Annotated in this window: 56 protein-coding genes and 3 pseudogenes (1 of these 59 cut by a window edge); 36 read left to right on the top strand and 23 right to left on the bottom strand. The window is 73.7% G+C overall.

Annotation, left to right across the window (positions count from 1 at the left end; genetic code table 11):
• Nucleotides 1-79: 79 nt before the first annotated feature.
• From ACZ4VF_RS00080 to ACZ4VF_RS00150, 15 genes and pseudogenes are all read left to right on the top strand, one after another.
• Nucleotides 80-232: pseudogene (locus tag ACZ4VF_RS00080) on the top strand (TOBE domain-containing protein); the annotation flags it as partial.
• Nucleotides 233-260: 28 nt separating this feature from the next.
• Nucleotides 261-1,460, top strand: coding sequence for an ABC transporter substrate-binding protein (locus ACZ4VF_RS00085; RefSeq protein ID WP_467922139.1), 1,200 nt, complete (start codon nt 261-263; stop codon nt 1,458-1,460).
• Between the two features lie 3 nt (nt 1,461-1,463).
• Nucleotides 1,464-2,357 (top strand): ABC transporter permease, encoded by an 894-nt coding sequence (locus tag ACZ4VF_RS00090; RefSeq protein ID WP_467922141.1) that lies wholly within the window; start codon nt 1,464-1,466, stop codon nt 2,355-2,357.
• Between the two features lie 90 nt (nt 2,358-2,447).
• Nucleotides 2,448-3,263 (top strand): ABC transporter permease, encoded by an 816-nt coding sequence (locus tag ACZ4VF_RS00095; RefSeq protein ID WP_467922142.1) that lies wholly within the window; start codon nt 2,448-2,450, stop codon nt 3,261-3,263.
• A 149-nt stretch (nt 3,264-3,412) separates the two neighbouring features.
• Nucleotides 3,413-6,895 (top strand): WD40 repeat domain-containing protein, encoded by a 3,483-nt coding sequence (locus tag ACZ4VF_RS00100; protein ID WP_467922143.1) that lies wholly within the window; start codon nt 3,413-3,415, stop codon nt 6,893-6,895.
• A 7-nt stretch (nt 6,896-6,902) separates the two neighbouring features.
• On the top strand, nt 6,903-8,576 hold the full coding sequence (locus ACZ4VF_RS00105) for a hypothetical protein (protein ID WP_467922145.1): 1,674 nt from the start codon (nt 6,903-6,905) through the stop codon (nt 8,574-8,576).
• A complete protein-coding gene (locus ACZ4VF_RS00110) occupies nt 8,552-9,703 on the top strand; it encodes a hypothetical protein (protein ID WP_467922146.1) in 1,152 nt (383 codons plus the stop codon). Before ACZ4VF_RS00105 ends, ACZ4VF_RS00110 begins: the two co-directional genes overlap by 25 nt.
• Entirely contained in the window at nt 9,700-11,064 is a 1,365-nt protein-coding gene (locus ACZ4VF_RS00115; protein ID WP_467922147.1) for a hypothetical protein, read from the top strand. The genes ACZ4VF_RS00110 and ACZ4VF_RS00115 overlap by 4 nt, the downstream gene beginning before the upstream one ends.
• Nucleotides 11,065-11,131: 67 nt before the next feature.
• Entirely contained in the window at nt 11,132-11,665 is a 534-nt protein-coding gene (locus tag ACZ4VF_RS00120; protein WP_467922149.1) for an SLATT domain-containing protein, read from the top strand.
• Between the two features lie 84 nt (nt 11,666-11,749).
• The gene (locus ACZ4VF_RS00125) at nt 11,750-12,430 is read left to right on the top strand and encodes a maleylpyruvate isomerase N-terminal domain-containing protein (protein ID WP_467922150.1); all 681 of its coding nucleotides are present in this window, start codon (nt 11,750-11,752) and stop codon (nt 12,428-12,430) included.
• A 103-nt stretch (nt 12,431-12,533) separates the two neighbouring features.
• Nucleotides 12,534-12,815: a hypothetical protein gene (locus ACZ4VF_RS00130; RefSeq protein WP_467922151.1), complete on the top strand. Its 282-nt coding sequence runs from the start codon at nt 12,534-12,536 to the stop codon at nt 12,813-12,815.
• A gap of 145 nt (nt 12,816-12,960) precedes the next feature.
• Nucleotides 12,961-13,629 carry a DUF2071 domain-containing protein gene (locus tag ACZ4VF_RS00135; RefSeq protein WP_467922153.1) on the top strand — a complete coding sequence of 223 codons (669 nt, stop codon included), beginning with the start codon at nt 12,961-12,963 and terminating at the stop codon, nt 13,627-13,629.
• A pseudogene (locus ACZ4VF_RS00140) lies at nt 13,626-14,255 on the top strand (hypothetical protein); the annotation flags it as partial. The gene ACZ4VF_RS00135 and the pseudogene ACZ4VF_RS00140, both read left to right, overlap by 4 nt.
• Before the next feature lie 66 nt (nt 14,256-14,321).
• Complete coding sequence (locus ACZ4VF_RS00145) at nt 14,322-14,867, top strand: hypothetical protein (protein ID WP_467923723.1); 546 nt, start codon at nt 14,322-14,324, stop codon at nt 14,865-14,867.
• Between the two features lie 78 nt (nt 14,868-14,945).
• Nucleotides 14,946-15,827, top strand: coding sequence for a DMT family transporter (locus ACZ4VF_RS00150; RefSeq protein ID WP_467922154.1), 882 nt, complete (start codon nt 14,946-14,948; stop codon nt 15,825-15,827).
• Between the two features lie 6 nt (nt 15,828-15,833).
• Here the strand turns inward: ACZ4VF_RS00150 and ACZ4VF_RS00155 are convergent, their stop codons facing one another.
• The gene (locus tag ACZ4VF_RS00155) at nt 15,834-16,277 is read right to left on the bottom strand and encodes a MarR family winged helix-turn-helix transcriptional regulator (protein WP_467922155.1); all 444 of its coding nucleotides are present in this window, start codon (nt 16,275-16,277) and stop codon (nt 15,834-15,836) included.
• Nucleotides 16,278-16,321: 44 nt separating this feature from the next.
• On the opposite strand from ACZ4VF_RS00155, the gene ACZ4VF_RS00160 reads away from it, so the two are divergent.
• Nucleotides 16,322-16,633 (top strand): hypothetical protein, encoded by a 312-nt coding sequence (locus tag ACZ4VF_RS00160; protein WP_467922157.1) that lies wholly within the window; start codon nt 16,322-16,324, stop codon nt 16,631-16,633.
• A 105-nt stretch (nt 16,634-16,738) separates the two neighbouring features.
• On the opposite strand, the gene ACZ4VF_RS00165 is transcribed toward ACZ4VF_RS00160, so the two are convergent.
• From ACZ4VF_RS00165 to ACZ4VF_RS00195, 7 genes are all read right to left on the bottom strand, one after another.
• The gene (locus ACZ4VF_RS00165) at nt 16,739-16,954 is read right to left on the bottom strand and encodes a hypothetical protein (RefSeq protein WP_467922158.1); all 216 of its coding nucleotides are present in this window, start codon (nt 16,952-16,954) and stop codon (nt 16,739-16,741) included.
• A 109-nt stretch (nt 16,955-17,063) separates the two neighbouring features.
• Nucleotides 17,064-17,219 carry a DUF1427 family protein gene (locus tag ACZ4VF_RS00170; protein WP_467922160.1) on the bottom strand — a complete coding sequence of 52 codons (156 nt, stop codon included), beginning with the start codon at nt 17,217-17,219 and terminating at the stop codon, nt 17,064-17,066.
• Nucleotides 17,201-17,761: a quercetin 2,3-dioxygenase gene (locus ACZ4VF_RS00175; RefSeq protein ID WP_467922161.1), complete on the bottom strand. Its 561-nt coding sequence runs from the start codon at nt 17,759-17,761 to the stop codon at nt 17,201-17,203. Before ACZ4VF_RS00175 ends, ACZ4VF_RS00170 begins: the two co-directional genes overlap by 19 nt.
• A 78-nt stretch (nt 17,762-17,839) precedes the next feature.
• A complete protein-coding gene (locus tag ACZ4VF_RS00180) occupies nt 17,840-18,889 on the bottom strand; it encodes a cytochrome P450 (RefSeq protein ID WP_467922163.1) in 1,050 nt (349 codons plus the stop codon).
• Between the two features lie 118 nt (nt 18,890-19,007).
• Entirely contained in the window at nt 19,008-19,088 is an 81-nt protein-coding gene (locus ACZ4VF_RS00185) for a tryptorubin family RiPP precursor (protein ID WP_467923724.1), read from the bottom strand.
• Between the two features lie 695 nt (nt 19,089-19,783).
• Complete coding sequence (locus ACZ4VF_RS00190; RefSeq protein WP_467922164.1) at nt 19,784-20,176, bottom strand: RidA family protein; 393 nt, start codon at nt 20,174-20,176, stop codon at nt 19,784-19,786.
• Between the two features lie 75 nt (nt 20,177-20,251).
• On the bottom strand, nt 20,252-20,734 hold the full coding sequence (locus tag ACZ4VF_RS00195; protein WP_467922165.1) for a carboxymuconolactone decarboxylase family protein: 483 nt from the start codon (nt 20,732-20,734) through the stop codon (nt 20,252-20,254).
• A 182-nt stretch (nt 20,735-20,916) separates the two neighbouring features.
• Here ACZ4VF_RS00195 and ACZ4VF_RS00200 point away from each other — a divergent pair, with 182 nt between their 5' ends.
• The 3 genes and pseudogenes from ACZ4VF_RS00200 to ACZ4VF_RS00210 all read left to right on the top strand — a co-directional run bounded on the left by ACZ4VF_RS00200 (nt 20,917) and on the right by ACZ4VF_RS00210 (nt 22,373).
• The gene (locus ACZ4VF_RS00200) at nt 20,917-21,156 is read left to right on the top strand and encodes a hypothetical protein (RefSeq protein ID WP_467922167.1); all 240 of its coding nucleotides are present in this window, start codon (nt 20,917-20,919) and stop codon (nt 21,154-21,156) included.
• A gap of 165 nt (nt 21,157-21,321) precedes the next feature.
• Nucleotides 21,322-21,762 (top strand): annotated as a pseudogene (locus ACZ4VF_RS00205) (nitrilase-related carbon-nitrogen hydrolase); the annotation flags it as partial.
• An 80-nt stretch (nt 21,763-21,842) separates the two neighbouring features.
• On the top strand, nt 21,843-22,373 hold the full coding sequence (locus ACZ4VF_RS00210; RefSeq protein WP_467922168.1) for a nitrilase-related carbon-nitrogen hydrolase: 531 nt from the start codon (nt 21,843-21,845) through the stop codon (nt 22,371-22,373).
• Nucleotides 22,374-22,412: 39 nt separating this feature from the next.
• Here the strand turns inward: ACZ4VF_RS00210 and ACZ4VF_RS00215 are convergent, their stop codons facing one another.
• From ACZ4VF_RS00215 to ACZ4VF_RS00225, 3 genes are all read right to left on the bottom strand, one after another.
• Nucleotides 22,413-22,790, bottom strand: a complete 378-nt coding sequence (locus tag ACZ4VF_RS00215; protein WP_467922169.1) for a hypothetical protein — start codon at nt 22,788-22,790, stop codon at nt 22,413-22,415.
• Between the two features lie 258 nt (nt 22,791-23,048).
• Nucleotides 23,049-24,035 (bottom strand): aldo/keto reductase, encoded by a 987-nt coding sequence (locus ACZ4VF_RS00220; protein WP_467922171.1) that lies wholly within the window; start codon nt 24,033-24,035, stop codon nt 23,049-23,051.
• Nucleotides 24,036-24,290: 255 nt separating this feature from the next.
• Nucleotides 24,291-25,775 (bottom strand): MFS transporter, encoded by a 1,485-nt coding sequence (locus tag ACZ4VF_RS00225; protein WP_467922172.1) that lies wholly within the window; start codon nt 25,773-25,775, stop codon nt 24,291-24,293.
• 121 nt (nt 25,776-25,896) lie between these two features.
• On the opposite strand from ACZ4VF_RS00225, the gene ACZ4VF_RS00230 reads away from it, so the two are divergent.
• Together ACZ4VF_RS00230 and ACZ4VF_RS00235 are read left to right on the top strand one after the other, a co-directional pair.
• Complete coding sequence (locus tag ACZ4VF_RS00230) at nt 25,897-26,244, top strand: ArsR/SmtB family transcription factor (RefSeq protein ID WP_467922173.1); 348 nt, start codon at nt 25,897-25,899, stop codon at nt 26,242-26,244.
• Between the two features lie 104 nt (nt 26,245-26,348).
• Nucleotides 26,349-26,753, top strand: a complete 405-nt coding sequence (locus tag ACZ4VF_RS00235) for a hypothetical protein (protein WP_467922175.1) — start codon at nt 26,349-26,351, stop codon at nt 26,751-26,753.
• Between the two features lie 233 nt (nt 26,754-26,986).
• Here the strand turns inward: ACZ4VF_RS00235 and ACZ4VF_RS00240 are convergent, their stop codons facing one another.
• Together ACZ4VF_RS00240 and ACZ4VF_RS00245 are read right to left on the bottom strand one after the other, a co-directional pair.
• Complete coding sequence (locus tag ACZ4VF_RS00240) at nt 26,987-28,681, bottom strand: phosphodiester glycosidase family protein (protein WP_467922176.1); 1,695 nt, start codon at nt 28,679-28,681, stop codon at nt 26,987-26,989.
• Between the two features lie 706 nt (nt 28,682-29,387).
• A complete protein-coding gene (locus tag ACZ4VF_RS00245) occupies nt 29,388-29,942 on the bottom strand; it encodes a DoxX family protein (protein ID WP_467923725.1) in 555 nt (184 codons plus the stop codon).
• A 296-nt stretch (nt 29,943-30,238) separates the two neighbouring features.
• Here ACZ4VF_RS00245 and ACZ4VF_RS00250 point away from each other — a divergent pair, with 296 nt between their 5' ends.
• Entirely contained in the window at nt 30,239-30,979 is a 741-nt protein-coding gene (locus ACZ4VF_RS00250) for a class I SAM-dependent methyltransferase (protein ID WP_467922178.1), read from the top strand.
• A 244-nt stretch (nt 30,980-31,223) separates the two neighbouring features.
• On the opposite strand, the gene ACZ4VF_RS00255 is transcribed toward ACZ4VF_RS00250, so the two are convergent.
• Nucleotides 31,224-31,469, bottom strand: a complete 246-nt coding sequence (locus ACZ4VF_RS00255; RefSeq protein WP_467922179.1) for a hypothetical protein — start codon at nt 31,467-31,469, stop codon at nt 31,224-31,226.
• A gap of 157 nt (nt 31,470-31,626) precedes the next feature.
• On the opposite strand from ACZ4VF_RS00255, the gene ACZ4VF_RS00260 reads away from it, so the two are divergent.
• A complete protein-coding gene (locus ACZ4VF_RS00260) occupies nt 31,627-33,624 on the top strand; it encodes a glycosyltransferase (RefSeq protein ID WP_467922180.1) in 1,998 nt (665 codons plus the stop codon).
• Here ACZ4VF_RS00260 and ACZ4VF_RS00265 read toward each other — a convergent pair.
• On the bottom strand, nt 33,617-35,215 hold the full coding sequence (locus tag ACZ4VF_RS00265; RefSeq protein ID WP_467922182.1) for an alpha/beta hydrolase: 1,599 nt from the start codon (nt 35,213-35,215) through the stop codon (nt 33,617-33,619). The two genes, ACZ4VF_RS00260 and ACZ4VF_RS00265, sit on opposite strands and share 8 nt — an antisense overlap.
• Nucleotides 35,212-36,348 carry a serine hydrolase domain-containing protein gene (locus ACZ4VF_RS00270; RefSeq protein WP_467923726.1) on the bottom strand — a complete coding sequence of 379 codons (1,137 nt, stop codon included), beginning with the start codon at nt 36,346-36,348 and terminating at the stop codon, nt 35,212-35,214. The genes ACZ4VF_RS00265 and ACZ4VF_RS00270 overlap by 4 nt, the downstream gene beginning before the upstream one ends.
• Nucleotides 36,349-36,674: 326 nt before the next feature.
• Here ACZ4VF_RS00270 and uppS point away from each other — a divergent pair, with 326 nt between their 5' ends.
• Together uppS and ACZ4VF_RS00280 are read left to right on the top strand one after the other, a co-directional pair.
• Nucleotides 36,675-37,412 (top strand): polyprenyl diphosphate synthase, encoded by a 738-nt coding sequence (uppS, locus tag ACZ4VF_RS00275; RefSeq protein ID WP_467922183.1) that lies wholly within the window; start codon nt 36,675-36,677, stop codon nt 37,410-37,412.
• Nucleotides 37,409-38,884, top strand: coding sequence for an oxygenase MpaB family protein (locus tag ACZ4VF_RS00280; protein ID WP_467922184.1), 1,476 nt, complete (start codon nt 37,409-37,411; stop codon nt 38,882-38,884). Before uppS ends, ACZ4VF_RS00280 begins: the two co-directional genes overlap by 4 nt.
• A 25-nt stretch (nt 38,885-38,909) precedes the next feature.
• Here the strand turns inward: ACZ4VF_RS00280 and ACZ4VF_RS00285 are convergent, their stop codons facing one another.
• The gene (locus ACZ4VF_RS00285) at nt 38,910-39,782 is read right to left on the bottom strand and encodes an SGNH/GDSL hydrolase family protein (RefSeq protein ID WP_467922186.1); all 873 of its coding nucleotides are present in this window, start codon (nt 39,780-39,782) and stop codon (nt 38,910-38,912) included.
• A gap of 346 nt (nt 39,783-40,128) precedes the next feature.
• Here ACZ4VF_RS00285 and ACZ4VF_RS00290 point away from each other — a divergent pair, with 346 nt between their 5' ends.
• The gene (locus ACZ4VF_RS00290; protein WP_467922187.1) at nt 40,129-40,284 is read left to right on the top strand and encodes a DUF6131 family protein; all 156 of its coding nucleotides are present in this window, start codon (nt 40,129-40,131) and stop codon (nt 40,282-40,284) included.
• A 78-nt stretch (nt 40,285-40,362) separates the two neighbouring features.
• Here ACZ4VF_RS00290 and ACZ4VF_RS00295 read toward each other — a convergent pair whose 3' ends face one another.
• The gene (locus ACZ4VF_RS00295) at nt 40,363-41,016 is read right to left on the bottom strand and encodes a DinB family protein (protein WP_467922188.1); all 654 of its coding nucleotides are present in this window, start codon (nt 41,014-41,016) and stop codon (nt 40,363-40,365) included.
• Nucleotides 41,013-42,002: a prolyl aminopeptidase gene (pip, locus tag ACZ4VF_RS00300; protein ID WP_467922189.1), complete on the bottom strand. Its 990-nt coding sequence runs from the start codon at nt 42,000-42,002 to the stop codon at nt 41,013-41,015. Before pip ends, ACZ4VF_RS00295 begins: the two co-directional genes overlap by 4 nt.
• 215 nt (nt 42,003-42,217) lie before the next feature.
• On the opposite strand from pip, the gene ACZ4VF_RS00305 reads away from it, so the two are divergent.
• The 7 genes from ACZ4VF_RS00305 to ACZ4VF_RS00335 all read left to right on the top strand — a co-directional run bounded on the left by ACZ4VF_RS00305 (nt 42,218) and on the right by ACZ4VF_RS00335 (nt 48,945).
• On the top strand, nt 42,218-42,979 hold the full coding sequence (locus tag ACZ4VF_RS00305) for a polysaccharide deacetylase family protein (RefSeq protein ID WP_467922190.1): 762 nt from the start codon (nt 42,218-42,220) through the stop codon (nt 42,977-42,979).
• Between the two features lie 125 nt (nt 42,980-43,104).
• A complete protein-coding gene (locus ACZ4VF_RS00310; RefSeq protein ID WP_467922192.1) occupies nt 43,105-44,403 on the top strand; it encodes an extracellular solute-binding protein in 1,299 nt (432 codons plus the stop codon).
• Entirely contained in the window at nt 44,400-45,320 is a 921-nt protein-coding gene (locus ACZ4VF_RS00315) for a carbohydrate ABC transporter permease (RefSeq protein ID WP_467922193.1), read from the top strand. The genes ACZ4VF_RS00310 and ACZ4VF_RS00315 overlap by 4 nt, the downstream gene beginning before the upstream one ends.
• Before the next feature lie 5 nt (nt 45,321-45,325).
• Nucleotides 45,326-46,177: a carbohydrate ABC transporter permease gene (locus ACZ4VF_RS00320; protein ID WP_467922194.1), complete on the top strand. Its 852-nt coding sequence runs from the start codon at nt 45,326-45,328 to the stop codon at nt 46,175-46,177.
• Between the two features lie 118 nt (nt 46,178-46,295).
• On the top strand, nt 46,296-47,033 hold the full coding sequence (locus tag ACZ4VF_RS00325) for an SDR family oxidoreductase (RefSeq protein WP_467922196.1): 738 nt from the start codon (nt 46,296-46,298) through the stop codon (nt 47,031-47,033).
• Between the two features lie 60 nt (nt 47,034-47,093).
• Nucleotides 47,094-47,693, top strand: coding sequence for a 2'-5' RNA ligase family protein (locus ACZ4VF_RS00330; RefSeq protein ID WP_467922197.1), 600 nt, complete (start codon nt 47,094-47,096; stop codon nt 47,691-47,693).
• A 151-nt stretch (nt 47,694-47,844) separates the two neighbouring features.
• Entirely contained in the window at nt 47,845-48,945 is a 1,101-nt protein-coding gene (locus ACZ4VF_RS00335) for a phosphotransferase (protein WP_467922198.1), read from the top strand.
• Nucleotides 48,946-48,969: 24 nt separating this feature from the next.
• Here ACZ4VF_RS00335 and ACZ4VF_RS00340 read toward each other — a convergent pair whose 3' ends face one another.
• Together ACZ4VF_RS00340 and ACZ4VF_RS00345 are read right to left on the bottom strand one after the other, a co-directional pair.
• A complete protein-coding gene (locus ACZ4VF_RS00340) occupies nt 48,970-49,860 on the bottom strand; it encodes an SDR family oxidoreductase (protein ID WP_467922199.1) in 891 nt (296 codons plus the stop codon).
• An 80-nt stretch (nt 49,861-49,940) separates the two neighbouring features.
• On the bottom strand, nt 49,941-50,126 hold the full coding sequence (locus tag ACZ4VF_RS00345) for a hypothetical protein (RefSeq protein WP_467922200.1): 186 nt from the start codon (nt 50,124-50,126) through the stop codon (nt 49,941-49,943).
• Between the two features lie 363 nt (nt 50,127-50,489).
• Here ACZ4VF_RS00345 and ACZ4VF_RS00350 point away from each other — a divergent pair, with 363 nt between their 5' ends.
• From ACZ4VF_RS00350 to ACZ4VF_RS00360, 3 genes are all read left to right on the top strand, one after another.
• Nucleotides 50,490-51,011 carry a hypothetical protein gene (locus ACZ4VF_RS00350; protein WP_467922202.1) on the top strand — a complete coding sequence of 174 codons (522 nt, stop codon included), beginning with the start codon at nt 50,490-50,492 and terminating at the stop codon, nt 51,009-51,011.
• A 185-nt stretch (nt 51,012-51,196) separates the two neighbouring features.
• Nucleotides 51,197-51,598, top strand: coding sequence for a VOC family protein (locus ACZ4VF_RS00355; RefSeq protein WP_467922203.1), 402 nt, complete (start codon nt 51,197-51,199; stop codon nt 51,596-51,598).
• A 77-nt stretch (nt 51,599-51,675) separates the two neighbouring features.
• Complete coding sequence (locus tag ACZ4VF_RS00360) at nt 51,676-52,404, top strand: hypothetical protein (protein WP_467922205.1); 729 nt, start codon at nt 51,676-51,678, stop codon at nt 52,402-52,404.
• A 159-nt stretch (nt 52,405-52,563) separates the two neighbouring features.
• Here ACZ4VF_RS00360 and ACZ4VF_RS00365 read toward each other — a convergent pair whose 3' ends face one another.
• Nucleotides 52,564-54,132 (bottom strand): carbohydrate-binding protein, encoded by a 1,569-nt coding sequence (locus ACZ4VF_RS00365; protein WP_467922206.1) that lies wholly within the window; start codon nt 54,130-54,132, stop codon nt 52,564-52,566.
• Between the two features lie 252 nt (nt 54,133-54,384).
• Nucleotides 54,385-54,713, bottom strand: partial view of a class A beta-lactamase gene (bla, locus tag ACZ4VF_RS00370; protein ID WP_467922208.1) — the 3' portion only. Its footprint extends 646 nt past the window's final position; only the last 329 of its 975 coding nucleotides appear in the window; its start codon lies beyond the right edge, outside the window; it ends in the stop codon at nt 54,385-54,387.

Raw genomic sequence — 54,713 nt, forward strand, 5'->3', positions numbered from 1 at the left:
AGGGAACCCCACAAAGCGAAACAACCCCCCCCCCCCCCCCCCCCCCCCCCCCTCCCCCCCTCCCCCCCCCCCCCCCCCCGCCACCCGCTTCCTGGTCGACCTGGACGGCGGGGGCCGGCTCACCGCGCTCCAGCAGAACCTGGAGACCTCCTCCGCGGACGTCGCCGCCTACCGCGGCACCCGGGTCCGCCTCCAGTGGCACCGCCGGCACGCCGTCCGGCTCCCCTCCTGACACCGTCCCCCACCCCCTGGAGAACGCCGTGCGCCTCACCCGTACCCTGCGCGCCTCAGCCATCTGCGGCGCCGCGCTGCTGCTCGCCGCCGCCTGCGACTCCTCCGGCTCCGGCGGTACGTCCGCCGGCGGCCTCAACCCGCCCGACCTGAAGGCTCCGACGAAGCTCGGCAGGACCGAGGGCCAGGTCGACCTGATCGCCTGGGCCGGCTACGTCGAGGACGGCTCCAACGACCCCAAGGCGGACTGGGTCTCCGGCTTCGAGAAGCGGACGGGCTGCCAGGTCCACTCCAAGGTCGCCGCCAGCTCGGACGAGATGGTCAAACTGATGAAGACCGGGGAGTACGACGCCGTATCCGCCTCCGGCGACGCCTCCCTGCGCCTGATCGCCTCCGGTGACGCGGCCCCCGTCAACACCGACCTCGTCCCCCACTACAAGGACGTCTTCAGCGGGTTGAAGAACGGCGCCTGGAACTCCGTCAAGGGCAGGATGTACGGCATCCCGCACGGCCGGGGCGCCAACCTGCTGATGTACGACACCGCGAAGGTGAGGCCCGCGCCCACCTCCTGGTCCGCCGTCTTCGACGACGCCTCCCGGTACAAGGGACACGTCACCGCGTACGACTCACCGATCTACATCGCCGACGCGGCCCTGTACCTCAAGGCCACCAGGCCGGAGTTGAAGATCAAGGATCCCTACGCCCTCGACCAGAAGCAGTTCGACGCCGCCGTGGCGCTGCTCAAGCGGCAGAACGCGAACGTCGGCGAGTACTGGAGCGACTACCTGAAGGAGGTCTCCGCCTTCAAGAGCGGTGACTCGGTGGTGGGCACCACCTGGCAGGTCATCGCCAACCTCGCCGCCTCCGAGGGAGCCCGGGTCAAGGCGCTGGTGCCCAAGGAGGGTTCGACCGGCTGGTCCGACACCTGGATGGTCTCCGCCAGGGCCAAGCACCCCAACTGCGCCTACAAGTGGCTGGACTGGATCGTCTCCCCGAAGGTCAACGCCCAGGTCGCCGAGTACTTCGGCGAGGCACCCGCCAGCTCCAAGGCGTGCGCCGAGACCAGCGACAGGAACTTCTGCACGGTCTACCACGCCGCCGACGAGAACTACTGGAAGAAGATCGCCTTCTGGAACACGCCCATCGAGCAGTGCCTCGACGGCCGCGAGGACGTGACCTGCGTGCCGTACGCCAAGTGGGTGCAGGCCTGGACCGAGATCAAGGGCTGATCCGTGACGACCGATCTGCCGCCCGAAGCCGGCCGGAGCACCGTCCGGCGGCTCGCCGGAACCCTGCACCGCAGGCCCCGGCTGCGTCTGGCCCTCCTGCTCTCCGCCCCGCTGCTGTGGCTCGCCGTGCTCTACCTCGGCTCGCTGGCGGTCCTGTTCGTCTCCGCCTTCTGGACGACGGACTCCTTCACGTCCCAGGTGGTGGAGGTCTGGTCGACGGACAACTTCCACGCGCTGTTCACCACCCCGGTGTTCCGTCAGGTGATCCTGCGCAGCGTCGTGGTCGCCCTCGCCGTGACCGTGCTGTGCGCGGTGATCGCCTTCCCGGTCGCCCTCTACACCGCCCGCGTGGCCCGGCCGAAGTGGCGCCCGCTGCTCGTCGTGGCCATCCTCACCCCGCTGTGGGCGAGTTACCTGGTCAAGGTGTACGCCTGGCGGCTGATCCTCTCCGAGGGCGGCCTCGCCGACTGGATGCTCGCACCGTTCGGACTGAGCGGCCCCGGCTACGGCCTGCCCGCCACCGTCCTCACCCTGACGTACCTCTGGCTGCCGTACATGATCCTTCCGGTCCACACCGCCCTGGAACAGCTCCCGGCCAACCTGCTGGACGCGTCGGCCGATCTCGGAGCCCGGCCGGCCCGTACCTTCCGCTCGGTCGTCCTCCCCCTGGTCCTGCCCTCGGTCGCCGCCGGCTCCGTCTTCACCTTCTCGCTCAGCCTCGGCGACTACATCACCGTGCAGATCGTCGGCGGGAAGACCCAGCTGATCGGCAACCTCGTGTACTCCAACATCGAACTCAACCTGCCCATGGCCGCCGCGCTCGGCACCGTACCGGTGGCCGTGATCGTCCTGTACCTGCTGGCGGTCCGCCGCACGGGCGCCCTCGACAGCCTGTAGTCCCCAAGCCTGTAGTCCTCAAGCCTGTAGTCCCCAAGCCTGCAGTCCCCACGCCACCCGGACCTCCCGGCACCCGAGGAGAAGAGCACCATGCATCTCAGCCGCACCGCGCGGACCGCCCTGCGCATCGGCGCCGGGCTCGGCTTCGCGGTGATCTACGTCCCGCTGCTGCTGGTCCTGGTCAACTCCCTGAACCCGGACCGCAGCGCGGGCTGGCCACCACCCGGGCTCACGGTGCACTGGTGGTCGGTGGCCGCGCACAACTCCGGCGCCCGCGACGCCCTGTGGACCTCGGTGAAGGCGGGGCTGGGGGCCACCGCCATCGCGCTGGTCCTCGGCACCCTCGTCGCCTTCGCCGTGGCCCGCCACCGCTTCTTCGGCCGCGACACCGTCTCCTTCGTCGTCGTCCTGCCGATCGCGCTGCCCGGCATCGTCACCGGCATCGCGCTCAACTCGGCCTTCAGCACGGTCCTGGAGCCGCTCGGCGTGGGCCTCGGACTGTTCACGGTGATCGTCGGGCACGCCACCTTCTGCATCGTCGTCGTCTTCAACAACGTGGTGGCCCGGCTGCGCCGTACCTCCCGCGCGTACGAGGAGGCGGCCATGGACCTCGGCGCGAGCACCTTCCGCGCCTTCGCGGACATCACCTTCCCGCTCGTCCGCTCCGCGCTGCTGGCCGGCGCCCTGCTCGCCTTCGCCCTGTCCTTCGACGAGATCGTGGTCACCACCTTCACCGCGGGGCCGGGCATCGAGACCCTGCCCATCTGGATCTTCGGCAACATGACCCGGCCGCAGCAGGCCCCGGTGGTGAACGTCGTGGCCGCCGTACTGGTCCTGCTGTCGGTGATCCCGATCTACGTCGCCCAGCGGCTGTCCGCGGACACGGCGACCTCCAGCCGGGTGTGAACGGGCGCACGGCCCGACGGCGTTCCGCGCAGCCCGGACGCGGTTCCGCGTCCGGCCGGACACACGATGCCACCCTTGCCAGAATGGAACCGCCGGGCCGGTGCGGGGGTGCGCGGTCCGGGTGAACGGGGGTGCGGGTGGAGCAGTCGGTGAACGAGCCGTCCCAGGTGGCGGACGGGCTCTCTCCTGCGGCCGACGCGTCTTCGGACGTCGTGGACGTGGCCGCGCTGACGCATGCCATGCCCCCGCTGCGCGAGCGGGAGCGCACCACCCGTGCCCTGCTGTCGCCTCGCCAGCCCGTGTTCACCCACCTCCAGGGACTCGTGGCCGCGGAGGACGTCGACGCGCTGCGCACCCTGCGCGACACGTACACCCCCCTGCACCGCCTGCTCATGCCCCGCGCGGCCGCGGCCTCGTGCGTGCGCACGCTCGTGGGCAGGGCCCCCTTCCTGGAGGACGAACCCGCCGCGGTGCAGGCGCTCCGGGCGTCCGCCGCCATGGGGCTGGCTCTGGTGGGCGACGCGGGTCGCGCCACCGACGAGCTGACGACCGGACTGCTCTGGTTACGCCACCACCACGCCCTCCCCGACCACGCGCCCGCCGCGGCACAGCCCCTCCTGGAATCCGGCGCGGCCGGACACGCCACCCGCCTCCACCGTCTGCTGGACGCCGTCTCCCCCGCGGACCGGGACCTGACCCTGCCGGCCCTGACCTGGCTGCTGGCCCTCGACGGCGCGTTGCCGCCGCCCCGTCCGGCGGCCGAACTGACGGTCCTCTTCGACGACGGCCGGGGCGGCGTCCGCGGCACGCTCACCGCGGCCGTACTGCCGCAGGGACCGCCGGCGCTCCTGCCCGACCCGCGCTCCATGGGCGGCTTCCGCGGCGACGAACGCTTCCGCCAGTCGCTGAGCGACGCCTGGGCCACCCGCGGCGCCGACGTCACCGTGACGGTGCTGTGGTCGCTGACCCACGCGGACGGCGTGGTCGGCATGGTGGAGGACAACTCCCTCGGCTGCGCCTTCGCGATCCTGCTCGGAGAGGCCGCACGGACCACGCGCCGATTACGGCCGCCGGCCCTGCGGCGGATCAACCCGCGCACCGCGCTGGTCGGCGGCCTCGACGCGGCCCGGCCCGGATCCCTGGTGTCCGTCGGCGGCTACCCGGCCAAGCTCCAGGCCGTGGCCGACGGCGCCAACGTGGTCGTCCCCGCGGCGGACCGGGACGCTGCCCTGCGCGCCCAGCCCAAGGGCACCACGGACCGCCTCCTCTTCGCGGCCACCGTCTCGGAAGCGGCGAGCAAGGCACGCGTCTGGGACTTCCCGGTCGTCAGGCGGTGGGGCCTCACGGCCCTGTCCGTCCTCTGCGCGGTCGTCGTACTCGCGGTGGTCGTGGTCCAGCAGGTCAGCGCGGACAGTGAGAAGGAGAGCCGCAAGGCACTCGCCGCCGACCTCGCGGCCCGGGCGATGATGCTGCGGCAGACCGATCCGCGGCTCGCCGGTCTGCTCGCCCTGGCCGGTTACACCATCGAGTCCGACACCCCCGGCGCCGTCCAGGCGATGCGCGACGTACTGGAGGCCAACTCCGGTGTCCGGCTGTCCTGGCAGGTCAGCCCGGCGGAGGTGACGAGCGTCGCCGTGGACGACCGGCACGGGCGCGTGTACACCACCGGCGACGATCCCTACCTGAAGTCCTGGGACCTCCTGACCGGCAAACCGCTCGGGAAGGCCGCCGGGGCGGCCACCGACCTCGTCCTCGACCACGCCAGCGGGCTGCTCGCGGCTCGGGACGACCGAGGGGTGAGCGTCTACTCGGTGCTGCAACCCGTCCCCCGGCGCATGGGCAGACTCCCGGCGCCCACCTGCGCCGGAACGGGCAGCCGACCCGTCGCCACGGCGTTCGTCAACAGCGGCGTGCGACTGGTCGAGGTGCGGGACGACGGCAGCATCGCCCAGTACGACACCACCACGCTCCGGCAGACGTCCTGCCGGCGCTTCCGTGACATCCTGCCGGACGGCCTCCCCGGCCTGCTGAGCATCAGCCCCGTCGTCGACGCCACGGCCGCGCCCAGCCCGCCGCCGGAGCACTCCGGTCAGCCCCGCGCGGAGGACCGGGCACTGCTGCTGCTCCCCTCCGGGTCCGTCGCCGCCGTCGGCCTGGACAGCCACAAGGTCTCCACCGAGATCCCCTTCACCGACGTCCAGGGCGGTGCGACGCAGATCGCCGCCAGTGACACGACGGTGTTCCTCTCGACACCACGCGGGGTGCAGGCCTGGGACCGGCGCCGCCACCGGCAACTGGCCTACCCGGTGGGAGGCCTCGACTACGCGCCGCGCTCCATGGCCCAGGAGCCCGGCACCGTGGCGATCGCCGGTGACGACGGCACGGCGCTCGTACCGGTCGGCACCGGCGACGACGTCGCCGTCGGCCGGGACATGGAGACGCCGCGCGGCGGCCTCGCCGTCACCGTGGCGGTCGGGGACCGGTACACCGTGGTGACGGGTGGGCGCGGCGGCCGGGTGAACGTCCTCGACCGGCGGCCCGGGCCGCTGAGCCTGACCCCCGCGGACCAGTCGACCGTGGTGTCCTTCGGGCCTGACGGACTGCTGTTGCTCGCAGCCGGTGACGGCGGCGGCTCCAAAGGCCTGTTCACCATCGATCCCGCGGACCGGCCCAAGATCGAACGCGACCCGGTCCAGCAGCCCTACGCCCACGTCGAGGACTACGGCTCGGGGACCTTCGAGATCCTCGACGCCGCCCGGAACCGCACCTACGCCGTGGCCGCGGGCCGGTACCGAGACCAGTCCGTCGTCAGCGTCTGGGGCAAGCACGACGCGACCCCGCGCCGGGCCCTCCAGGCACCGCAGCTGGACCGGGGCGCCGCCGACCCGGGCCGGCGCGGGTTCACGGCCACCGCCTTCGTGCCGGGCGCGGACCTGCTCGTCGCCCGGCACGCCACCGGACCGCTCGCCCTCTGGTCCACCAGCACCCTCAAGCTCGTGGCGACCGTGGATCTCCACGCGGGCTCGGGCCTGGCAGTGAGCGGCACACGGGCGCTCGCGCTGGAGGACGGCGGCAAGGACGGGCCCCGCATCGCCCTCACGGACCTGGTCACCCGGACGACCCGCCGCGTCGACGCCCCCGGCGCCGCGCAGGTGACCTGGAGCCGCGACGGCTCCCGTGTCGCCGTGCTCGGCGCGGACGGCACCGTACGCTTCCGCGACGCGAACCTGGAGGAGACCGGCGACTCCCTCACCCTGCCGGACACCACCACGGCCCCGGAAGCGATGGCCCTCTCCCCCGACGGCGGTCACCTCGCGGTAGCGGTGGCGGACCAGGTGCTCGTCTACGACACCGCCACCGGCCAACAGGCCCTGCCGACCCTGCACAGCTCGGGCGGCACGGACATCACCCGCCTGGACTGGTCGCCCAACGGCGACTTCCTCGCCGGAGCGACCCGCCCGGTCACGGACAGCGAGGTCGCCGGGCCCGTGAACCTGTGGCAGGTGGCCGACATCGACTGGAGGCGGCAGATGTGCCACTGGACCGGCAACTCCGGTCTCACCACTCGGGAGTGGCGCACCCAGATCGGCGGCCGCCACGCCTACATCGACCTGTGCGCCGGAAGGAAGTGAGCCGTTCATGCCTCTCTCAGAACGCCGCCGCGCCCGGTGTCTCGGCCTTGCCCTGGCCCTGACACTGGCCGCGGCCGCGTGCACCTCGGCCGACGACGGCACATCCCGGGCTCCCGGGGCCGGCGCCTCCGCCTCCCCCACCGGGCAACCCGACCGACGGCACCCTGTCGTCGCCTTCCTCCGGCCGGCCGAGCACGCGGTCTTCGCCGCCGACGCCGCCGGCCGCACGTGGAAGGCGGGTGAGGTGCAGCCCGGTGAGGACTCCTTCAGCGGACTCGACACGTGGCCGTCGCAGTTCGCCTGGTCACCCGACGGGCGGTCACTGGCCTGGCTCGATGCCGACGGCTATTCCGGAACCGGGCAGATCCACCTCCTGGACGTACGGACCGGTCGGCAGACCTCACGGCCCTGCCCGTGCAGCGGCATCGGCTTTCTCGGCCACGACGCCGTCACTCTCAGCGTCGACGGGAGTTCCCTGCTGCTCTTCCGGGCCTCGGACGGTCCGCGGCGCATCGCCCTCGCCACACGTCAGCGGCCGTACGCCCAGCTGGCCGCCGGCGGGAGAGACGACGTGGTCCTGTTCTCACCGCTTGTCGACGGTCCCGGCGTCGCCCGCGGCGAGGGCACCCTCGCCCTGGCCGACCGCGAAGGCCGTGTCCGCCGGCTCCTCACGGCGAAGGGCCGCACCACGTTCGCCGGCGCCCAACGGCAGCCCGACGGCCCGGAACTGGCGTGGGCCAGCCACGATTCCGGCGGTGCCTGCTGGAGCATGGAGAGCGTCCTCACCCATCCCGGCACGAGGAGCGGCGAGCCCGGCCGCCCGATGCCGCACGATCCCGCGTTCCGCCACGCTCTCGTGACCGAGGCACGCCTGGTGACGTCCCTCGCCTGGGCGGGCGACGGTGTCACCGCCACCTTCAGCCCGATGCCCAACTGCCAGGTCATGACCCGGGAGAGGACCGTCTCCTACTATCTGCGCGACGGCCGGTGGACCTATCTCGGCAGCGGCATGCTGGGCATCGCCCTGGGCGGTGACGGCAGGGTAGTACGCCTCGAAGACCCGGTGTACCCACACGTCCGCCGCGGTACGGCGAGCGACAGTCCCACCGGCACCCTCACCCTGACCGGCGGGGGCCGGAAGCTCGTGCTCGCACGGGGTGTCTCACTGTTCGCGCTCACTCCCGCCGAGAGCGCCGCCGCACGGCCGCCCGCAGCGGCCCGGCAGCCGTCGGAGGGCGTGACGGCCGAGGACGACCACGGCGCCCGGCTGCCCGCCGCGGTGCGGAAGCTGGCCGGGGACATCGAGGACGCGGCGGTCCGCGGAGACACGAAGCGACTCGTGGCGCTGTGCGACCCGTGCTCCGCTGCGGAGCGCCGCTGGATCCGCACCGGCGGCGGGCCCCGTGCGGTCCTGCGGGCGATCCGCACCCACCCGCGGCGTTCCACCACCGAGGAGCTCCTCTACCCGAACCCGTCGACCTGCGTGGACGAGCCGGACACGGACATCAGCTGTACGCCGCAACGGCTGCGGGACGCCGCCGTCCTGGGCCTGAAACCGGGCCTCGCACCGGGTCTCGACTACAGCGGGTCCGCCTACACCCCCGGGGACGCCGTAACCGTGCCACTGACCGTTCGCCTCGAGGGAGGGACCGCGCGATGGACCGGACTGGCCGCCGGGTGAGGGGTGTCACCGGCATGCCGTCCCTGCCCCGACAGCGGGGCGAGGCAGGGACGGCACCCATCCTCACCGGGGATACCGTCGAGGACCGGCCGGTCGTGGGCTTCGCCTGTACCGCCAGGACCCTGCCGACCGCCCGCGACGACCAGCTCGTCCTCGGCGGCGAGGAGGACGCCGGTCACCCGCCGCTGCGCAGCACGGACCCCGCCGACCACCCCAGCCTGACCAGGACCGGCCCGCACCCCTGCGAGCAGCTCGAACCGGGCCGCGTCCGCCGCCCCGACGACATCCGTCCCGGTCTCGCCGGCCGGTTCCAGGAGCTGCTGCACGGACCTCTTTCCCTGCCCTTCGCGGCTCCGCTGATCGAGCACCTGGCGGCGTCGGGGCATGACAGCTGGCTCAGCGGGGGCGCACCCCGCGACGTCGTGACCGGTGCCGTGCCCGGCGGCGTCAACGACCTGGACCTCACCGGGACGGCGCCGGCCGGAGCGTTCACCGAGGCGGCCCGCGCCGTGCTGGACCTCGACGGCCTCAGCGCCGAGCACGTCCAGCGTTTCAACCCCGCCACGCTCACCTGCGCGGTCCTCGACCCCGTCGCCCGCACGCACGGACCCACGCTCGACTACCGCGGCCTCGGTCTGCCACCCGAGGCCACCCGCTTCCCGGCGACGGGCAGCGACCTGCTCCAGGACAGCCGGCAACGGGACCTGACCGTCAACACCCTGCTCTACGACCCGCTGCGCGACCTCGTGCTCGACCCGCTGGGACAGGCCCTGGACGACCTGGGGGACGAGCCCCGCCGGGTCCCGCGCCGCCTGGCCCCCGCACTGGCCTCCACCGACCCTTCGGCGCGTGCCGAAGTGCTGCTGCGCGGGCTGAAGTTCCTGCTGCGCTGGCAGCGACGTCCCGGGGAACCGGACGACGAACCGCTGTGCGCCTGGGCCCGGGCGCTGCCCGCCGACCTGCTCGACCGGATCGACGCGCGCGGTCCCGAGACCTGGCACCACCTGGCGGCCCTGTGGGAGCACTGCGTGCCCGATCCCACGGCACCCGCCGTCGCCGAGGCCGTCCAGCGGCTCGGCCCCGTCGCCGCCCGGCCGCACGCCCGGTTGCTCACGGAGGCGGCATGAACGAGACCGGTCGCCCGTCGCGCCCCCTGCCCGTCCACAGGCCGCTCAGCGACTGGATCGCCCGGTTACGGGCCGCCGGCTCGGGGCTCGGTGCCGTCAACGACGGCAGCGAGCGCACCGACGCCCGTACACTGCGGCGCTTCACCGAGCAGGCCTGGACGCGCACCAGTGCCGTCGTCCCCTGGCAGGGCGAGGCGTGCCGGGCCCTGGCCCTGCGCGCCCCCGACGGCACCACGGTCGTGGAACTGGACGACTTCGGCGGTCCCGTCCCGGTGTCGGAGGCGGGCGCCGCTCTCGTCGCCCGTCTGGAGAGCGCGTGGGACGCGCTGCCGGCGGATCCGGCGACAGTGGCGGCCCTGCGCGCGGAGAGCCCGGCCCTGCGTTACTTCCTCCTGTACCGCGTCGCCCGGGAGACGCAGGCGCCGCCCGAGCTGTTCCACTGCCTGCCGTGGGAGCGGGTGACGGCCACGGCGGACTCGGCCGCCGCCCTGTTGCGCGCCGAGGCGGGCGGGGCGGCCGCCGACGCCGTTCCGCCGCCGGCCGGCGGGCTGCGCCACTGGTTCGCTCCGGCCGCCGCCTCGCTCGCCGGGCCCCTCCAGGTGCTGGAGGCCGGTCTGCGCGGCGGGCGGTCCGGCCCCTGGTTCGGCCGGGAGGCCGCGCATCTGCTCAGCGGCGTCCTGGCCGCCGAGACCGGCCGTCTGCCCCGGACGGCCCGGCACGCCCTGGCCGGCCTCGCCGACGCGCTCGCGGCGGCGGACCGGGCCCTGCACCACAGCGCGGGCCTGGCCGCGACGCGGTTGCGGGGCACCGGCCCGGTGGCGCCGGTCGTGTTCAGAAGGCGCCTCGACCCGGACTTCGTGCTGCGGGCGTCGTCCGGTGCACCGGCCGGCCGCCGCACCGAGATCGTCGAGGACTGGCCGGTCACCACCGGCCTCACGGTCACCGCGGGCGGCCTGCTGGAGATCGAGACGGAGATCGAGGACGAGCCGGCGCAGCCCGTCCGCCGTCTCGCCGACGGACCGCTCTTCCACCCGGTGACCCTGCGCCCGGCCACCGTCACCGACGGGCCCGACGGCTCCGACGCGCCGGGCACCCGCCTCTGGATGGCGCTGAGCGCCTTCCCGGGCTCCCTGTACGGCTTCCTGGCCGTCCGCGTGCCGGGCACCACCTTCGACGTCGATCTGGACGGACCGCCCGTACCGCTGCGGTTCCTGGACCGCGTACGCCCCCACGAGCTGGAGGCGTCCCTCCCGGCCAACGAGCGGGTCACCCTGTCCCAGTGGCACCACATGATCGACGGCCTGCCTCCGCACCATCCGGCCCACGCCGTCCTCGCCGCGTACGAGTCCGGGCGGACGTGAGGCAACTGCCGTGCCCAGGGAGGCGATTCGCTCCCGTCCGGCCGAGGCCGCCGTCTATCGTGAACGCGTGGACAGCGACGAACCGGCCGGGCCCGACGGCGACACCCGCCGCCGGGCCATCGAGACCGAACTGCGGCGTATCGAGGAGAGCGCCATGTACAGCGCACAGTGTCAGTTCGAGGAGACCAAACGCTGGCGTGCCGTACATCTGCTGCTCGGTGTCCCGGCCACCCTGCTCGCCGCCGTAGCGGGTACCACCGCCCTCGTGGAGTCCACCGGCCGGACGGCGGCCGGCATCCTCGCCCTGGTCGCCTCGGGCCTCGGGGCCGTTCTCACCACCGTCAACGCGCCGCAGCGCACCGCGCAGGCAGCCGCGTCCGCCAATGCCTACCTGGAGATCCAGACGGCCGCGCGGCAGCACCGGGAGATCGACCTCGCCCACTGGACGCCGGACGAGGCCCGTCGGGCCCTGGCCGAGCTGACCGCCCGCCGGGACGAGCAGAACACCAAGGCGGAGGTCCCCAGCCGGCGGGCGTACCGCAGGGCGCAGGCGAACCTGCGGGCAGGATCGCAGAGGTACGCCGTCGACGGCGACGGCTGAGACCTGTCGGCCGAGGCCGGACGTTCCGTCCGCCCACCGCGTCGACGATCACCCGACCGGCCACAGCAGACGTCCGAGGAGACGATGAGCCCAGTGAACACCCCGACTCCGGCGCGGGTCCTGCGCGCCGCCTACGAGGCCGTTTCGGTTGTCGTCGCCGGGCTGGGGGACGAGGAGTCCTGGCTGCCGACGGGCTGCACGGGCTGGGCGGTCCGTGATCTGGTGTTCCACTGTCTGCAGGACGCCCAGCGCGGGCTGGTGGCCCTGCACACCCCGTCGGACGGGCCCGTCGACCGGGATGCGGTGAGCTACTGGCAGGGCTGGCGGCCCGACACCGCCGGGGCGGCGAACGGCCGGCGGTGGGTGCGGGTGAACGGGAGCATGTTCCTGGTCTTCGGCCAGATGCAGGAGCTGTATCTCGAGACGCTGGCGGCGGCCGTGCACGCGGCGGAGGCGGCCGATCCCGGGCTGCGGGTGGCCACGCAGGGGCACGTGCTGACGGCCGGGGACCTGATCACCACGCTGGCGGTGGAGGCGACCGTCCACCACCTCGATCTGACCGTCCACCTCCCGCACGCCCCCGGGCCCTCGCCCGAGGGCCTGGCGGCGGTGCGCACCACGCTGGACGGCCTCCTCGGCCGGCCCGCCCCGGTGGAGTGGAGCGACGAGAGGTACGCGCGCGTGGGCACCGGGCGGGCCGCGCCCACGGACGCCGAGCGCGCCGCCCTGGGGGCGGTGGCGGAGCGGCTCCCGCTGTTCGGCTGAAGGCCGGCCGATCCCGCCGGGGCACCTCCAACGCGGCGACAGCGGTGCGTGCCGCCCGCGCGGTGCGGGGCATCCCGGTCGGGTTGGTGGAAACCTGCGCCCCATGAACAACCCTCCCAGCATCGACCGTTACGTCGACCGTGTCACGGCCGGTCCCGGTGGGGCGCTGACCGACGAGGTCGGCGTCATCACCGGTGATCTCACCGTCGCGACGATCCTCCTGCCCGACGGCCGCAGTGTGCGGGTCGCCATCCAGCATTCCGGCGGTGACACCTGGTACACGCTGGCCGGGAGCCCCGCCCCGGTGCCGGCCGGCCAGCTCGCGGCCTACCACCGGGACCTGCTGGGCCGCATCCGCCGGGGCGGCGGGACGCGCGCCACCTGAGCCCGGCGCCCGGGGCGGGCGGGCCGGTCCGACGCGGGGCGCCGGGTTTCGGCGCCCCGCGCCTGGGGAGTCGGTGCGCGTGGTGTCGTATGGACCCCGGCGGCGTGTGCACGTCCCGGCGCTGCGGGCCGGCCGGCTGACCCGGATGCCTGTGCACTGGGCCTTGCCGCCCGCCCGGGTCCGGCCCCTGCTGCCGCGCGGGCTCGCCGTCGACGCGGACGGCGGTTCGGCCTGGGTGAGCCTCACGCCGTTCCTCATGACCGGTGTGTGCCGGCCGGGGTCGCGGGTGGGCCTGCCCCCGTTCGCGGAGGCCGCTCGGCGAACCTCCGGGCGAGGGCAGGGAGGCCGGGAGGTGCCGTGGTTCCCGAGGATCGAGGTGGTCTGCCCGGTGATGCCGGCCGTGGGCGTGGCGGGGGTGCCGTACCCCGTCGGGCGTCCGGAGCCGGCGCGGCGGGAGGACGCGGTGCACTACGCCGGCGCCCGGCGGGGCGGCCGTCCCGGGTGCCGCATGGCCGTACGGCCGGGCGAGCCGATCCGGCCCAGCCGGCCGGACGTGTGGCCGGCCTCGCGCCGGCGGGCGTTCACCCGGCGCCGCGGCTCACTGTCGCAGACTCCCGTCGAGCACGCCCCCTGGCCGCCGCGCGAGGCGTGTCTCATGGTGCTGGAGGAGGCCCACGCCCGGAGGGTGGGGCTGCCGCCCGTGACTGAGCCGGTCGCGCACTTCTCGGACGGGGTGCGGAAGGTACGGCTGGGCGCTCCGCGTCCGGCGGGACTCGGCGGCCGGGTCCGCGACCGTGCCGCCCGGGACGGATGAACGCGCCCGCACCCGGGCCGGACCGGGCCGGCCGGCTCCGCTTCGACGGCTGGATCGCCGGCATCGGGACCGCGTCCGGGACCCGGCTGGTGCTCGGGCACTGGCCGTGCTCGCCGTTCGGCCCCTTCAGCGACGTGATGCTGGAGCGGGAGGACGGTCACCGCCTGCTGCTGGCCCCGACCCGGCGCACCGCGGACTTCATCGCCGGCACCTACGCCTTCGACGAGGTGCGGGTCGTACCGGTGCGGGTCCGCGTCACCGGGGACCGGTGGGCGGTCACCGCCGGTTCGCTCCTCGACCTGCGCCTGACCGTCGGCCGCAGGGGTCTGCCAGGGGTCCTGCTGCGGGCCGTCCCCGGTGCGCTGGCCGCCTCGGCCCGCTGGACGGTGGTGACCGATCCGCCGGCCCGGGTGCTGCTCGGAGTGCGGACCCGCGGAAGTGCCGGCGGCGGCCGGCGCGAGTGGTACGGCGCGCGCGATCTGCACCGGATCACCGCGGCGAGCGTCGTCCTCGAAGGGCGGGACCTCGGCCCCCTGGCCCCCGTCGAGCCCGCCGTCCGCTTCGGTTTCGGCTCGGCGCCCCGCACGCCGAGCCTGGTACGCGTCACGACGACGGTCGGCGCGCCCCGCGCGGCCGGACGCCGTGGGCGCCGCCCCCGCCCCCTGCCGGGGAAGCCACGAAGGAGACCTGCCATGAACACACCGGAACGGTCCGGTACGCCCGGGCTGGGGTCCACCGGCGGCACCGACAGGAAACTGCTCGGTGTCTATCTCAACGACCACCTGGCCGGAGCCACCGCGGGGAGCCAGCGGATCGGTCATCTGGCCCGCGCCTCCCGCGGCTCCGCGCTCGGCCGGGCCCTCGGTCCCGTCGCCGTCGAGATCGACGAGGACCGGGAGACGCTGCTGGAGATCATGCGGGACCTGGACGTCCCGGTGCGCCACTACAAGGTCTGGGCGGGCTGGACGGCCGAGAAGGCGGCCCGGGTGAAGGGCAACGGACGCCTGGTGCGGCGCTCTCCGCTCAGCACCGTGCTGGAACTGGAGGCGCTGCGGCTCGGGGTGGAGGGCAAGGCGGCCGGCTGGGCGACTCTTCGCCGGCTCGCCGCGACCGACGGGCGCCTGGACCCCGTACTGCTCGACACGCTCCTGGACCGGGCCGCACACCAGCAGGAGACCGTGGAGGAGTGGCGCGTGCACGCGGCGGAGGCAGCCCTTCACCCGGCCGGCCGGAGCTGAGCGGCGCGGCGGTGCCTTTCGTAGGCTGAAGGGACCCGATCCTCCTCCCGGAGGTCTGCCGGCAGGCGGGAGATGGTCGTGATCGAACTGGCCGCGGCGTTCGCCGTCGCGGGAGCGGCGAGCAACGCCGTGGGCACCGCGTTCCAGCGCAAGGCCGCCTCGGCCAGCAGCCGCGGCGGGGTCCGGCTGCTCGCGGAGCTGGTGCGCCGGCCGTTCTGGATGATCGGCATGGCCGGTGTGATCTGCGCCGCGCTGTTCCAGAGCCTCGCCCTCGTCAACGGCCCGCTCGCGCTGGTCCAGCCGCTGTTCATCCTGGAGCTGCCGTTCGCGCTGCTCGTCGCCGCGCCCTTGATGCACCGGCGGCTGCCGCCCTCGGGCTGGTGGGGTGTCGGCGGCTGCGTGGCGGGCCTCGCGGTGCTGCTCGTCGCGGCGGCTCCGCACGGCGCGACCGACCAGGCGCCCCTCGACCGGTGGATCCCGGCCGTGTGCCTGTGTGCCGCAGTCATGGCCGTGGCCGTTCTCCTGGCGGGCCGGGGACGTCCGCCGGCCCGGCGCGCCGCGCTGCTGGCCACCGCCTCCGCGACGGGCAACGCCCTGACCGCCGCCCTGCTGAAGTCGGCCAGCGGCACCTTCTCCGACGAGGGTTTCACGGCGTTCCTGCGGTCCTGGCAGACGTACGGCTTCGCGCTCGCCGGCGTCTGTGCCGTGCTCCTGCTGGAGAACGCGCTGCAGGCCGGTCCGCTGGCCGCGGCGCAGCCCGCGCTGACCATCGGCGACGCGGTGGTGAGCCTGGCCCTGGGCATCACCCTCTTCGAGGAGCGGATCCGCACCGGCTGGTGGCTCGTTCCGGAGGTGTGCGGTGCCCTGCTGATCATCGGAGGTGTGCTGGTCCTGAGCCGGGCCGTCCAGCGCATCGTCGTGCTGCCGGTTCCGGCGGAGGAGCGGCAGCCCGCGACGTGAGGCGGTTCAAGGGGCGGCGACGAGCGGGGGCGCACCCCAGTCGGAGGTCAGCGCGTCGCGCAGGGCGCGGGCCGGGCCCGGCCCGATGCGCTCGACCAGGGCCGACTCGATCACCGTGATGGTGGCCTGGGCCCGCTCGTGCACACGCCGGCCCTCCGCGGTGGTCCGGATCAGGCGCCGGCGTGCGGACCCGGGGTCGGGCACCTGTTCCAGCAGCCCCATGCCGATCAGTCCGTGCACCGCCTGATGGGTCGTCTGCCGGGTGACGCCGGTCCGCCGGGCCAGTTCGGAGATGGTGGTGCCCTCGGCGTCGAGCATCGCGAACACGGAGGCCTGCGCGGTCGTCACGGGCTGCTCACCCGCCGCCTCCATGCTGGCGAACAGGGCCTCCTCGAACCAGCGGCGGGCCTCGGACAGCAGCTGGGGCAGGTTGGCGGCGCGATGACTCATGGCTCCTCGGACGATCGGGGACCCGGTGATTATCCTCCGGCGCGGTGACGGGCGAGGAACGCGGCCGTCCCGGCGGAGCACCGCTCGACCCCGCCCTCCGCGAGTCCCGCCCACAGGTGGTCCGCGCCGGCTACGGGCACGTCGTGGTCGACCGGGACCCGCTCGGCCCGCTGGGCTCGCACGAGCCGCTCGCCCCGGGCGCGGGGACCAGCTCGTCCCGGGTGCCGTACCGGACCGGGAACGGCGGTGCCTGCGGGACGTCGGCGGGGGCCGGACCGGGCGGCAGGGCCTCGATGGTGGCGGGGGCGTGCGGGCCGGAGCGGCCCGGTGGGTGGTCCTCGGCTAGGGGGGTGTGAGGCCGGTGGACTCGTACCGGGTGACACGGCCCTGCGCCGGTTCGGCCCGGCGCCGGTTCGGCCCGGCGCCGGTTCGGCCCGGCGAGGACGGGTTCCGGGCGCGGGTCACCGAGGTGGACGCCGTGGGCGCGGGTCACCGAGGTGGACGCGGTGGTTGTGGGGCTCCGGTACGACGCCGTCGGCGTGGAGCGGGTCGAAGGCGTGGGCGATCCCGGCGAGGGCGCCGTCGATGCCGGGGAGGAGCGGCGAGGCGAAGAGGCCGAACCGTCCGGGACGGTCCCGCGGCCCGGCCAGATCGGCAGGGGCGGTGCGGGCGAGCACAGGCCGAGGGCCGGGCGGGCGGCGCCGTCGGAGCACCCGCGGTGACGGCGGGACCGGCGGCGCGGAGGCCGGGCGGCACCGGCTCGCCGCCCGGAGTCCGCCGGCCGGCTCACCGCGGCTCCGGCGTCATGCCGAGCAGACCGAACAGGGCGACGGGGCGGTGCGCCGGTGATGCGACCCGCAGCGGTGCGTAGAGGGTGCCGGCCAGGACCCCCGCCGACAGCGCGTCGACGTACGGTACGGCCGTCAGTTCCCGGTGTGCCACCGGTGGCCGGGCAGGAAGCGGACGTCGTACTGTCCGGGCACGGTCGCGAACCTGTCCGGGTCGGGGACGAACGGCTGGGCCGGCAACCCGAGTTCGTCGGCCGGTGTGCCGAGGGTCTCGAAGAACCGCTCGAAGGTGCCGCCGGGTCCGGCGGCGACGCCGACGACCTGTGAGTGGTGGCGTTCCATGCGGTAGGCGTGGGGGCAGTTCTTCGGGACGAAGCCGAAGTCCCCGGGTGTGAGCAGCTTCTCGTACTGCTCCCCCGCCAGGTCCTCCACGAAGAGCCGCACGGCGCCCTGGGTGATGAAGAAGACCTCGTAGGTGTCCGCGTGGGAGTGGGCGGGGATCAGCTCCCCCTTCGGGCCCTCGCAGGTGAAGAAGTTGAAGGTGTTCTCGGTCTGCTCGCCGCCCGCGTAGATGGTGACGAGGTCGCCGAAGAGGTGCGCGCGGTCGCCCAGGCCCTTCTCGACGAAGTAGGGCGTGCCCGGCTCCGGCGGGATGAAGGAGCGGGCGCGGTGGCGGGTGGCGTACTCGATGGTCATGCGGGGCCTCCGGTTCCGACGCAGTAATGTCAGGCTACCTGACATTACTGCGTGGCTGGCGGCTCCCCCGGCCGGCCCTCACCGGCGCGGCCGCGTGAGCCGCACCTCCTCCACGCCCAGCAGCCCCAGCAGCGGCACCCGGCCCACCCGCTGGCCGGGATCCACCACCAGCCCGGAGTCGCGGACCAGGTCCAGCAGCAGTTCGGCCAGCGGCATGACCATGTGCCGCCCCCAGCAGCGCTCCGAGGAGTGTCCGAAGGGCAGGTAGCCCGGAGTGGTGTCGGGGTCCAGGCGGTCCCAGCGTTCCGGCCGGAAGGCATCGGGGTCGTCCCACAGGGCGGGGTCCCGATGCGACAGCAGCGGCAGCAGCAGGATGTCGTCCCGCTCGCCGATGCGGCCGTCGACGGCCGGGTACTCGGGTGAGGCGTTGCGCAGAATGTTCCACGAGGGCGGCAGGAGTCGCAGCGACTCCAGGATGATGTTCCGGTTGGGGGTGCCGTCGTCGAACGGCGAGCCGAGCCAGAGGGCGTTGGCCACGAGCGTGGAGACGGTGAAGCACACGGGGGCCGCGGCCCTGCGGTACAGGCCCATGGCGTAGCGCCGCTCCTGGTAGCCCCGCGCCCGCGCCGCGCGGTTCCCGAGGCCGGTGAGCCGGGCGTCCGGCCGGGGCCAGCCTGGCAATGCGGCGCCGACCGCGATCACCGACCACGTCAGCTTCGGGGTGAGTTCGAGGTTCCGGCTCATCAGCATGCGCAGGCGGCGCGGGTCCTGACCGAGTATCAGGTCGCGTAGGAAGAGGTGTCCGGTCAGCGGCCAGGGGCCCGCGAGGTCCACGGACTCCGGCCGGGGCCCGGCCAGGGCATCGCGTACGTCGTTGCCGATGGTGCGGGTGACCGCCGAGGCCTCGGTGCGGGTGATGGAACGGCCGTGCAGCGGCTTGAAGGTGGGGCGCTCGGTCTCGGTGGCCCGGCGTGCGGCCAGGATGCGGTCGGCGACCTCGTGCCCCGCGACGCCGACGGTGTCGGGTTCGAGGCGGAAGACGTCCCGGCCCAGGTGGTCGTCGAGGAGCGCGGCGAGCCGTGGGGCGAACACGGTGGCGCGCGGACGCGCGAGGGAGGACGGCGGCATGGCTGCTCCGGTACGGGGCGGGGACTGCGGGGGAAGGGGCGACGGGACACCGATGCCCGGCCGGACCACGTAGCGGTACGGCCGGACAACGATGTCGGCGCATGTGGTGATGCGCGCATCAGTACCAGAGGTACCAGGCGTTGGCCTTGAGGCTCTTGGTGGCGGCAACGCGGTTGCGAAGGGCGAAAAGGAGCTTCATCACTGCACCTCCCCTCGGGACTCGGGAGCGGACGGATGACACGCGTCGGTCCGGACGGGCCGGCGAAGATCACGTGTCGGCGACGCACCGGAACCTTCCCGTGACCGTTCACCTGTTAATCACCAGGGGCTTCAAAAGCGCTGCCGTGCGGGCGGTTTCGGACTTTCGCCGGTCATCGGCGCTCCGGTTTGACGCGTCGACGGGACGGGCGGGAGCCGGACCGGCTCCGGGACCTCACGCGCTGGTGACGGGCGGCGGTGACCGCCCGGATGCCGGACGGCCGGTGACCGGGAGCGGACAGCCGCCACGCCGGGTCCGACGGACAGGGCCGCGCCACATTGGCCGGATAGGCACCGCCGCGATCATTCCCGCCGAACGAGGCCGCCCCGCCCCGACGGAAGGCGTCCGACGGCCCCGACTCTTCCGGCACGGACGGCACGGACGGCACGGGCGGCATGGACGGCACAGGCGGCATGGACGGCATGGGCGGCATGGACGGACGGCATGGGCGGCATGGACGGCATGGGCGGCATGGACGGCATGGCGCGCCGGGCAACCCGAGGTGGCCTCTCGGAAGGGGCGTCGTCGCGGTGGGCGGCTCGCGCGTCGGGGTTGCGCCTCTGTCCCGCGGTGCACACAGGGGGCCGCGGGTGGTCCGGACCCGGGAGCGGCTCCGCCCCCGGGCGTGGCGTGGTTCAGCCCACGGTGGGGCGGCGGGCGTAGACCTCGATCTCGATCTTCATGCGGGGGTCGGCGAGGCCGCACTCCATCATGGTGGCGGCCGGGCGGACCTCGCCGAAACAGCGGCGCAGCACCGGCCAGCAGGGCTCGAAGTCGGCGCGGTCCGGCAGCATGTAGCGCACCCGCACCACATCGGCGAAGCCGCACCCCGCCTCGGCCAGGGCGGTCCCGATGTTCCACAGGCACTGCTCGGCCTGCTCCACCACGTCGTCGGAGATGGTCATGGCGGCGTAGTCGAACCCGGTGGTCCCGGAGACATGCACCCACTCCCCGTCGACCACGGCGCGGGCGTAACCGATCTGGTCCTCGAAGGGGGAGCCGCTGAGTATCGCGCGTCGTTCCGTCATGCGCCGAACGTTAGTCGCTCCGTCGCGCGCCGAACGTCGGAGGCCGGCTCGCGCGGAAGCCGCCAAGCCGCCCCCTCACCCTTCCGCCCGCACCGGGTGGCGGCTCATGATCGAGACCCGGTTGAACGCGTTGATCGTGACGGCCACCCAGACCACCGCCGATATCTGGTCCTCGGTCAGCACGTCCCGCGCCGCCGCGCAGGCGGCGTCCTGTGCGGCGCCGTCGGACGCCGCCGTGGTCGCCTCGGCGAGGGCCAGGGCGGCACGTTCGGCGGGGGTGAAGAGCTCGGTGTCGCGCCAGGCGGCGAGCACGCCGAGGCGCTGCGGGGTGTCCCCGGCCCGCAGCGCGGCGCGGGTGTGCAGGTGCAGGCAGTAGGCGCAGCCGTTGAGCTGCGAGACACGGAGGTTCACCAGTTCCACCAGGACGCGGTCCAGGCCCGCTTCGGCGGCGACCGCACGGACCGCCTCGGACGTCTGCACCAGGGCGTGGTACGCCTTCGGGCTCTGCTTGTCGATGAAGATCCGCCGCGGGGCGCCGGCCGGGTCGGGACTGGTCAACCTGGACCCCTCCGGGTGCACTTTGTTGAACGCGAAAGTATCACGGCACGATCCGGCGCTTCCGGACATCGCGCCCGGCCTCCGGCGCCACGGTCCGCCCCAAGGTGAAGGCCGAGCACCCGGCGCGCGCCCGGGAGAAGCGTGGACGGGCGGCTCGATGACACCCTGCATAGCATCCAGGTATGACAGACATTCCAGACGAACTGCTCAGGCTGGAACGTTCCACCGAGGCGGAGCGCGCCAGACTGGCCGGCCTGTGCGGTGACGAGTACGACGCCCAGTGGCAGGCCTGGCGGCGGGCGTCCGAGGCGTTCCAGGCCGCGGTGACCGAACAGTCGGCGCGCGAGGGGATGTCACGGCACGATCTGGAGCAGGCCGTGAAGAACGCGGTCCGGCGCGCGGAGGAGGATCCGGCGCAGTGACCGGGCACCACGGTGCCGACGTCACGACAGGCCGTCCGGCGGTGTTCCGGGGCGGGCGGCTCGGTGGCGCGGACGAGGCGGCGGAGCCGGCGGGGGGCCGGGGCGGCCGTCACGGTGGCGTGCGTACATGGGCTTGTTCGATGACCGACCGCGTTCCTGACCTTGATGCATGACCCCGCCGAGCCCAGCCCCCGTGTCCCCCGCGTCCCCCGCGTCCCCCACCTCCCCGGGGTCCGCCGTGTCCCCCGGGTCCCCCGTGTCCCCCTCGACGGTCGCCGCTCCCCGGCCCGGCGTACCGTGACCGCCGCCGTCGTCCAGGCGTCCGCTCCGCTGTTCGACACGCCGGCCGCCCTGGTCCGCGCCGAGGAACTCGTCCGGGTGGCCGTCGCCGGCCGGGGCGCCGAGGTCGTCGTCCTTCCCGAGGCGTTCCTCGGCGGCTACCCCAAGGGCCTGTACTTCGGCGTCACCGTCGGCAGCCGGACCCCGCCCGGCCGTGAGCCGTTCCGCCGCTACCACGCCGCCGCCATCGACGTCCCCGGCCCCGAGGTCGACACCCTGGCCGCCGTCACGCGGGATCTCGGCTGCCACGCCGTCGTCGGCGCCGTCGAGCGGCAGGGCGGGACCCTCTCCTGCGTGGCGGTGTTCTTCGGCCCCGACGGCTACCTGGGCCTGCACCCCGCGCACTCGTGCCGACGGGCGCGGAACGCCACCTGTGGGGCCAGGGCGACGGCTCCACCCTCCCGGTCGTCGACACCGGCACCGCCCGCCTCGGTGCCGGTATCTGCTGGGAGAACTACATGCCGTTGTCCCGTACGGCGATGTACGCCAAGGGCGTCGACCTGTGGTGCGCCCCGACGGTGGACGACCGGGACTCCTGGCAGGCCACCATGCGGCACATCGCCCTGGAGGGCCGGTGCTTCGCCCTCGGCGCCGGCCAGTACCTGCGCCGCGACGCGCTGCCCCCCGACGTCCACCCCGTCCAGGGCGACGCACCCGACACCGTCTTGACCGGCGGCGGCTCGGTCGTCGTCTCCCCGCTCGGCGAGGTGCTCGCCGGTCCGCTGCGCGACGGCGAGGGCATCCCGACCGTCGAACTCGACCTCGACGACCTCGCCCGCGCCCGGTTCGACTTCGACGCCACCGGCCACTACGCGCGCCCCGACGTCTTCACCCTGCACGTGGACGAAGCGGCCCGCACCCTCGTGCACGCCGGCTGACCGGCACGGGCAGGGATCAGGAGGCTTCCGGGGTGCGGATCAGGAGGAGAGGATGACCCGGCGGGCGCTGTCACCGGTGTCGAGGCACTCCTGGTAGGGGTTCGGGTCGCCCTGACGCTCCTGGCACGTCCACGTGCCGCTGTCGGTGCGGACCGTGACGGGTGCACGTGCCGTGCCGGACCGGGCCTTGGCGTAGGCGCTCGCCACCTGCAGGGCGGTGGCGCAGGAGTCCGCCGGGTCGGCCCAGACCGCCAGCCCGGTGGCCTTGTCCGGTCCGCAGTAAGCGGCCGAGGACCGGACGGCGCCGGGACCGGCCACGGCCCGGCCCGGGCCGGCGACGGCCTGGGCCGGGGCCCAGAGGCACAGCACCGCGGCTCCCGCCAGAGCTGCGGCCGTGCCTCTGCCGATCGAGCGCATCGAGCGCATCGAGTGCGTCGGGGGCGCCGCATGCGTCGGGGGTGTCGGGGACGTCGAGGGCTCGGGGTGGCTGTGACTCAGCGGGTGTCCTGGGCGCGTCGAGTGCCTTGGGCCCATCGCGTGTGCCTCCCTCGTGGCGATGACGGGTGGTGCGTCGGGTCTGCGCATCCGCTCCTCCGATGGGTGACGGCGGGATATGCCGTGTACCCAGCGTGGCCCCGCAGCCGACGGCCCGCTCCGTGGCACGCCCAAGTGGGGTCAGCGGTTGACGAAGGCGAGGCTGTTCGCGTCGTACCGGCTGCCGGCGATCTGCTCCGGCGGGGCGGCGGCCTCGATCGCGGCGAGGTCCTCGGCGGTCAGCTCGACGGCCAGCGCCCCGAGGTTCTCCTCCAGGTACCGCTGCCTGCGGGTGCCGGGGATCGGCACCACGTCGTCGCCCCGGTGCTGCACCCAGGCCAGGGCGAGCTGGCCGGCGGTGACGGACTTGGCGGCGGCCAGCTCGTTCAGCTTCGCGACGATCGCCAGGTTCCGTTCCAGGTTGCCGTCGGCGAACCTCGGCTGGCTGCGCCGCACGTCGGTCTCCGCCATCGCGTCGAGCGAGCCGTAACGGCCCGTCAGGAAACCGCGTCCGAGCGGCGAGAACGGGACCAGGCCGATGCCCAGCTCACGGCAGACCGGAACGATCTCCGCCTCCAGGTCCCGGGTCCACAACGACCACTCGCTCTGCAGCGCGGAGATCGGGTGCACCGCGTGCGCCCGCCGGACGGTCTGCGCGCCGGCCTCGGACAGCCCCAGGTGACGGACCTTGCCTGCGCGCACCAGCTCGGCCATGGCACCGACGGTCTCCTCGATCGGTACCCGCGGGTCGACCCGGTGCTGGTAGTAGAGGTCGATGTGGTCGACGCCGAGCCGGCGCAGCGAGGCGTCGCAGGCCTGCCGGACGTAGGCGGCGTCGCCCCGGATCAGGGTGGGCTCGCCCAGACGGTTGGCGAAGCCGAACTTCGTGGCCAGCACCACCTCCTCGCGCCGCCCGGCGACGGCCCGGCCGATCAGTTCCTCGTTGTGTCCCGCGCCGTAGAAGTCGGCGGTGTCGAGGAGGGTCACGCCCAGGTCGAGGGCGCGGTTCAGCGTGGCGATCGACTGCGCGTCGTCCGAGGCCCCGTAGCCGTGGCTCATGCCCATGCAGCCGAGTCCCTGGGCGGACACCGCCAGTCCGCCGAGATACCGGGTGGGGACGTCGGTCATGTCGCTGCCTCCTGAGCTGGTCGAACCGTTTCCCTGGACGCTAGGTCTTGGAGCGCGCTCCATGTCAAACCGACGGCCGGGCGGCACCGGGCGGACGGGGCGGCGTGCAGGCCGCACCGGGCGGACGTGGCGGCGCGCGGGCGGCGGCGTCTCGACCCGCTTGTGCTGTCCCCTCCTCCCCTCACCTCGCCTCGCCTCGCCGTCGTTCCTCACCCCCGCCCCGCCCCTCCTTGCCCGTCCCGCCCACAGCCGGGATCAGCGGGCCGCGAGGTGCTCCTCGCCGTCCGGGACGGGAGCCGCCGCGGCCGCGGGTGCCGGCTGACGCCTCAGCAGGAGCGTGACGAGCAGACCGACGACCATGCCCGCCGCGGTGAGCAGCACCACCAGGAACTCGCCGTCGGCCGTGGCGGTCCGGAGCGCCTCGCCGGCCTTGCCTTCGGTGCCGATGTCGGCGATCGCGGTGAAGACCGCCAGGCCGATGGCGTTGCCGAGGTTCAGGGCGGTGGAGGCGACGCCGTTGGCCACGCCCTGTTCCTGCGGGGCGGTGCCGGTGGAGGCGGCGATCCACATCGCGGTCCAGACGATGCCCTGGCCGACGCCGGACACGACCAGGCCGGGCACCAGCAGGCCGTAGCCCGCGTCGGCGTCGAAGCCGAAGGCGAGGACGGCCGTGCCGAGCACGCCGATGACGAAGCCGGTGACCAGGGTGGCGCGGGTGCCCTTCCTGCCGGCGAACCGCTCTCCGAGCTGGGTACCGGCGGCGATCGCGAGCGACGGGATCAGGAAGCCGAGGCCGGTCCGCAGGGCGCTGTAGCCGTGCACGCTCTGCATCAGGACGGTGAGGAAGTACGGCAGCACGCCGAAGGTCGCCATGTACAGGAAGGTGACGAGCGTCCCGACGGTCAGGCTCCGGTTGGCGAACAGCCGGAACGGCATCAACGGGTCGCCGCTGCGCTTCTCGATGACGGCGAACAGCGCGAGCAGGAGGGCGGCGAGGAGGAACGCCCCCGCCACGAGGCCGTCGGCCCAGCCCCGTTCGGGACCTTCGACCAGGGCGAACACCAGCAGGGTGGCACCACCGGTGACGGTGAGGGAGCCGGGCAGGTCGAACGTGCGGCGCGTGGTGCGGGCCGGGTCGCGCGGGATGACGAACAGCGCGCACAGGGCGATGAGGCCCCCCAGGGGCACGTTGACGTAGAAGACCGAGGGCCAGCCGAAGTGCTCGGTGAGGACGCCGCCGAGCAGGGCGCCGAGGGTCAGGCCGCTGGCCCCGGCGCCGCTCCAGACGGCCAGGGCGCGGTTCCGCCTGGGCCCTTCCTCGAAGAGGGTGTTGATCAGCGCGAGGGTGGAGGGCAGCAGGAGTGCTCCGGCGATCCCCTGCACCGCGCGGGCCGCGATGATGATCCCGCGGCTGGGGGCGAGGCCGCCGGCGAGCGAGGACAGGGCGTACAGGGAGACGGCGAGGACGAACATCCTGCGGCGGCCCAGCAGATCGGCCGCGCGCCCGCCGAACAGCAGGAAGCCGCCGGCGAAGACGACGTAGGCGCTGACCACCAGCTGCTGGGTCTGCCCGGGGAACCCCAGGTCCTCGCCGATCTCGGGCAGTGCCACGAACACGATGTTCAGGTCGAGGCTGTACAGCACCTGGGCCAGGGCCAGCAGGGTCAGGGTCCGGCCCAGACGGCGTGGGGGACCGCCCGCGAGATCGGAACGGGCGCCTAAGGAAGCGGAATCGGGCATGGCAGTGACCCCTTTCGGGTCCGGTGTCAGTACGATCGTACGCATTCTTACGTACGATCCATTGTTCGGCAATCCACGTACAGTGAGACCATCGGTATGTATGTCGCGGTACGTTGGAACCATGAGCCGTCACCCCGACCGCGACCAGATCCGGATCGAGAGCGTGCTGTCCGCGCTGGGCAGTCCCGTACGGCTCGCCGTCATCCGCATCCTGGACGCGGGCGGGGAGCACAACTGCGGGAGCGTGCTGCAACTCCTCGGCATCACCGCCAAGTCGACGATGACGCACCACTGGCGCGTGCTGCGCGAGAGCGGCGTCATCTGGCAGCACCCCTCCGGCAGGGAGAACCTGCTGTCCCTGCGGCGCGAGGACCTCGACGCGCGTTACCCCGGACTGCTGGACGCCGTCCTCGCGGGGGCCGCCGCCGACGAGGCCCTGGAGAACGCCCCGGGCACCGCGATCAGGTGACCGGCCCCTGCGGGGCCTGCTCCGGACGTGTGAGGGGGAGACAGCCCCGTTCGCACAGAGGGCATATCGGGGTTGTCGTCCCTCGTACGAGAGGAAGGGTCCCGATGAGAAGGTTCGCCATCCCCGCCCTGGTCACCCTCGCGGTGCTCGCCCCGGGCGGAACGGCCGCCGCCCGGGGCGCGGCCGACCAGCCGGGCGGCAAGGGAACAACCCCGCGGGCCGAGGACTACACGTGGGCCGACGGCGGACACGCCGTGATCCCACCCGGCGGGACCGGCAGCTCCGAAGCCACCTGCCCACCCGGGCAGGTGCCCACGGGCGGTGGCTACAACGCCTTCGACGGGGGTGTCATCGACCTCATGGTGCGAACGAACTCGCCCACCACGGACGGGTGGCACGCGGTGGCCCGGAACACCAGCTCCACGCGCACCATCGAGTTCTGGGCCGTGGCCATCTGCGCCCCCGGCACCCAGACCCAGGCCCCCCGCCCCGCAGCGCTCGCCCCGTAGGCCTTCCGGACACGGTGGGGAGCCTGCGGCGTCCGGGCCGCGCGGCCCGGCTGGCGGCGACTGATCCGGGTCCGGCCGTCACCCGGCGCGGCAGCGTCCGGGACTCCCCCCGTGAGCCGCAGGAGCGCGGCGGCGCAGGCCTGCACGCGCTGACCGGGGGCGGTTCCGGGCGGACGACCCCGTGCTGTGCGGATGTCACGGGCGGCAGGCGGGCGGGCGGGGACAGGCGGTCGTCAGTGATCCGCGGGCAGGACCTGGACGGTGTCTCCGACCGCGCGTTCGCCGGCGGCGTCGGACGGGTGGTTGACGAGGGTGCCGTGGACGGCCATCGCGGTGGAGCCGCCGCCGTCGAGGTTCATCGCCTGGACGGCGCCGAGCGACTTCATGAACACGGCGGCCTCGTGGAGGGTGAAGCCCTCGCTGCCGTTCTTCAGCCGTCCGTCCACCGTCGCGAGGATCAGCCGGCCCCGCCTGTCGACACCCGCCAGGGTGCGCGGCTGACGGACATCGGCCCAGGCGTACCCGAAGGAGGTGTACTCGGGGTCGACCACGCCTTCGGCGGCGGCGTCGATGTCGACGCGACCGTCCTCGACCAGCGTCGGGGCCGCGCTCACGAGGGAGTCGCCGGCGTCGAGCACGACACGCCGGCCCTCCGTCGTGCGGACGACCTCACCGAGGCCGATGCGGCCGTACGGCTCGGCGTGCGCCGTCAGCCAGTCGGCCGCCCGGCCGATGCCCTGCAGGACGCACCCGCCCTCGGGTACGCGACCGCCGCGCGCGCCGACGGAGACCACCCGGCCGGACGCGCTCAGCACGGCCTGCACTCCGGGACCGGTCGGCAGGCCGGTCCGGAAGGCGTCGGTGAACCGGACCATGTCGTCGGCCAGCCGGCAGGTCACGTCCTGCCAGGGCAGTTCGCTGGGCGTGCTGCCGGGGCGGCCGCAGTCCCGGACCGTGCCGGGCACCCGGTTGACACCCTGGACGGCGTATGCGGCTTTGCCTGCCCGGGCGGTGACGGTGCTGGTCAGGTCGGCGATCCGGATGTCGTGACCGCCGTCCTGGATGAGCAGGGCGGAACGGGAGCCGACCGCCATCGACTCCAGCTCCCCCTGGTAGGCGCCGATCCCGGACATGGTGCCGGGCACACCGTCGCCCGGTGACAGCACGAAGAAGCCGCCGTTGACCCCGACCAGCGAGTTCAGTTTCCGCGCCACCGCGGAGGTGGTCTCCCGCTGCGCCACGTTGCCGTCGTGGGTGGCCTCGACCCGTCCGCGAAAGGTCTTGGGGTCGATCACCGCCACATGGACGTTCTCCCGGTCGGCCGGTTCCTGGACGTCGTATCCGGTCCAGGAGACAGTGGGGTGGAACCCGGCCGCGGTGACCGCCGACGCGGTGGTCCTCGCCTCCTGCTGGGTGGCGAAGCGGCCGACACGCACCCGCTGTCCCATCGACCCGTGCGGTGTGTCGGCGTAGTCCGGCCACTGCACGCTCTCCACGCGGGGCGTGAGGCCCGCCCGGGTCAGCGCGCGCGCCGTGTCCTCGGCCCAGGCGCGGGGGGCGACCTCGGCCCAGGTGAGGGGCGCGTCCGGATCGTCCGTGGTCCACCGGGTGTCGGCCGGGGCCTGCACGGTGACCGTCCAGGCGTGCTCGACGCCGGGGTGCCGGAGGACACCGGTGCGTACCGTGACGCCGGGGGCCAGGGTCCGCGTCGTCCAGCGCTCGGTCACCGTCCTCCGCTGCCCGGCCGCCTGCGGCCTTTCCACGGTGGCCGTCGTCCGCCACCCCGCCACCGCGGCGCGGGCGGGGCGCGCCTCCGCCGGGCCGGGCAGCAGGGCCGGGACCGTCAGGGCGAGCACGAGGGTCGTCGCGAGCCTCGTGCGGACGCGCGCGGACCGCCGTTCGGCGGCCCGGACGAGGGGACGACGCATCTCCATGCACCTCACGAACGGTCGGGGGCAGCCGGCCCGGCACACCCTGCGGCGGCCCGGGACGCACACCCGGGCACCGGCGGTGCCACTCCACCCTCCGCAGGTGACGCCCACCGCTGCGCGAACATACGTAATCCCCACAGCGATGTGAACTCGGCGGGGCCTCGGCCGACGACTTTCGTCCAGGGAGCGTCGGTCCGTGTCCGGGATCCCTCCCCCGCCGGGCAGCGAGAACGTGCCCGGTCGTCGGCGTCGTCGCGCACGGGGCGGCCCGGGCCGCCGGTGCCCACGTGTCCGCACCGCACCCCGGCAACGCGGCGCCCGGCTCGGCCGCCGGTCACCGCTTTACCTGGGTTCCGCTGCCCTGTGCCAGGCTTCCGCCACCACCCCGGCCGGCGTCGCGTACGGCGCGGGATCGCCGGAGCACCGGGGCCGGGCCGGAAACCAGCCGTACGGCACCGTGCCCCACCCGCCGGTCACACTTCAACGCCCCCGGCGCCCGGCTCGGCCGCCGGGGGCTCGGTGCGGGCCCCCGCCACCGGTCACCGCTTGACCTGGGTTCCGCTGCCCCGTACCGGACTTCCGCCACCGCCCCGGCCGCCGTCGACGCCACGGCCGGCGTCGCGTACGGCGCGGGATCGCCGGAGCACCGGGGCCGGGCGGGAACCAGCCGTACGGCACCGTGCCCCACCCGGCGGTTCACGCTTCAGAGGGCGAGCGTGAGCGCGGCCCCGAGACCGCCCAGGAGGAGGGCCACGGCGGCCGCTCCCCAGCCGCCCCTCCCCCACGGGAAGAAGCGGTCGACGGCCAGGCGGCCCGGACCGACGGCGGCGACCGCCAGGGCCGCGGCCGCGATGCAGAGGTTGTACTCCACACCGCCGTCCTCGTCCCACAGCCCGTGGACGGCGGTGACCGTGGCCATCGCGTTGATCATGACGCCGATCAGGGCGGCGGCGGCCAGCGGGGTCAGCAGCCCAAGGGCCAGTCCGAGGCCACCGAGCAGCTCGGACAGGCCTCCGATCAAGGCGAAGAGCCTTCCCGGGCGGAAACCCAGGGACGCGAAGGCCTTGCCGGTCGCCGTCAGGCCGCCGCCTCCGAAGAGGCCGAAGACCTTCTGAGCCCCGTGCCCGGCCATGATCAGACCCACCGTCAGCCGGAGGACCAGCAGACCGCAGTCGGCGGCGGTCAGGAGGGGCTCGGCGGCGCCGGGCTGCGCCGCCGGTGGCACCGGACGCGCGGAACGGTTCGGAATGCGCTTCATCATCATGGTCTCGCTCCGGTCGGAACGCCGGACGGGCGTGTCCCCCAGCTCGGCCGGGCACCGAGCGACCGGTGGCGGGCGGCCCGGCGACGTCGTGGGCGCCCTCCGTTCCGATCCTTCCGCCGCGGGCGGTGTCCTGCATCCGGGCGGCGGAGAGCCCGGGCGTGCGCGCCGGACGCACGGCCGACCGGATCTCGCCGTGGCGCCGGCCCCCGGGCCCCGCCGTGTGCCAGGCTGCCGGGGGAGCCCCCGCTTCCCTCGTCCGGGCCCGGCTTCACCCGCAGGAGGCAGCGACCTTGATCGCCGACGGAGACGCCCTCGACTGGGACGGCACCGCCGCGGCCGACGCCTACCGGGGCCGCGACATGCGGCTGGCCGAGACGCTCGTCTTCCCCGCGGTACTGGAACGGCTCGCCGGCAGCCCGGCCCCCGGCCGGCTGGCCCTGGACGTCGGGTGCGGCACCGGCGCGGTCGCGGCGCTGCTCGCGGGGACCGGCGCGTGGACGGTCCAGGGGCTCGACCCCTCCGCGGACATGCTGGACATCGCCCGGACCGACCGGCCGCACCCCCGCGTCTCGTACCGCCTCTTCGACGGCCGGGTACTCGACTGGCTCGCCGACGCCAGTGTCGATGCCGCCGTGTGCTGCCTGGTGTACTGCACCGACCCGGACGACGACCGGCTGGCCGGCCTCACCGCCGAGATCCGCCGGGTGCTGCGCCCCGGCGCCCCGTACGTCCTGGCGGACCTCAACCCGGCGGCGACCGGCGTGGCCTTCTCCACCCTGCGCCACGGCGAACCGGACACCGTGTACGGCGACGGCGACACCGTGGCCACGCGACTGCGGCTGCGCGACGGCTCCACGATGACCAGCACCACGTACTACCGCTCCCTCGACCGGTACCGTTCCCTGCTCACCGGGGCCGGCTTCCCCTCCCCCGACGTGGACCTGCCCACCCTCCCGGCCGACGGCTCCGCCGCAGGGGCCCCGGCGGAGACCAGGACCGCCCCGTACATGATCCTCACGACGCACGCCTGACCCCGGCGGACCGCGCGGTCGGCGGTGGGCGCGGCGCCGGAGGAGGGGGCGGCGTGAACGGCGGGAGAGGCAGGAACGACGGGGCCTGCGCGGTGGCGCGGCCTCTGCCGGGCGGCCGGCCACCCGGATCCGACGGCGGATCGGGGCGGCTGCCGGCCGGCGCGTACCACGGCCGTCCCTGCCGAGCGTGACGGAGGCCCGGTGGCACCCGGGTACACCCGCGAGGCACCGCACCGTCCGGCGGTCAGCCCTGGGCGCACTCCCCCGCCTGCACATCGTCCTCCGCCGTCGGCAGCGGCTTGTGCCCCTCCGTCCACGGGTTCACCCATCCGCAGTTCCCGCAGGCGTAGCGGCCGTTGACCCCGGCGATCTCCGAATAGCACTGCACGCACTGGGTGCGCGTGATTTCCTGGCCCTCGAGGAACGCCGCGGCGGCAGCCGCCTTCTCCGCGTCCGCCACCCGCCGCGCGCGCTTTCGTGTCCCGCTCACGACGCCGACCCTATCCCCGGACACCGGCGTGCCGCCGGTGTCCGGGCCAAGCGGCACTTCACCGGGCATCCGCCACGGTGACACATTTTGTCCGTGATAGGTTCACGGAAAACTCGAAGCCGTCCCGGGGCCGCCCGGTAATGGGGAGCTCACATTCATGCCCGGTGCCACTGTCTCGGTCGTCATAGCCGCGTACAACGCCATGCCGTACCTGACCCAGTGCATCACCTCCGTCGCCGAGCAGAGCATCGGCCGTGACCGCATCGAGGTCATCGTCGTCGACGACGGTTCGACCGACGGCACGGCCGCGGAGCTGGAGCGTCTCCAGGGCGTCTACCCGACCATGCTGCGCGTCTTCCGGCAGGAGAACTCGGGCGGCCCGTCGGCTCCGCGCAACGCGGGACTCGACCACGCCACCGGCACGTTCGTGTTCTTCCTGGACGCCGACGACAGCCTCGGCCCCGAGGCGCTGGAACGCATGGTGGCGATGGCCGAGGAGAACGGCACCGACGTCGTGCTCGGCAAGATGGTCGGGGTCGGCGGCCGTGGCGCGCCGACGTCGATGTTCCGGCGCAACCAGCCGCGCACGGACGTGTTCTCGTCCCGGGTGTACTGGACGCTCAACCCGATGAAGCTGTTCCGCCGGGAGCTGCTGGAGCGCCACGGGCTGCGCTTCCCCACCGACCTCGCCATCGGCGAGGACCAGTTGTTCGTCGGCGCCGCCTATCTGCACGCCTCGGGCATCTCCGTGGTCGCCGACTACGACTGCCTGTACTGGGTGCAGCGCGAGGACGAGGGCAACATCACCCGTCGGCTCAAGGGCTCCGAGCGGCGGCTGCGGTTCCTGCCCCGCATGGTCGAGCTGATCCTGACGAACGTGCCTCCGGGTCCGGGCCGCGACCACCTGGCGCACCGTCACCTGACGGTGGAGGTCCAGCAGTTGCTGGCGTACCACCTGGTCCACGAGCCCCGCGAGAGCCAGCACAAGACGCTGGACCGGCTGGCCGAGATCATCGAGCCGTTGTGGCACGACGGGATGAACGAGCGGCTCTCGGCCATGGCCCGGCTGCGGCTGCACCTCGTACGCCACCGCATGCTGGACGAGCTGCTGGAACTCGTGGAGTTCGAGAAGCAGTTGGCCCGGACGAAGGTCGCCACGCCCGTCCTCGTGGACGGTGGCCGGGCGCTCGCCCGGTACCCGTTCCTGCGCGACCCCGAGCGCGCGATCCCCGACGTCTGCTACGACGTCACCGCCCAGCTCGGCGTCCGCCACCACGTCGGCCGCGCCGAGATGACGGGCGGCGTGCTCCGCCTGGCCGGGCACGGGTACCTGCACCGGGTGGAGACCCGCGACGTCACCACCGAACTGGTCCTGCGGGAACGCGACAGCGGGACCGAGTACCGGCTTCCGGTCACGCACACCGCGACCCCGGGGCTCGGAGCGGGCCAGGACGAGGGCCGGTACGTGTACGACCTCGCCGGGTTCGAGGCGACCGTCGACATCGCGACCGCCGCCGACGGCAAGCCGCTCGCCGACGGGCTGTGGGACATCTCCCTGGCCGTCGGCGCCCAGGGGCTCACCAAGGAGGTGCGGATCGGCAGCAAGCGCGCCGACGGCGTCTCCGGAGACGCCGAGACGCGGATCGTCGCCGCCGGCGAGGGCCTGCGCGCCGTCACCCTGTACACCACCAAGCCGTACGGCAACTTCACGCTCGACATCGGCGAGAACAAGCACCGGGTGCTGCGGCTCCTGCACGTCGACGAGGACATCCGCTGGGCCGACGGCGCCCCCACGACGCTGCTCGTCAGCGGCCGGTTCGACGCCGCCGGACACCCGGAGGACACCCTCGTCCTCGCCCTGGAGGACGGCGCGGGCAGCACCGTCTCCTTCCCGGTCCGCCCCGACTCCCCCGGCGGCGCCTTCCGCGTCGCCGTGCCGGTCGGCGCCCTCCCGGCCGGCGTCTGGACCGGGGAGCTGCGGCTCGGCCCCTGGGTCCTGCCCCTGCCCGCGCTTCCCGCGGACCTGGCCCCCGCCAAGTGGCGGCGGCTGGCACTGCCCTGGTACGCCCGCCCCCTCCCCGGTTGCGACGACCGCTTCGCCCTCAAGGTCGCCAAGACCGACCTGGTCAAGGCGCTCGCTCAGCGTCTCAGGTAGACGACGGACCGCCGCCCTGGTTCCCGGCCGTGGTGGGGCGCGGGCAGGTCAGGTCCCGGCCCGGCAGGCGGCCGGTCGCGAGGTAGGTGTTGACGGCGGTGTCGACGCACGTGCTGCCGTACACGCCGTAGACCGCGTGCTGGTCGGCTCCGCGCAGGGTGACCAGGCGGGAGCTCGGCCAGTTCCGGCGCACCGCCCGCGCGCCCTGGTAGACGGTGCGGGGATCACCGGTGGCGTTGACGAGCAGGGCCGGCAGGTCGTCGCGGATCGTCGTCGGGCGTTCGCGCGGCGGGTCCCAGAAGGCGCACGCGTTGATGTCGTTCGTGACGGGGGCGAAGAGCTGGTCCGCCGTTCCGGCGCGCCGCAGGTCCCGCCAGTACGTCTCCGGGTCGCGGGGTGCGGCCACGTCCCCGCACAGGATGGCCGTCTGCGCGCTGCCGTAGGCGGATTCGCGGCCGGTCAGCACGAAGTCCAGCAACGAGGCCAGCCACGGGGACGGGGTGACCTCACGGCCCGCGGCGGCGCGCCGCAGCTCCCGCACGCCCTGGGCGAAGTCGCCGTAGGCCGTGGGGTTGTCCTGGGAGAGCCCGTTGAACACGATGACGGGCAGGACGTGGTCGTCCACCCGGTGGCCGCCCAGGCGCAAGGGGGTCCGGGCGGCGGCCGCGCGGACCGCGTCGACCGTCTTCAGCACGGCGCCGGGGGTGCGTCCCAGCCGGTACCTCGCGTCGTGCGCGGCGGCCCAGTCGGCCCAGCCGCGCAGGGCGTGCCGGTTGGCCGCCTCGGAGCCGCGCAGCAGCCGGGGGCTGTAGCGGGCGGGGTCGGCCACGCCGTCCAGGACGAACCGGCCGGTGTGCCGGGGGAACATCGTCGCGTAGACCTGGCCGAGGTAGGTGCCGTAGGAGTAGCCGAGGTAGGAGATCCGGCGCTCGCCCAGCGCCGCGCGGATCACGTCCATGTCGCGGGCGGTGTTCCGGGTGCCGGCGTACGGCAGCAGGTCACCGGCGTGGGTGCGGCAGCGCTCGGCGAGGTCCGCGGAGAAGGCGGCCATGCGGTCGAAGCCGGCGCGGCCGGTGCCGGCGCCGCGGATCATGGTGCCGGTGGGCCAGCGGCAGTCCAGCGGGGTGCTGCGGCCGACGAAGCGGGGGTCCACACCGACCACGTCGTAGCGTGCGCCGACGTCCTTCATGGCCTTGCGCACCCACGGCGGATCGCCGATCGTCTGTCCGCCGGGGCCGCCGCTGTTGAGCAGCAGCGCGCCGGCGCGGTGGGCGGTGTCGGTGGCCCGTATCCGGGAGACGGCGACGGTGAGGGTACGGCCGTGGGGGCGGGCGTAGTCCAACGGGACGGTGACGTCGGCGCATTGGGCGCCGGCCTGCTGGAGTTCCCTGCCGGTGGTGTCGTCGGGGCCGAGCAGGCAGCTCTTCCAGTGGAGGTGCTGGTGGTGGTAGCGGGCGAGGGGGTCGGCGGCCGGCCGGGCCGTGGCCGGCGAGGCGGGGGCGGCTCCCAGGGCCAGGGCGCCCGCGAGGGACAGGGCGACGGCTGCCGCGGCCCGGGAGGCGGGCCGGCGCGAGGAGGTGACCTGGGTCATGCCGGGGTCCTTTCGGTGGACGGGGCCTCGCAGAGGGCCGTGTCGACGACGTCGAGGAAGTCCTGTTCGGCCCGGAGGGTGGTGGGCACCTCGGTCAGGGCGACCGCGACGGTGCGGCCGTCGGGTCCGGTGGCGACCAGCGCGCGGTGGCCGCCGGGCACGGTCCCCGCGTGGCCCCACCAGCGGCCGCCGCAGGACAGCGGTGAGGAGATCAGGCCGAGCCCGTAGCGGGCGCCGGGCCAGAGCCGGTCGGGGTCGGCGGCCACCGTGCTGCGCATCTCGGTGAGCTGGGGTGCGGGCAGCAGCCGGCCGGTGAACAGCGCGGTGGCGAACCGGGTCAGGTCGGCGGGTGTGGACACCAGGGCGCCGCCGACACCGCCGAAGGAGGTGTTCCAGGCGGTGCCGTCGGTCCGGCGGCCGTCCTCCGCGGTGAAGTAGCTGTGCGAGTGCGGGCCACGGATACGGGTCTCGTCGCCCGGCCAGTACGTGTCGCGCAGGCCCAGGGGTGCGATGACGCGGCGGGTGATCTCGGTCTCCGGGCTGTGGCCGGTGACCGCGTGGACGATCAGCCCGGCGACGAGGTAGTTCGTGGTGGCGTAGTGCCAGGGGCGTTCCGGGCGCGGCAGCATCAGGGCGCGGGCGATGAGCCGGCGCGGTTCGAAGTGGCGGTACCGCACGCTTTCGGGGTGCTCCCACTCGGGGGCTTCGAGGTAGTCGGGCAGACCGCTGGTGTGCTGGAGGAGCTGCCGTACGGTGATCCGGCGGCCGTCGTGACCGCCCGCGCGGATCAGTCCCGGCAGGTAGCGCTCGACGGGCGCGTCCAGGGAGAGCCGTCGTTCGGCGGCGAGCTGGAGGACGACCGTCGCGGTGAACGTCTTGGTGACGCTGCCGACGCGCAGCCGGTCGGTGCTGTTCATGGGGCGGCCGGTGCCGAGATCGGCGACGCCGTCGCTCACCGTCCGGCGGGCGCAGGGGGCGCCCGGGCCGGCATCGGTGACCAGGACGGCGGCGCCGGCGATCCGGTCCCTCGTCACCAGGCGGTGCACGGACCGGGTCAGCGCCGTGTCGGGGCCGCACGGGCGGGGAGCGGCCGGAGGCGGCTGCGCGGCCGTCGCGGACGGGGCGGCGGTCAGCAGGCAGGCCAGGGCCACGGCCGTGAGGCCGGTACGACGGCGGAACGCGGAAGTCGGTAACGGGTTCAACGGGTTTGCCATGCGACAGAACGCTAGGCACCGCCGGGGCCGCGCTCACTCCGGCAGGCAGGCGGACCGGTGCGGGGGCCAGCCCCAGGGCGCGACCGGAGGCGAACCCCCGTGTCCGCCCGGCCGCCCGGCCGCCCGTCGCACGGTCGGACAGCAGTGCCAAGGGTGAACCTCGGGCGCTCCCGCCGTTTCCGGGTCGTGGAACTGCCACTGTGGCCGGGACGAAGGGTTCGGCTCGGTGCCGCTGGGGGGCAGGCGTGACGGTTGGGGGAACCCGCGGTGTGCCGCGGCACGTGGCGTGCGTGATGGACGGGAACGGCCGCTGGGCGGCACGGCGGTCGTTGCCGCGTACGTCGGGTCACCGTGCCGCGGAGACGACGGTGATCGACGTCATCGAGGCGGCGCGGACGGCCGGCGTGGAGTGGCTGAGCCTGTACGCGTTCTCCACCGAGAACTGGCAGCGCCCGAGCACCGAGGTCGACTTCCTGATGCGGCTGGTCCGCCGAGTGGTGCGCAAGCACGCCGCGTTGCTGCACGCGCGCGGGATCCGCTGCCGGTTCCTCGGCGTCGCGGATCCGCGTATTCCCCCGGCGCTGACCCGGGACTTCGCCGATCTGATGACGCTGACCGGCGAGAACCGGGGTTTGACGCTGACCGTCGCGTTCGACCACGGCGGGCGCCGGGACATCGTGGCGGCGGCCCGCTCCCTGATCCGCAGCGGGGTGCCGGCCGAGGCCGTGGACGAGCGGAGCTTCGCCGCTCATCTGCCGTTTCCCGACACACCCGACGTCGACCTCGTCATCCGCACCTCGGGGGAGCAGCGCATCTCCAACTTCATGCTCTGGCAGGTCGCCTACGCGGAGTGGATGTTCCCGCCGGTGCTCTGGCCGGACTTCCGCGCGACGCACTTCCTGGAGTGCCTGCACACCTATCAGCAGCGCGACCGCCGCTTCGGCGGCGTCACGCCGTACACGAACGGAGAACGACACCCGTGACGGACACGGCCCGCAACGAGCCCGGCGACACCGGCGACACCTCCGGCGCCGGGGGTGATCGGCTCTTCGGCCCGGGCAGCCGGTTCGAGGCGTTCTTCAACGATCCGCGCTGGGCGCTGGCGGTCGTCCGGGCGACGGTGCTGGAGGCCGCGCACCCGCAGGTCGGCGCGGCCCTGGTGGACAACTCCACGTTCCTGACCCACCCGTGGCGGCGGCTGCGCAACACGGTCGTGAGCCTGCAGCGGATGTTCGGGGCCGACGACGGGGTACGGCGCAAGGAGGCGGCGCGGCTCAACCGGCTGCACGCCCGGATCAGGGGCACGGACGCGCGCGAGAGGTCCTACGACGCGACGGATCCCGCGGTGCGGGCCTGGGTGGTGGCGACGCTCTTCGAGAGCAGCGTCACGATGTGCCGTCTCAGCGGACAGCCGCTGGAGCAGACGGACATCGAGCGGCTGTACGCCGAGTTCCAGGCGTATCTCGCGGCCTTGGAGGGGGACGCCCGCCATCTGCCCGCCACGGTGCACGAGTTCTGGCCGTACTACGACCGGGTGGTGGAGGAGGAGCTGGAGAACACGGAGGCGATGCGCGTCATCCTGTACCGGCTCTTCGACCACCTGCCCGCGCCACCGCTGCTGCAGGGTCTGCCCACCCTGTGGGCGGCAGGACGGGCCGTCGCCGGACCCCTGATCGGCGTGGTCACCGTGGCGTCCCTTCCGGAGCCGTTCCGCCGCCGGGCGGGGCTGCCGGAGGTGCCCGGCGCACAGACCCTGATGCAGGGCGCGTACCTCGGTGTCGGCCTCGCCCGTTTCCTGCCGAGCGGCTGGCTGCGCGCCGAGGCCCTCGCCGACCTGCTCACCCTCTCCCCCGACGGTGACGACCCCCGGGCCCGGACGATCGGTGCGCTGCGGGACCGGATGAAGCGGGCGGGGGCCCTGGTACGGCTGATCACTCCCCTTCCGCCGGAGCCGGACCCCGATGCGGGAGGCACCGCGCGGCGCGGCGCGGAGGAGTTCTTCGCGGCGGTGCTGGACCAGACCGGGGACGGGTACCTGGACTGGCCCGACCTCGCCGCCATGGCCCGGGAGATCGCGGGCCGGCTCGATCTGGACGAGCCGGAGGAGACGCGGCTCTACGACGCCTTCGCCGGCTGGTGGCGGGAGCTGCAGGCGGCTCTCGACACCGACGGCGACGGCCGGGTCAGCGGCCCGGAGTACGCGGCGGCCGTGCCGTCGCTCGCGGGCCCCGCCCTGATCCGGGTGGCGGAGGTGCTCTTCGACGTCACGGACGCCAACGACGACCAGCGCATCGACGCGGACGAGTACCGGGCCCTGTTCCGCAGGGGCTTCCGGCGGGACAGGACCGACGCGGACGGCACGTACGAGCGGGGCGCGTTCGTGCGGGACTTCCTGGCCTTCATGGCGGGCCGGGAACGCTCGTCCCCCTACGACCCGCTGCTCGCCGACGCCTGAGGCGGGTCCTCGGCGGGCCGCGCGGTCAGCCGAGGCCGAGGACGCGCAGGGTGCGTTCGGCCATGCGCTGCTCCCCGAGGGCGTTGGGGTGGACCGGGACGACGTTCAGCCCGAACAGGAGCGGCTCGATCCACCGGGTGCCGACGGGTTCGCAGGCGTCGTGCCCGGTGGAGGCCTCGGCGAAGTCCACGTACGTCGCCCCCGTCTCCTCGGCGGCCCGCTGGACCACCGCGTTGAGGTGTGCCTGCAGCGCGTGCAGGTAGGGCACGTCGCCGGTGGCGACGGGGAGTCTGACGAAGCAGGACGGGTCGGCGGTGGCGGGCGTGATCCACGGGTAGCCGAGCACCGCCACCCGGGCGTGCGGGGCCTTGGCGCGCACGCTGCGGAGCGCGGACTTCAGCGCGGGGTAGGTGGTGGCGTCGATCTCGTCGTCGAAGGACGTGCCGTACCGGTCCTTGCAGGGGCTGCCCTTGCCGCCGCTGAGGACGCCCGCGGTACCGCAGGCGGTCACGGCGTTGATGAAGGTGCCGTTGTCGTTCCCGCCGATGGTGAGGGTCACCAGGTCGGTGTCCTCGGTGAGGGCGTCCGTCTGGGGGGCGACGCCTGGGTACTGGGCCTCGGTGAAGTCCTTGGTCCGGGCGGCCCCGCAGGTGACGTCCGTCAGCCGTGCGGCGGTCCGGGCGGCGATGACGTGGGGGTAGTTCGCCGTGGAGCGCAGGCAGAGGGGGCTGGTGACGTCGACGGGGAGGACGCCCGAGGCGGCGCTGTAACTGTCGCCGAGGGCCGCGTAGTCGAGGGTGGCCGTGGCCTGGGCGGGGACCGCGGTAAGGCCGAGGGCCAGTGCGCCGACGGCCGCGGAGGCGGCGGTGAGGACTCGGCGCAGGGCGGGCATGGGCATGTGGTGCTCTCCCTTCTCGGGCATGGAGGTGGCTCGGGCACCGAGGCTGCTCGGGCATGAGGGTGTCGTGGGCATGGCGGTGCCGTGGGGCGGGCGTGCGGGAGCGGACGTGCGGGAGCGCGGGACGGCGTGGCTCGATCGAGCGGAACGGCGTGCGGGCCACGAGGTGGCGGCCGGGTGAACCGCGAGGTTACCGCGGGGTACTACCGCTAGGTAATGTGAGGCCGCCGACACGCCGAGTCAACAGCGGCGACAGAAGTTCTTTGAAAGTCGGACCGCACCTGATAGTGCGTGCGAAACCGGGGCACCCGTAGAGCAGGACCACCGTCAGCAGCTGGAGGCCGCCATGATCGCCCTCGGCATCATCCTGCTCATCATCGGCTTCATCACCGGAATCAACATCCTGTGGACCATCGGCATCATCCTGCTGGTGGTGGGAGCCATCCTGTGGATCATGGGGTCCATGGGGCACGCGGTCGCCGGCCGCCGCCACTATTGGTGAACGGCGACGTGTGATCCGTCCCGGCGGGCGCCTCAGGGCGCCCGCCGGGCGGCGTTGTCCGGGGACCGCGCGTCGCCGTCAGGCCGGTCGGAGCGCCCGGTGGAGATCCCGGAGCAGCGCGATCTCTGCACCGTGGTGCAGCACCTCCTGGTTGACCCACCACACGATGTCCTGGAACGGCTCCTGCGCGTCGCTGCCGTAGGGGTACGCGCAGTACCCGACCGTATCCAGCGCGACGTCGTCCGTGCCCAGCAGCACGTCCCGCCAGGCGACGGCTCCTGAGGCGAACGCCTCGACGGCTCCGGCTGCGTCCCCGCGGACGGGGTGCTCCTCGCGGCTCGCCGTGCGGCTGCCGGTGGTGTGGTCGGCGCGCAGCACCAGCATCTCGGTGAGATGGCTCAGGCGCCAGGCGATCGTGGTGACCGGCGGTGGCCAGGGATGCGGGTGCGCGGCGGCGTCGCGGCCCCAGTCCCCGGCACCGGTCAGAAAGGTCGCCCGCGGTCCCGGCCCCTCCGTCCGCGGCCGGACCGACCAGCAGCCGGGCACCGGCTCCCACAGGTACTCCTCGTCGGTGAGGGGCTCGACCCTGGTGTGCGCGCCGTCGCCGCTGTCCGTGAACGGACCGCGCAGCCGGCCGAGGAGCCGCTCGCACGCGAAGTCGAACTGGTCCAGCAGCGGGCGCAGGCGGGGCGGTGTCGTCGTCCGCTGCTCTCCGGGAGGGTGGGCGGTCACCTGCCGGTCCGCCGGGCGTACGTGTCCGTGGCCGCCACCAGCGCTTCGGCCACGCCAGGGGCCCCGGCGTGGTGACCGGCGTCGTCCACGATCACCAACGCGCTGTCCGGCCAGGCGTGATGGAGCCGCCAGACGATGCCGAGAAGGTTGCCGAGGTCGAGGCTGCCCTGGACGAGGGTGCCGGGGATCCCCTTCAGCCGGTGGGCGTGGCGCAGCACGGCACCCTCGCACTCGGCGCCCTCGTCTCCCCCGCCGTCGCCCAGGAAGTGTCCGTTGCCCCAGTAGTGGGTGACGGTGCGGGCGAAACCCTGGCGGAAGACCGGGTCCTCGAAGCGCTCGACGGAGCGTGGGGGCGCCGGGATGGTGGCCGTCTCCCAGTCCGTCCACGCCCGCGCGGCCCGCTCCCGCACCTCGGGGTCGGGGGATTCGAGCAGCCGGTTGTAGGCCGCGGCGAGGTCGCCGTCCCGGTCGTCGGCGGGCAGCCCGGACAAGAACGCCTGGAAGGCCGCCGGGAACAGCCTGCCGAGCCCCCGGGTGAGCAGCTCGACCTCGGCGTCCGAGCCGGTGGCGACCCCGGTGAGGACCAGCTCGGTGACGACATCGGGGTGGATCTGGGCGTAGCGCAGCGCGAGGACGGAGCCCCAGGAGACCCCCCACACCAGCCAGCGTGCGATGCCGAGGTGCCGGCGCAGCAGCTCCAGGTCGGCCAGGAGGCGGTCCGTCGTGTTGACGCTCATGTCGGTGCCGGGCCGGCCGGCGTGCGGGACGGACCGGCCGCTTCCGCGCTGGTCGAGCAGGACGATGCGGTAGGCGTCCGGGGCGAACAGGCGGCGGGCGTACGGGGAACTGCCGGAGCCCGGTCCGCCGTGCAGGACGAGGGCCGGCTTGCCGTCCGGGTTGCCGCACGTCTCCCAGTGGACGTGGCTGCCGTCTCCCACGTCGAGCGTGCCGTGCGCGTACGGTTCGATCTCCGGATAGAGAGGCATCCGGGCACCGTAGCGCGCCCCGCGCCGCCTTGTCCGGGGGATTTCGGCCCCGCCGGGTGCGGGCGACTGTCGCGGATGCGCCGCGGAATTGTCCGTGATCGGTAACAGCGGGATCCCCCGCCCGTCCCCCACCGTCCTGCCAGGTGCGAGGCATCGGTACGGCGGATGCGCGGCATCACACGGCACGGACGACAGACGCAGGGGGCGGGACGGACATGGCGCGGCATGGCAGACGGGGATGGTACGGCCGGGTGATCGCGGCGGCGGTCGGGGTCACGGCGGTGGCCGCCGCCACCTCGGTGTGGACCGCGCAGGCCGGCCAGAGCGGCGGCCAGGCCTCGCCGGCCGGACCCGCGAAGCCGAAGGCGGCGGCCGTGTCCACGGCCATCGCCCACGCCTCCGACCGGGGCGAGCACGCCGTCAACATCACCATCGACGACGGCCCGGACCCGGTCTGGACGCCGCAGGTGCTCCAAGTGCTGCGGGAGAACGGTGTGAAGGCGACGTTCTGCATGGTCGGCACCCAGGCGCAGGCGCACCCGGACCTGGTCCGGCAGGTCGTGGCCGCCGGGCACCGGCTGTGCGACCACACCGTGTCGCACGACACCACCATGGACACCAAGTCCCAGGCCTACCAGGCGCAGCAGATCGTGGACGCGGAACGGCAGATCACCAAGGCGTCGGGGGGCGTGCGCCCGATGTACTACCGGGCGCCGGGCGGCGCCTTCACGCCGTACAGCCGGAAGCTGGCGGCCTCGCACGGGATGCGGCCGCTGGGCTGGAACGTCGACTCGAAGGACTTCGAGCGGCCGGGCAGCGACGCGATCGTCTCCACCGTCAGGAGCGAGGTGGCCAACGGGCCCACGATCCTCTTCCACGACGCGGGCGGCGACCGTTCCCAGACGGTGGCGGCGCTGCGGACCCTGCTGCCCTGGCTGAAGCAGCAGGGGTACGACTTCGGTTTCCCCGTGCGCTGAGAAACCGGCGCCGGGCCGGCCCGCCCCTCTTGTGGGCGTGTTCATGCAGCAATTAGCCTCCGAGGCGTTGTGCACAGCGAAATAGTCATTGCGCATGTTGCAACGCCTCATCGGAGGAAGACTCCATGAACCTGTCCGTCCGTCTCGCGGCGTGCACCGCGCTCGCCGCCGCCCTGGCCACCGCCTGCGCACCCCGGAGTGCCGGTACCACCTCCTCCGCCACGGACGCGAAGAGCGGCACCCTGCGGGTGTGGCTCTTCCAGGAGGTCGATGACCAGCCCAAGCGGCACGTGGTCGACGCCGTCCTCGCCGGTTTCGAGAAGGCGCACGAGGACACCGAGGTCAGCGTCGAGTACATCCCCGTGGAGACCCGCGCCCAGCGCATCAAGGCCGCCTTCAACGACCCGAAGTCCGCGCCGGACGTCGTCGAGTACGGCAACACCGACACCGCCGGCTACGTACGGGACGGCGGACTCCTGGACGTCACCCGGGAGTTCGACGCCTGGAGCGAGGCACGGGACACCGACCCGACCGCCCGGCGGTCGGTCACCGTGGACGGCCGGGTCTACGGGGCGCCGTACTTCGTGGGCGTCCGCGCGCTGTACTACCGGACCGACATCTTCCGCGAACTCGGCCTCGCCGTACCGAGATCGCAGGCCGAGCTGGTCTCGACGGCCAGGCGGATCCACGCCGAGAAGCCCGGCCTGTACGGCCTCGCCGTCGGCGGCGCCTACACCTACGGCGCGCTGCCGTTCATCTGGGCCCACGGCGGTGACCTGGCCACCGGCGAGGAGGGGTCGTACGCCTCCGCCCTCGACCGGCCCGCCGCCCGGAAGGGCATCGAGGCCTACACCTCGCTCTTCGGCGACGACAACTGTCCCGCCCCCCGTTGCGCGGGCATGACCGGCAACGACACGGTGACCGCCTTCGCCTCCGGCAAGGCGGCCATGGCGATCGGCGGCGACTTCAGCCACGCGGCCGTCGAGGCCGGGAAGGTGAGGGGGAAGTACGCGGTGGTGCCGCTGCCCGGGGTGAGGCCCGGCTCGATCGCACCGGCTTTCGCGGGCGGCAACAACATCGGTGTCCTGAAGAGCACCGCGCACCGCACGCTCGCCGTGGACCTGATGAAACGGCTCGCCTCGAAGGCGACGCAGCGCGGCCTCTTCGACGCCATGGGCTTTCTGCCGACCTTCACGGACGTACGGCGGCAGGCCGCGGCGAAGGAGCCGTTCGTGAAACCGTTCGTCCAAACCCTCGCCGCCGGCACCGAGTTCGTGCCGGCCTCGCCCGCCTGGGCGCAGATCGACTCCTCGCTGGTGCTGCCGACCATGTTCCAGGAGATCGTCAGCGGCAGGAAGGACGTGGCGACGGCGTCCAAGGACGCGGCGCGCAAGATGGACGACGCCTTCGGCTCCGCCGGATGAGCCGGGTGGCGACGCCTTCCGGGCGGGCGGCCGCGAAGCGCCACGGGAACGGGTGGACGCCCTGGCTCTACCTGGCTCCCGCTCTGCTGGTGCTGGGCGGACTGCTGGTCTACCCCGTCTACCAGCTCGGGCTGATGTCCTTCCTGGAGTACACCCAGGCCCAGGTCAGCGGCGGGGAGCCGATCCGCTTCCGGGGGCTGGCCAACTACACCGAGCTGTTCGCCGACGACCGGTTCCGGCTTGTGCTGCTGACCACGGTGGGCTTCGCGGCGGCCTGTGTGGTCTCCACCCTGGCGGTGGGCTGCGCGCTCGCCGTCCTGCTCACCCGCGTCCGCGCCCTCCCCCGCCTCGCGCTGATGCTGGCGGCGCTGGGGGCGTGGGCGACCCCGACGGTCACCGGCTCGACGGTCTGGCTGTTCCTGTTCGACCCCGACTTCGGCCCGGTCGACCGCCTGCTGGGCATCGGCGACTTCTCGTGGACGTATGGCCGCTACAGCGCCTTCCTCCTGGTCCTGCTGGAGGTGGTGTGGTGCTCCTTCCCGTTCGTGATGGTCACCGTCTACGCCGGCATCCGCGCCGTACCCGCAGAGGTGCTGGAGGCCGCCGCTCTGGACGGCGCCTCGCAGTGGCGGATCTGGCGCTCGGTGCTCGCGCCGATGCTCCGGCCGATCCTGGTCGTCGTCACCGTCCAGTCGGTGATCTGGGACTTCAAGGTCTTCACCCAGGTCTACGTCATGACGGGCGGCGGCGGCACCGCCGGCCAGAACCTGGTCCTGAACGTCTACGCCTACCAGAAGGCCTTCGCGTCCTCGCAGTACAGCCTCGGCTCGGCGATCGGCGTCGTGATGCTGCTGATCCTGCTCGCCGTCACGCTGGGTTACCTGCGGCTGCTGCGCCGCCAGGGGGAGGAGCTGTGAGTCCCGTGCGTCGTCCCCCACGCCGTCGCCGGCCACGGCTGCCCTGGCGGCCGGCGGCCGAGGCGACCGCGCTGCTGGTCGCCGCGGTCGTCGCGTTCCCCCTGTACTGGATGCTGCTGAGCGCGGTGAGACCGGCCGGGGAGATCGAGTCCACCGAGCCGAGGCCGTGGACGTCCGCGCCCTCGCTGGACTCCTTCCGGCGTGTGTTCCGGCAGCACGACTTCGGCCGGTACTTCGTCAACAGCCTCCTCGTCGCGGTGAGTGTGGTGATCGCCTCCGCGCTGATCGCCTTCCTCGCCGCCACCGCCGTGACCCGCTTCCGGTTCCGCTTCCGGACCACCCTGCTGATCATGTTCCTGGTGGCCCAGATGGTGCCCGTGGAGGCGCTCACCATCCCCCTGTTCTTCCTCATGCGGGACCTCGGCCAGCTGAACACGCTGGGTTCGCTGATCCTGCCGCACCTCGCCTTCTCGCTGCCGTTCGCGATCTCGATGCTGCGGGGGTTCGTGCGCGCCGTCCCGGAGTCCCTGGAGGAGGCCGCGTACCTCGACGGGGCGAGCCGGGCGCGCTTCCTGTGGCGGATCCTGCTGCCGCTGGTCCTGCCGGGCCTGGCCGCCACCAGCGTGTTCTCCTTCATCTCCGCCTGGAACGACTTCCTGTTCGCCAAGTCGTTCATCATCAGCGACACCTCGCAGTCGACGCTGCCGATGGCGCTGCTGATCTTCTACAAGCCGGACGAGCCGGACTGGGGCGGGGTCATGGCGGCGTCCACGGTGATGACGGTCCCGGTCCTGGTGTTCTTCGTCCTCGTCCAGCGCCGGCTGGTCTCCGGACTGGGCGGAGCGGTGAAGGACTGATCCCCGGCTGTCACGAACGGGGCCGGTGCCGTGTCCTGGAGAGGTGCGCGTCGGCGCACCGGGCCCGGTGGCGGTCGTCGGTTCCCGTACGGACGCGGAGCGGTGAACGGAGCAAGCGATGAAGATCGTGGTCGTCGGAGGTACGGGGCTCATCGGCTCCCAGGTGGTGACACTGGTGCGGGGGAACGGGCACGAGGCCGTGGCCGCGTCCCCCTCCACGGGGGTGAACGCCCTCACCGGCGAGGGGCTGGCCCAGGCGCTGGAAGGCGCGGACGTGGTCGTGGACGTGTCCAACTCGCCGTCCTTCGACGCCGGGCCGGCGCTGGAGTTCTTCACCCGTTCGGCGCAACACCTTTTCGGCGCCGAACGGGAGGCCGGGGTCCGTCACCACGTCGCGCTGTCCATCGTCGGCGTCGACCAGGTGCCCGACTACGGCTACTACCGGGCCAAGGTCGCGCAGGAGGAGGCCGTGCGCGCCGGCGGCGTGCCCTACACCATCGTGCGCGCCACCCAGTTCTTCGAGTTCATCGGCCCGGTGATGGACATGTCGACCGAGGACGGGCGGGTACGACTGCCGTCCACCCGGCTGCGTCCGATGGCCTCCGCGGATGTCGCGGCCGCCGTCGCCGAGGCGGCCCAGGGCGAACCGGCGAACGGCGTCCGCGAGATCGCGGGACCCGAGGTGCACGGGCTCCACCGGCTCGGGGAGATCACCCTGGCGGTGCGGCCGGACGGCCGCACCGTCGTCAGGGACGAGAGCGCCGGCCTGTTCGCGGGCATGCCGGACGTGCTGACCGGCGACGACACCGCGCACCTCGCGTCCACCCGGTACGAGGACTGGCTCGGGCGGCAGTGACCGTGCGGCGGGGGGAAGCCTGAGGTGGGGGGTGCCGGACCTGTCTGCGAGCATGGCCGTGTGGACGGGTATCCGGCCTCCGGCGGGGCCGAGCCGGTGGACGCGCTCGACGTGGCGCCGACGCCCCGGACGGCGGTGGCGTGGCTGCCGCCGCCGGAGCTGTGGGCGCCGATCCAGGACATCCGCTGGGAGCACGATCCGCAGGTACGGCGGTGGCCGCCGCATGTGAACCTGCTGTTCGGTTTCGTGCCGGAGGAGGAGTTCGAGCGGGCACTGCCGCTGCTCTCCGCCGGCGCGGCACGCAGTACGGCGTTCACGGCGCGCCTGTCCGGAGTACGCAGCTTCCGGCACCGGCACTACGCGACGGTGTGGCTCGACCCGGCCGCGGCCGACCCGGCGCCCTGGGTCCGGCTCCGGCGGGAGCTGAGCGTGCGGTTCCCCCTCTGTCACGGGCGCAGGGGTGACTTCACCCCCCACCTCTCCCTCGGCCGCACCAAGGATCCCCGGCCCCTGGCCGCCGAGTGCGCCGCCCGGCTCGGCACGCTGACGGCGGAGGTCGAGGAGGTGGTGGTGCTCTCCCGGCGCGACGAGGAGCCGATGCGGCCCCGGGCGGTGATCACCCTGGGCACGGGCGAGGTCCGCCGGACGCGGGAGTACTGATCGGATTCCGTGGCCGGCCGCCCGGCACCCCGCGGCACCCCGTGACCGCTCCGCACCCACCCCACAGGTCCTCCGGGCTCCCTGCGCACAGCCCCCCAAGCCCTGGGAAAACCGCTGGCCAGGCTGTTGGTGTTCCTGCTGGGATGCGGTCATGCACCTGGATGACACCACCGCCGTGGACCGGGGCCGCTACCCGGACGCGGTGACCCCGTGGGAGCGGGAGTCCTGGCGTACCGAGGCCCTCGCATGGGTGGCCGGCCACCTCGCCACGCACGGCCTCCGCCCGGACGGCGCCCCGCGGGTACGGCTGAGACCGTGGTCGGTCCTGGCCCGGATACCGGTCTCGGGGCCGGAGGCCGGGCCGGGACGGGGGGCCGGCGACGAGCACGGCGCCGGCGCGCGGCACGGGACCGGCACGGGGCAGGGCGTCGGCGTGGGACAGGCCGTCGTCTGGTTCAAGGCCAACCCTCCGGCCAGCGCGTTCGAGGGGCCGTTGACCGCCGCGCTGGCCCGCTGGGTGCCGGAGCACGTGCTGCGGCCGCTGGCCGTGGAGGCCGAGCGCGGCTGGATGCTGCTGCCCGACGGGGGCGACCTCTTCCGGGCCGTGCTCGACCGGGAACAGGTCGCGCCGCGGGACTGGGAGGCGCTGCTGCGCCAGTACGGGAGCATGCAGAGCGACCTCGTACCGCACGCCGACGAGATCGAGCGGCTGGGCGTGCCCGCCGCCCGGACCCGCGACCTGCCCGAGGTGTTCGACAAGCTGCTCGCCGGGAACGGTGCGCTGACCCCGGACCAGCGCGCCCGGCTGGAGCGTCTGCGGCCCCGGCTCGCGGACTGGTGCGCGGAACTCGCCTCCGCCGGCATCCCCGACACGCTCGACCACGCCGATCTCCACGACGGCCAGCTCTTCCGGCCGGCGCCGGGCCGGTTCACCTTCTTCGACTGGGGCGACGCCACCGTCTCCCACCCGTTCTGCAGCCTGCGGGTCCCTGCCGAACGGGCCCGCGACCGCTACGGACCGCAGGTGCTGCCCCGGCTGCTCGACGCCTACCTGGAGCCGTGGACGGGCCGTGGCCGCACGGCGGCGGAACTGCGGCGCGCCGCGGAACTCGCCTGGCGGCTGAGCGCGCTCGGCCGGGCGGACTCCTGGGGCCGGATGTTCCCCGACGCCTCCGGCGCCGAGCCGGGAGCCGCGGAGGGTGCCGCCTGGCTGCTGGAACTGCTGGGGGAGCCGCCGTTCCGTTCCGTCTGACGGCTCCCCCCGGCGGCGGGCGGGTCAGGGCAGCGGTGTGCCGCCGGTCGCGTTGAGGATCTCCCCGGTGATGAAGCTCGCCTCGGGGGAGGCGAGGTAGACGTAGGCGGGGGCCAGCTCGGCGGGCTGGGCCGGACGGCCGAGCGGGCTCTGCTTACCGAACTCCGCCGTGTCGGGCATGGTCGAGGGGATGAGCGGGGTCCACACCGGCCCGGGTGCCACCGCGTTGACACGGATGCCGCGCTCGGCGACCATCTGGGCCAGCCCGTGGGTGAAGGTGACGATCGCCCCCTTGGTCATCGCGTAGTCCAGCAGGTGCGGGCTGGGCTGGTAGGCCTGCACCGACGTGGAGTTGATGACGCAGCCCCCGGCCGGCATGTGCGGCAAAGCGAACTTGGTCAGCCAGAACATCCCGTACAGGTTCGTCCGCATCACCCGGTCGAACTGCTCGGTGCTGATCGCCTCGATGCCGTCGGGCTGGGACATCTGGTAGGCGGCGTTGTTCACGAGGACGTCGATCCCGCCGAACTCGGCGACCGCCCGCTCGATCAACGACCGGCAGTTGTCCTCGTCGCGGATGTCGCAGGACACCGCGACCGCCTTGCGGCCCGCGTCCTCCACCAGCCGGGCCGTCTCGCGGGCGTCGTCCTCCTCCTCGTCGAGGTGGGTGAAGAGCACGTCGGCGCCCTCACGGGCGAAGGCGATCGCCACCGCCCGTCCGATGCCGGAGTCCCCTCCCGTGATCACGGCCTTGTGGCCCTCCAGCCGGCCGGTGCCGCGGTACGACTCCTCACCGTGGTCGGGCGGCGGGTCCATCGGGCCGGTCCAGCCGGGGTGCGGCTGCTCCTGGGAGGGGAAGTCGGGGCGGGCGTGCTGTGTGACCGGGTTCGGCCGGTCACCCTGCTGGTCCGTCACGGTGGTCTCCTGCGTCTCGCTGGGACAGGTCAGACGACCGGGTTCCCTCCCGGGGGCGGGTGAAAAGCGTCCCGCGCAGGTCAGGCGGTGGGCGCGTCGTGGCCGCCGGTGGCGCGCAGCCGGTCCCTGCGGGCGAGGTTGTAGATCCGCAGGAGGTGCTTGGCCACGGCACAGGGCGCGGCGTCGGCGTGGCACTGGCGGCAGGTCCGCATGTGCTGCTCGTAGGTGAAGCGCGCGTTTTCCAACGCGTCGTTGACAGAAGACATGGACTTCTCCGGGCAGGGCGCGTCCGGGGACGGCGCCGAGTTGACTGACTGGTACACCCGGAACAAGGTGATCATGTTACTGCCGGTACTGGGAAACTCGTACGGTCGGCGCCCTCGCCGAGCGCCCAGAGCGGCCCCGCCCCTCGGCCGGAGGCGACGACGAGCGGCATGACCTCCGCCGCACACCGACCGCGCGTTCGCACTCCTCCAGGGCCGGGGACGCGTCCCGCGGCGCCGATGCGTCGCCTCCTCCCTCCAGCCACCGCACACCGCCCGCACCCGGGGACGACGGCCGGACGGGCGCGCCGGTTGAGCGGTGCGCGGGTCACCCGGGTCCGGCGGCCGCAGGACCCGTGGGAGGCCATGTCGGCGGAACGCTCCGTCACGACCGAAGCCGGCCGCGAGCAGCACACCAACCGCGCGTTCGCACTTCTCCAGGACCGGGGACGCGTCCCGCGACGCCGATGCGTCGCCTCCTCCCTCCAGCCACCGCACACCGCCCGCACCCGGGGACGACAGCACGGACAAGCGCGCCCGCTGGGCGGTGCCCGGGTCACCCGGGTCCGGCGGCCGCGGGACCCGCGGGAGGCCGTGTCGGCGGAACGCTCCGTCACCCGGCACCTCGCCGGCCCGGCGGCGGCCGGGGCGGGCTGGTTGCTCAAGCTCGCGGTCGCGCCGGGCTCGGACGCGCCCGTCACGCGCTACGACGTGCCGCCCGTGCCGCCCGTGTCGGCGACGGCCCGCCGGCCCTGGGGGCCGCGCCGCTCCCCACCGCCGCAGGCGCCGGCGGGGTGCACCAGCCACGCGGCGGCCACCGTCGGCGAGACCGCCGCGCGGGCCGGACCGCGCCCGGCCTCCGTGCCGGCCCCCTCGCGCTTCCGGTGAACCCCGTGCACGCGCCGAGCGACGAACTCGCCTACCGCGCCGTGGTGTTGACGTTCACGGCGGGCACGCGGCACACCGGGAGCCGGGTCCGCTTTGGTAAGATCGTCCCACGGCATCGCGTGTCGGTCACCGGCCGGGTGAGGCATGGAGGTGCCCGTGAGTTTGCCCTCGGAGGCATTCCACTCATGTCAGTCGAGTTGAACCACACCATCGTCCACGCCCGGGACAAGCGGGAGTCCGCCGAGTTCCTGGCCCACATCCTGGGCCTGGAGGTCGGGCCCGAGTGGGGCCCGTTCGTCCCCGTCGACACCAGCAACGGGGTGACCCTGGACTTCGCCACGATCCCGGCGGAGTCGATCGTCATGCAGCACTACGCCTTCCTCATCTCCGAGGAGGAGTTCGACGCGGCCTTCGCCCGCATACGCGAGGCCGGGATCGAGTACTACGCGGACCCGCACGGAAAGCAGCCGGGCGAGATCAACCGTTACTTCGGCGGCCGGGGTCTGTACTTCATGGATCCGGCCGGACACGCGATGGAGATCATCACCCGCCCCTACGGCAGCACCGAGCCGCCGGCGGGATCCTGAAGTGCCGGGCGGGCCGGGGCGTGGACCCCGGCCCGCCCGGTCGGCCGCCCCCGGCCGGCACACGGCACACTGTGCGGGTGAACGACTTCCGCGTGGTGCACCGCGAACCCGCCCCCGACCGGTACGGACGCCTGCGGGCGCAGACCGACGACCTCTCCCCCGCCGACTGGCTCACCGAACACGGCCCGGGGCAGGGCGCCTTCGGCACGGTGGCGGCGGTCGCCGCGCCGGGCTTCGCGGCGTACGCCCGGATCCTGCACCCCGCCCGGCTCGACGAGCGGCCGGTGCGCTGGTCCACGGTGGCCGCCGCCCACGGGACCCGGCTGACACCGGTCACCCGCTGGCACGAGGTCATCGGAGCGGACCAGGTGTACGTCGACCGCTCCGACCACGGCCTGCCCGGCGTATGGGACGAACACCCCGACGAGGGGCCGACCCCGCCGGATGTCGCACGGGTCCTGCTGCCCGCCCTGGCCCGGCACACCGCGACCGCGGACCGGTGCTGGTTCGGACTGTGGTCCGGGTACGGCCGCTGGGAGTGGGACCGCTTCCCCGCCTTCGAGACCCCGGGCCGGCACGAGGTCCTGCTGGCCGGCCGACTGGCCGACGCCGTCTCCCCGGTGGACCTGGACGAGTTCGCGGAGCTTCCCGACCTGTGGTGGCCGCAGGACCGCGCCTGGTGTCTGGGCGGGGACGTGGATCTGGTCAGCACGTACGTCGGCGGCTCGCCGGCCCTGATCGCCGACCTGCTGGCCACGGCGGACCTGGAGGCCCACCCCGTCCACCCGGACGACCTGGTCGGCTGAGCCGCTCCGGAATGTCTCGCTTCCCCGAACGCGGGCGGCGACTGCAACAGCCTGCCGTGGCGGCTCCGTCCGCTCACCCGGACCGGCTCGGCCTGCCGAGACGGACGCGGGACGCCGCCCGGACGGCGTCCCGCGTCCCCCCGACCTCGCCGTCCCCGCCTAGGGGTTGACGACGGTGCCGCCGAAGGTCACCGCGAGGCGGCCGTCGGAGGCGAAGGACCAGCCGAGGGCACCCGCGTACGAGGAACAGCGCGAGCCGTTGGTGCCGGTCCAGAACTGGTCGGAGCGGTCGGTGTTCCCGACGGTCTTGTCGTTCGAGCCGCGGACGGCGAAACGGCAGGAGGTGTCGTCGCGGAACACCGAGGTGCCGGCGTCGAAGGAGAAGTTGCGCTGGGCGTTGTCGATGCCGACGTTGTGGGAGATCGTCATCGTGCCGGGGTTGCTGTTGTAGGTGAACCCGTGGTGGCCGTTCTTGTAGGCGATGCTGTGCTGGACCACGTGGTTCACCGCGATGTCGTCACCGCCGAGCTTGTAGCCGTTGCGGTCGCCGTTGGAGTTGACGGTGCCGTCGCTCAGCGTGCCGTTGTCGTAGGACAGGGAGTACTCGATGGTCACCGGGCCGATCGCGCCGGTGTCCGTCTTGGTGTACAGGTCCCAGCCGTCGTCGATGTTGTGGTGGGAGACGTCGTAGCGGAAGACGTTCCCGGTGCCGGTGGTGAGCTTCGCGGCGAAGCCGTCGGCGTCCTCGCCGTCGGAGTCGGCGTTGTCGTGCGACTCCGAGCTGACGATCAGGTTGTCCGACGGCCACTGGGAGCTGGGGGTGCTGGAGGCGATCCGGCCCAGTTGCAGGCCCGTGTCCCGGTTGTAGGCCGTCACCACCCGCTCGACGACGTTGTCGCTGCCGCCGACGTAGATCCCGTTGTCCCCGGCGTGCTGGACCGTGAGGCCGTACAGCCGCCAGTGGTCGGCGAACAACTGGACACCCCGGCTGGAGGGGCTCTCGCTCTGGCCGGAGAAGTCGAGCACCGGCTTCTCGCCCGGGTAGGCGGAGAGGGTGGTGCGCGCGCCGGAGGTGCCGTCGCGGCCGGCCGGGATGGTGACGGTGGAGGAGTAGGCGTACGTCCCGCCGCGCAGGTAGACGGTGCCGCCCGGCGTGATCCGGCCGATGGCGGAGGTGAGCGTGGTCGGGGCCGACTCGGTGCCGGCCGCGCCGTCGGTGCCGGTCGGTGACACGTAGAGCACGGCGCCGGTGGCGGCCGTGGCCACGTCCGCGTCGAGGTAATCGAGGTTGGGCAGGCCCTCGGCGGTGGTCGGGGTGAGGCGGATGGTGTTGCCGCCCGCCTTCACCGGAACGGTCAGCGTCTTGGTCGCCCAGGTGCTCCAGGCGCCGGTCGCCTCGAAGGAGGCGGTGGCGGCCGTCGTACCGTTGACCGCGAGGGTGGCGGGCCGGGCGGTGGTCGTGCCGTTGGCGAAACGGATGCCCAGGGTCGCGGTGCCGGCGTCGGCGGCGTTCACGGTGAACTGGGCGTATTCGCTCGTGGCGTTGGTGCCGTTGCAGAAACCGCTGCCGGAGTAGCCGGGCCAGTCGGAGTCGACGGTCCCGGTGCAGACCGTGGAGGAACTCTCGGCCTCGTAGCGGGTGGCGGCGGCCTCGGCCGTAGTGCCGGACAGCGCGACGAGCGCGCCGGCGAGCAGGCCGGCGCACGCGATGGCTGGTCTCAGTTGCATCGGCTTGTCTCCCTGCGGGTTGGCTCGGGTGTGCGGATGCGGTGGTCCAGGGGGATGAATCCGGTGGCCTGTCATGGCAAGGTGGAGCGTGCACGGAAAGCGCTTTCCCCCTGGACCTTTCCGACGGTAGGGAGACGTCATGCACGCGTCAACCACCGCGTACATGATTCATATTCAGATGTATGGATCCCCAGGGAAGTTGACCGGTGATTTCCGGTGGATCCCGGGACGGGGGCCGGCGCTGCCCCTGAGCTACTCGCCGGGGGCGAGGGCCTGGGCCACGATGGCCGCCGCGTCGGCGATCAGAGCCTGGTCCACCGGGGCGTCCGGGGTGCTCTTGCTCGACAGGACGGCCAGCACGACGGGGGTCCCCCGGGTCGTCCAGGCCACGCCGATGTCATGGGCGGAGGCGTAGTCACCGGTGCCGGTCTTGTCCGCGACGACCCAGTCCTGCGGCAGCCCCTTGCGGAACCGCTCCGCGCTGGTCTTGTTGCCCTTCAGCCAGGTGACGAACCGCTCGCGATCGGCCGGTTCCAGCGCCCGGCCCAGCGTGAGGCGTTCCAGGCTCGCCGCGATCGCCT

Source organism: Streptomyces sp. NPDC029151 (genome assembly GCF_055564315.1).

Bases quoted from the DNA above. Each gene is read 5' to 3' on its own strand.
- ACZ4VF_RS00345 (WP_467922200.1), bottom strand. From the start codon at position 50,126: ATGTCTTCTGTCAACGACGCGTTGGAAAACGCGCGCTTCACCTACGAG.
- ACZ4VF_RS00350 (WP_467922202.1), top strand. From the start codon at position 50,490: ATGTCGGCGGAACGCTCCGTCACGACCGAAGCCGGCCGCGAGCAGCAC.
- ACZ4VF_RS00215 (WP_467922169.1), bottom strand. From the start codon at position 22,790: ATGCGCTCGATCGGCAGAGGCACGGCCGCAGCTCTGGCGGGAGCCGCG.
- ACZ4VF_RS00155 (WP_467922155.1), bottom strand. From the start codon at position 16,277: ATGAGTCATCGCGCCGCCAACCTGCCCCAGCTGCTGTCCGAGGCCCGC.
- ACZ4VF_RS00245 (WP_467923725.1), bottom strand. From the start codon at position 29,942: ATGAAGCGCATTCCGAACCGTTCCGCGCGTCCGGTGCCACCGGCGGCG.
- ACZ4VF_RS00310 (WP_467922192.1), top strand. From the start codon at position 43,105: ATGAACCTGTCCGTCCGTCTCGCGGCGTGCACCGCGCTCGCCGCCGCC.
- ACZ4VF_RS00175 (WP_467922161.1), bottom strand. From the start codon at position 17,761: ATGACCATCGAGTACGCCACCCGCCACCGCGCCCGCTCCTTCATCCCG.
- ACZ4VF_RS00325 (WP_467922196.1), top strand. From the start codon at position 46,296: ATGAAGATCGTGGTCGTCGGAGGTACGGGGCTCATCGGCTCCCAGGTG.
- ACZ4VF_RS00230 (WP_467922173.1), top strand. From the start codon at position 25,897: ATGAGCCGTCACCCCGACCGCGACCAGATCCGGATCGAGAGCGTGCTG.
- ACZ4VF_RS00185 (WP_467923724.1), bottom strand. From the start codon at position 19,088: ATGAAGCTCCTTTTCGCCCTTCGCAACCGCGTTGCCGCCACCAAGAGC.
- ACZ4VF_RS00145 (WP_467923723.1), top strand. From the start codon at position 14,322: ATGAACACACCGGAACGGTCCGGTACGCCCGGGCTGGGGTCCACCGGC.
- ACZ4VF_RS00105 (WP_467922145.1), top strand. From the start codon at position 6,903: ATGCCTCTCTCAGAACGCCGCCGCGCCCGGTGTCTCGGCCTTGCCCTG.
- ACZ4VF_RS00130 (WP_467922151.1), top strand. From the start codon at position 12,534: ATGAACAACCCTCCCAGCATCGACCGTTACGTCGACCGTGTCACGGCC.
- ACZ4VF_RS00240 (WP_467922176.1), bottom strand. From the start codon at position 28,681: ATGCGTCGTCCCCTCGTCCGGGCCGCCGAACGGCGGTCCGCGCGCGTC.
- ACZ4VF_RS00190 (WP_467922164.1), bottom strand. From the start codon at position 20,176: ATGACGGAACGACGCGCGATACTCAGCGGCTCCCCCTTCGAGGACCAG.
- ACZ4VF_RS00315 (WP_467922193.1), top strand. From the start codon at position 44,400: ATGAGCCGGGTGGCGACGCCTTCCGGGCGGGCGGCCGCGAAGCGCCAC.
- ACZ4VF_RS00180 (WP_467922163.1), bottom strand. From the start codon at position 18,889: ATGCCGCCGTCCTCCCTCGCGCGTCCGCGCGCCACCGTGTTCGCCCCA.
- ACZ4VF_RS00355 (WP_467922203.1), top strand. From the start codon at position 51,197: ATGTCAGTCGAGTTGAACCACACCATCGTCCACGCCCGGGACAAGCGG.
- pip (WP_467922189.1), bottom strand. From the start codon at position 42,002: ATGCCTCTCTATCCGGAGATCGAACCGTACGCGCACGGCACGCTCGAC.
- ACZ4VF_RS00110 (WP_467922146.1), top strand. From the start codon at position 8,552: ATGGACCGGACTGGCCGCCGGGTGAGGGGTGTCACCGGCATGCCGTCC.
- ACZ4VF_RS00260 (WP_467922180.1), top strand. From the start codon at position 31,627: ATGCCCGGTGCCACTGTCTCGGTCGTCATAGCCGCGTACAACGCCATG.
- ACZ4VF_RS00290 (WP_467922187.1), top strand. From the start codon at position 40,129: ATGATCGCCCTCGGCATCATCCTGCTCATCATCGGCTTCATCACCGGA.
- ACZ4VF_RS00095 (WP_467922142.1), top strand. From the start codon at position 2,448: ATGCATCTCAGCCGCACCGCGCGGACCGCCCTGCGCATCGGCGCCGGG.
- ACZ4VF_RS00335 (WP_467922198.1), top strand. From the start codon at position 47,845: ATGCACCTGGATGACACCACCGCCGTGGACCGGGGCCGCTACCCGGAC.
- ACZ4VF_RS00265 (WP_467922182.1), bottom strand. From the start codon at position 35,215: ATGACCCAGGTCACCTCCTCGCGCCGGCCCGCCTCCCGGGCCGCGGCA.
- ACZ4VF_RS00115 (WP_467922147.1), top strand. From the start codon at position 9,700: ATGAACGAGACCGGTCGCCCGTCGCGCCCCCTGCCCGTCCACAGGCCG.
- ACZ4VF_RS00220 (WP_467922171.1), bottom strand. From the start codon at position 24,035: ATGACCGACGTCCCCACCCGGTATCTCGGCGGACTGGCGGTGTCCGCC.
- ACZ4VF_RS00285 (WP_467922186.1), bottom strand. From the start codon at position 39,782: ATGCCCATGCCCGCCCTGCGCCGAGTCCTCACCGCCGCCTCCGCGGCC.
- ACZ4VF_RS00125 (WP_467922150.1), top strand. From the start codon at position 11,750: ATGAGCCCAGTGAACACCCCGACTCCGGCGCGGGTCCTGCGCGCCGCC.
- ACZ4VF_RS00365 (WP_467922206.1), bottom strand. From the start codon at position 54,132: ATGCAACTGAGACCAGCCATCGCGTGCGCCGGCCTGCTCGCCGGCGCG.
- ACZ4VF_RS00200 (WP_467922167.1), top strand. From the start codon at position 20,917: ATGACAGACATTCCAGACGAACTGCTCAGGCTGGAACGTTCCACCGAG.
- ACZ4VF_RS00305 (WP_467922190.1), top strand. From the start codon at position 42,218: ATGGCGCGGCATGGCAGACGGGGATGGTACGGCCGGGTGATCGCGGCG.
- ACZ4VF_RS00135 (WP_467922153.1), top strand. From the start codon at position 12,961: ATGCCTGTGCACTGGGCCTTGCCGCCCGCCCGGGTCCGGCCCCTGCTG.
- ACZ4VF_RS00235 (WP_467922175.1), top strand. From the start codon at position 26,349: ATGAGAAGGTTCGCCATCCCCGCCCTGGTCACCCTCGCGGTGCTCGCC.
- ACZ4VF_RS00225 (WP_467922172.1), bottom strand. From the start codon at position 25,775: ATGCCCGATTCCGCTTCCTTAGGCGCCCGTTCCGATCTCGCGGGCGGT.